47 protein-coding genes, 1 tRNA gene and 2 pseudogenes are annotated in these 42416 nt (G+C 73.2%); 17 read left to right on the top strand and 33 right to left on the bottom strand.

The annotated features are described in order from the left end of the window. Positions 1-96: 96 nt before the first annotated feature. The 3 genes from ACZ7MY_RS41930 to ACZ7MY_RS41920 form a co-directional block, all read right to left on the bottom strand. Positions 97-612 (bottom strand): mycothiol transferase, encoded by a 516-nt coding sequence (locus ACZ7MY_RS41930; protein WP_499611388.1) that lies wholly within the window; start codon positions 610-612, stop codon positions 97-99. Between the two features lie 121 nt (positions 613-733). Beyond that, the gene (locus ACZ7MY_RS41925) at positions 734-1465 is read right to left on the bottom strand and encodes a class I SAM-dependent methyltransferase (RefSeq protein WP_499611386.1); all 732 of its coding nucleotides are present in this window, start codon (positions 1463-1465) and stop codon (positions 734-736) included. A gap of 41 nt (positions 1466-1506) precedes the next feature. Then, the gene (locus tag ACZ7MY_RS41920; RefSeq protein ID WP_499611384.1) at positions 1507-3039 is read right to left on the bottom strand and encodes a S1 family peptidase; all 1533 of its coding nucleotides are present in this window, start codon (positions 3037-3039) and stop codon (positions 1507-1509) included. A 172-nt stretch (positions 3040-3211) separates the two neighbouring features. On the opposite strand from ACZ7MY_RS41920, the gene ACZ7MY_RS41915 reads away from it, so the two are divergent. Next, on the top strand, positions 3212-3655 hold the full coding sequence (locus ACZ7MY_RS41915; protein WP_499611382.1) for an SRPBCC family protein: 444 nt from the start codon (positions 3212-3214) through the stop codon (positions 3653-3655). Positions 3656-3839: 184 nt separating this feature from the next. On the opposite strand, the gene ACZ7MY_RS41910 is transcribed toward ACZ7MY_RS41915, so the two are convergent. The 8 genes from ACZ7MY_RS41910 to ACZ7MY_RS41875 form a co-directional block, all read right to left on the bottom strand. After that, a complete protein-coding gene (locus ACZ7MY_RS41910; RefSeq protein WP_499611379.1) occupies positions 3840-4961 on the bottom strand; it encodes a baeRF3 domain-containing protein in 1122 nt (373 codons plus the stop codon). A gap of 116 nt (positions 4962-5077) precedes the next feature. Beyond that, a complete protein-coding gene (locus tag ACZ7MY_RS41905; RefSeq protein WP_499611394.1) occupies positions 5078-5308 on the bottom strand; it encodes a hypothetical protein in 231 nt (76 codons plus the stop codon). Beyond that, complete coding sequence (locus ACZ7MY_RS41900; protein WP_499611377.1) at positions 5295-5561, bottom strand: DUF6400 family protein; 267 nt, start codon at positions 5559-5561, stop codon at positions 5295-5297. Before ACZ7MY_RS41900 ends, ACZ7MY_RS41905 begins: the two co-directional genes overlap by 14 nt. 199 nt (positions 5562-5760) lie before the next feature. Next, on the bottom strand, positions 5761-6450 hold the full coding sequence (locus tag ACZ7MY_RS41895) for a VanZ family protein (protein WP_499611374.1): 690 nt from the start codon (positions 6448-6450) through the stop codon (positions 5761-5763). A gap of 152 nt (positions 6451-6602) precedes the next feature. Further along, positions 6603-7811, bottom strand: a complete 1209-nt coding sequence (locus ACZ7MY_RS41890; protein WP_499611372.1) for a PP2C family protein-serine/threonine phosphatase — start codon at positions 7809-7811, stop codon at positions 6603-6605. Positions 7812-7866: 55 nt separating this feature from the next. After that, positions 7867-8325, bottom strand: coding sequence for a nuclear transport factor 2 family protein (locus ACZ7MY_RS41885; RefSeq protein ID WP_499611370.1), 459 nt, complete (start codon positions 8323-8325; stop codon positions 7867-7869). Positions 8326-8404: 79 nt separating this feature from the next. Beyond that, the gene (locus ACZ7MY_RS41880; protein ID WP_499611367.1) at positions 8405-8683 is read right to left on the bottom strand and encodes a DUF6510 family protein; all 279 of its coding nucleotides are present in this window, start codon (positions 8681-8683) and stop codon (positions 8405-8407) included. Positions 8684-8845: 162 nt separating this feature from the next. Then, positions 8846-9604 carry a class I SAM-dependent methyltransferase gene (locus ACZ7MY_RS41875; RefSeq protein WP_499611365.1) on the bottom strand — a complete coding sequence of 253 codons (759 nt, stop codon included), beginning with the start codon at positions 9602-9604 and terminating at the stop codon, positions 8846-8848. Between the two features lie 525 nt (positions 9605-10129). Here ACZ7MY_RS41875 and ACZ7MY_RS41870 point away from each other — a divergent pair. Further along, on the top strand, positions 10130-10765 hold the full coding sequence (locus ACZ7MY_RS41870) for a DUF1062 domain-containing protein (protein WP_499611363.1): 636 nt from the start codon (positions 10130-10132) through the stop codon (positions 10763-10765). An 87-nt stretch (positions 10766-10852) separates the two neighbouring features. Here the strand turns inward: ACZ7MY_RS41870 and ACZ7MY_RS41865 are convergent, their stop codons facing one another. Continuing rightward, entirely contained in the window at positions 10853-12073 is a 1221-nt protein-coding gene (locus tag ACZ7MY_RS41865; RefSeq protein WP_499611360.1) for a HEAT repeat domain-containing protein, read from the bottom strand. Between the two features lie 115 nt (positions 12074-12188). Between ACZ7MY_RS41865 and ACZ7MY_RS41860 the strand changes: the two genes are divergently transcribed. Beyond that, positions 12189-12659 (top strand): SAM-dependent methyltransferase, encoded by a 471-nt coding sequence (locus tag ACZ7MY_RS41860; protein ID WP_499611357.1) that lies wholly within the window; start codon positions 12189-12191, stop codon positions 12657-12659. 36 nt (positions 12660-12695) lie between these two features. Here the strand turns inward: ACZ7MY_RS41860 and ACZ7MY_RS41855 are convergent, their stop codons facing one another. Continuing rightward, positions 12696-13202, bottom strand: coding sequence for a hypothetical protein (locus ACZ7MY_RS41855; RefSeq protein WP_499611355.1), 507 nt, complete (start codon positions 13200-13202; stop codon positions 12696-12698). Positions 13203-13277: 75 nt separating this feature from the next. Here ACZ7MY_RS41855 and ACZ7MY_RS41850 point away from each other — a divergent pair. Together ACZ7MY_RS41850 and ACZ7MY_RS41845 are read left to right on the top strand one after the other, a co-directional pair. Further along, positions 13278-13352: transfer RNA gene (locus ACZ7MY_RS41850), tRNA-Trp, on the top strand. Between the two features lie 269 nt (positions 13353-13621). After that, on the top strand, positions 13622-14206 hold the full coding sequence (locus ACZ7MY_RS41845) for a hypothetical protein (RefSeq protein WP_499611353.1): 585 nt from the start codon (positions 13622-13624) through the stop codon (positions 14204-14206). A 47-nt stretch (positions 14207-14253) separates the two neighbouring features. On the opposite strand, the pseudogene ACZ7MY_RS41840 reads toward ACZ7MY_RS41845, so the two are convergent. Beyond that, positions 14254-14670, bottom strand: a pseudogene (locus ACZ7MY_RS41840) (transposase); the annotation flags it as partial. A 21-nt stretch (positions 14671-14691) separates the two neighbouring features. Here ACZ7MY_RS41840 and ACZ7MY_RS41835 point away from each other — a divergent pair. Continuing rightward, a pseudogene (locus tag ACZ7MY_RS41835) lies at positions 14692-14997 on the top strand (GNAT family N-acetyltransferase); the annotation flags it as partial. Positions 14998-15037: 40 nt separating this feature from the next. Here the strand turns inward: ACZ7MY_RS41835 and ACZ7MY_RS41830 are convergent. Beyond that, positions 15038-15538 carry a hypothetical protein gene (locus ACZ7MY_RS41830; RefSeq protein ID WP_499611351.1) on the bottom strand — a complete coding sequence of 167 codons (501 nt, stop codon included), beginning with the start codon at positions 15536-15538 and terminating at the stop codon, positions 15038-15040. Positions 15539-16569: 1031 nt separating this feature from the next. Here ACZ7MY_RS41830 and ACZ7MY_RS41825 point away from each other — a divergent pair. After that, positions 16570-16863: a hypothetical protein gene (locus tag ACZ7MY_RS41825; protein ID WP_499611349.1), complete on the top strand. Its 294-nt coding sequence runs from the start codon at positions 16570-16572 to the stop codon at positions 16861-16863. 155 nt (positions 16864-17018) lie between these two features. Here the strand turns inward: ACZ7MY_RS41825 and ACZ7MY_RS41820 are convergent, their stop codons facing one another. Then, a complete protein-coding gene (locus ACZ7MY_RS41820; protein WP_499611347.1) occupies positions 17019-17198 on the bottom strand; it encodes a transposase in 180 nt (59 codons plus the stop codon). Positions 17199-17318: 120 nt separating this feature from the next. Then, the gene (locus tag ACZ7MY_RS41815) at positions 17319-17606 is read right to left on the bottom strand and encodes a DUF1905 domain-containing protein (protein WP_499611345.1); all 288 of its coding nucleotides are present in this window, start codon (positions 17604-17606) and stop codon (positions 17319-17321) included. 238 nt (positions 17607-17844) lie between these two features. Between ACZ7MY_RS41815 and ACZ7MY_RS41810 the strand changes: the two genes are divergently transcribed. Next, the gene (locus ACZ7MY_RS41810; RefSeq protein WP_499611342.1) at positions 17845-18660 is read left to right on the top strand and encodes an SAM-dependent methyltransferase; all 816 of its coding nucleotides are present in this window, start codon (positions 17845-17847) and stop codon (positions 18658-18660) included. Positions 18661-18714: 54 nt separating this feature from the next. Here the strand turns inward: ACZ7MY_RS41810 and ACZ7MY_RS41805 are convergent, their stop codons facing one another. Then, positions 18715-19623, bottom strand: a complete 909-nt coding sequence (locus tag ACZ7MY_RS41805; RefSeq protein ID WP_499611340.1) for a Sco1979 family transcriptional regulator — start codon at positions 19621-19623, stop codon at positions 18715-18717. An 89-nt stretch (positions 19624-19712) separates the two neighbouring features. Next, positions 19713-19949 carry a DUF397 domain-containing protein gene (locus ACZ7MY_RS41800; RefSeq protein WP_499611337.1) on the bottom strand — a complete coding sequence of 79 codons (237 nt, stop codon included), beginning with the start codon at positions 19947-19949 and terminating at the stop codon, positions 19713-19715. Between the two features lie 173 nt (positions 19950-20122). On the opposite strand from ACZ7MY_RS41800, the gene ACZ7MY_RS41795 reads away from it, so the two are divergent. From ACZ7MY_RS41795 to ACZ7MY_RS41785, 3 genes are all read left to right on the top strand, one after another. Continuing rightward, positions 20123-20584 (top strand): ATP-binding protein, encoded by a 462-nt coding sequence (locus ACZ7MY_RS41795; protein WP_499611335.1) that lies wholly within the window; start codon positions 20123-20125, stop codon positions 20582-20584. Between the two features lie 630 nt (positions 20585-21214). Next, a complete protein-coding gene (locus ACZ7MY_RS41790; protein ID WP_499611332.1) occupies positions 21215-22174 on the top strand; it encodes a 2-hydroxyacid dehydrogenase in 960 nt (319 codons plus the stop codon). Between the two features lie 139 nt (positions 22175-22313). Next, entirely contained in the window at positions 22314-23213 is a 900-nt protein-coding gene (locus tag ACZ7MY_RS41785; RefSeq protein ID WP_499611329.1) for a LysR family transcriptional regulator, read from the top strand. A gap of 7 nt (positions 23214-23220) precedes the next feature. Here ACZ7MY_RS41785 and ACZ7MY_RS41780 read toward each other — a convergent pair whose 3' ends face one another. Continuing rightward, entirely contained in the window at positions 23221-23856 is a 636-nt protein-coding gene (locus tag ACZ7MY_RS41780; RefSeq protein WP_499611327.1) for a CGNR zinc finger domain-containing protein, read from the bottom strand. A gap of 60 nt (positions 23857-23916) precedes the next feature. Here ACZ7MY_RS41780 and ACZ7MY_RS41775 point away from each other — a divergent pair, with 60 nt between their 5' ends. Next, positions 23917-24849, top strand: a complete 933-nt coding sequence (locus tag ACZ7MY_RS41775) for a 2-dehydropantoate 2-reductase (protein WP_499611324.1) — start codon at positions 23917-23919, stop codon at positions 24847-24849. 115 nt (positions 24850-24964) lie between these two features. Then, on the top strand, positions 24965-25225 hold the full coding sequence (locus tag ACZ7MY_RS41770) for an acyl carrier protein (protein WP_499611320.1): 261 nt from the start codon (positions 24965-24967) through the stop codon (positions 25223-25225). Positions 25226-25309: 84 nt separating this feature from the next. On the opposite strand, the gene ACZ7MY_RS41765 is transcribed toward ACZ7MY_RS41770, so the two are convergent. The 3 genes from ACZ7MY_RS41765 to ACZ7MY_RS41755 form a co-directional block, all read right to left on the bottom strand. Continuing rightward, positions 25310-26101, bottom strand: coding sequence for a class I SAM-dependent DNA methyltransferase (locus ACZ7MY_RS41765; protein ID WP_499611317.1), 792 nt, complete (start codon positions 26099-26101; stop codon positions 25310-25312). A 157-nt stretch (positions 26102-26258) separates the two neighbouring features. Beyond that, positions 26259-27662 carry a Si-specific NAD(P)(+) transhydrogenase gene (gene sthA, locus ACZ7MY_RS41760; protein ID WP_499611315.1) on the bottom strand — a complete coding sequence of 468 codons (1404 nt, stop codon included), beginning with the start codon at positions 27660-27662 and terminating at the stop codon, positions 26259-26261. A gap of 183 nt (positions 27663-27845) precedes the next feature. Beyond that, positions 27846-29090 (bottom strand): glycoside hydrolase 5 family protein, encoded by a 1245-nt coding sequence (locus ACZ7MY_RS41755; protein ID WP_499611312.1) that lies wholly within the window; start codon positions 29088-29090, stop codon positions 27846-27848. A gap of 443 nt (positions 29091-29533) precedes the next feature. On the opposite strand from ACZ7MY_RS41755, the gene ACZ7MY_RS41750 reads away from it, so the two are divergent. Further along, complete coding sequence (locus tag ACZ7MY_RS41750; RefSeq protein ID WP_499611309.1) at positions 29534-30562, top strand: LacI family DNA-binding transcriptional regulator; 1029 nt, start codon at positions 29534-29536, stop codon at positions 30560-30562. 25 nt (positions 30563-30587) lie between these two features. On the opposite strand, the gene ACZ7MY_RS41745 is transcribed toward ACZ7MY_RS41750, so the two are convergent. Then, entirely contained in the window at positions 30588-31100 is a 513-nt protein-coding gene (locus ACZ7MY_RS41745) for a hypothetical protein (RefSeq protein ID WP_499611306.1), read from the bottom strand. Positions 31101-31255: 155 nt separating this feature from the next. Further along, entirely contained in the window at positions 31256-31741 is a 486-nt protein-coding gene (locus ACZ7MY_RS41740; protein WP_499611304.1) for a winged helix-turn-helix transcriptional regulator, read from the bottom strand. Positions 31742-31842: 101 nt separating this feature from the next. Here ACZ7MY_RS41740 and ACZ7MY_RS41735 point away from each other — a divergent pair, with 101 nt between their 5' ends. Together ACZ7MY_RS41735 and ACZ7MY_RS41730 are read left to right on the top strand one after the other, a co-directional pair. Further along, entirely contained in the window at positions 31843-33432 is a 1590-nt protein-coding gene (locus tag ACZ7MY_RS41735; protein WP_499611303.1) for an MFS transporter, read from the top strand. A 37-nt stretch (positions 33433-33469) separates the two neighbouring features. Beyond that, the gene (locus ACZ7MY_RS41730; RefSeq protein WP_499611301.1) at positions 33470-33886 is read left to right on the top strand and encodes a PaaI family thioesterase; all 417 of its coding nucleotides are present in this window, start codon (positions 33470-33472) and stop codon (positions 33884-33886) included. Between the two features lie 60 nt (positions 33887-33946). Here the strand turns inward: ACZ7MY_RS41730 and ddaH are convergent, their stop codons facing one another. From ddaH to ACZ7MY_RS41715, 3 genes are all read right to left on the bottom strand, one after another. Beyond that, positions 33947-34840 carry a dimethylargininase gene (gene ddaH / locus ACZ7MY_RS41725; RefSeq protein WP_499611391.1) on the bottom strand — a complete coding sequence of 298 codons (894 nt, stop codon included), beginning with the start codon at positions 34838-34840 and terminating at the stop codon, positions 33947-33949. Positions 34841-34907: 67 nt separating this feature from the next. Continuing rightward, entirely contained in the window at positions 34908-35411 is a 504-nt protein-coding gene (locus tag ACZ7MY_RS41720; RefSeq protein WP_499611299.1) for an Lrp/AsnC family transcriptional regulator, read from the bottom strand. 59 nt (positions 35412-35470) lie between these two features. Continuing rightward, a complete protein-coding gene (locus ACZ7MY_RS41715) occupies positions 35471-36442 on the bottom strand; it encodes a transcriptional regulator (RefSeq protein WP_499611297.1) in 972 nt (323 codons plus the stop codon). Positions 36443-36543: 101 nt separating this feature from the next. On the opposite strand from ACZ7MY_RS41715, the gene ACZ7MY_RS41710 reads away from it, so the two are divergent. Then, on the top strand, positions 36544-37761 hold the full coding sequence (locus tag ACZ7MY_RS41710) for an MFS transporter (protein WP_499611294.1): 1218 nt from the start codon (positions 36544-36546) through the stop codon (positions 37759-37761). Here the strand turns inward: ACZ7MY_RS41710 and ACZ7MY_RS41705 are convergent. The 5 genes from ACZ7MY_RS41705 to ACZ7MY_RS41685 form a co-directional block, all read right to left on the bottom strand. Next, positions 37712-38419, bottom strand: coding sequence for an alpha-ketoglutarate-dependent dioxygenase AlkB family protein (locus ACZ7MY_RS41705; RefSeq protein WP_499611292.1), 708 nt, complete (start codon positions 38417-38419; stop codon positions 37712-37714). The genes ACZ7MY_RS41710 and ACZ7MY_RS41705 overlap by 50 nt on opposite strands. Continuing rightward, positions 38398-39231, bottom strand: a complete 834-nt coding sequence (locus tag ACZ7MY_RS41700) for an Ada metal-binding domain-containing protein (RefSeq protein ID WP_499611289.1) — start codon at positions 39229-39231, stop codon at positions 38398-38400. The genes ACZ7MY_RS41705 and ACZ7MY_RS41700 overlap by 22 nt, the downstream gene beginning before the upstream one ends. After that, positions 39228-39980, bottom strand: a complete 753-nt coding sequence (locus ACZ7MY_RS41695) for a 2OG-Fe(II) oxygenase (protein WP_499611287.1) — start codon at positions 39978-39980, stop codon at positions 39228-39230. Before ACZ7MY_RS41695 ends, ACZ7MY_RS41700 begins: the two co-directional genes overlap by 4 nt. After that, positions 39977-40492, bottom strand: a complete 516-nt coding sequence (locus ACZ7MY_RS41690) for a methylated-DNA--[protein]-cysteine S-methyltransferase (protein WP_499611284.1) — start codon at positions 40490-40492, stop codon at positions 39977-39979. Before ACZ7MY_RS41690 ends, ACZ7MY_RS41695 begins: the two co-directional genes overlap by 4 nt. A gap of 141 nt (positions 40493-40633) precedes the next feature. Next, the gene (locus tag ACZ7MY_RS41685) at positions 40634-42121 is read right to left on the bottom strand and encodes an AlkA N-terminal domain-containing protein (RefSeq protein ID WP_499611283.1); all 1488 of its coding nucleotides are present in this window, start codon (positions 42119-42121) and stop codon (positions 40634-40636) included. Positions 42122-42416: the final 295 nt, after the last annotated feature.

The following is a 42416-nucleotide window of genomic DNA, read 5'->3' as shown; positions in this document are numbered from 1 at the left end:
CTCCGTGTGGTGCAGTCCTAGACAGCTCCACCACACCGGAGGTCTTCGCCTTGATCAAGCCCCCGCAGGTGTCAACAACGCTCGTGATCAATACAGCTAGAGCGCGCCGCGCTCCACGCAGCCGCGCAGGAACGCGGCCTGCCCGGCGTGCTGCAGGTCGTCCGACACCACGCTGACCAGCCGCACCGCGAGCGTCACCGGCGGATCCCAACTGGTGTCGACGACGCGGGGGAAGTCCGCCTCGTGCAGCGTCCGCAGATAGCCCAGGGTCTGCTCGCAGACCGCGTCGTGATAGCCGGTCAGCAGCTCGCCCGAGTCCACGCGCAGCGCTGCGACGTCCTTCGGGCGGTGGCCGTACCCGGTGTCGTACGGCGCGAAGGGCACGTCGAAGCGGTCGGCCCAGCCGGCGTCGGTCCACAGCTGCCCGGTGCCCGCGACATCGGCAACGTGGTCGTCCTGAATGCGCGTCAGGTGCCAGACCAGCCAGGCGATCGAGTTCGCGCCCTCGTCCGGACGCGCGTGCAGGCCCTCCAGGGGCACGCCCTCAACGGCCTCGTGCACGGCTTCCTGGATCCTGCCGAAGGCGTCGGCGAGCAGTTCCGCGCTCTTCATACGTGCTCCCTCGGTCTCCTCTGCCCGGCGGCCGCAGCCCGCGGCGCCCCTGCGCCCACGCTAGGCCCGTCGCCCCGCCGCGGCCACCCAAGGCTCCGGCGACCGGTGCCCGGGCCCCGCGTCAGCGGATCGCGAGGACCAGGTGCACGACGTAGTGCTCCTCCACCGTGCCGTCGGGGAAGTGCCGGGTCAGCCGCTCCCGTTCGGCGGCGAGGAAGGCCCGGGCGCGCTCCTCGCCGATCACCAGGAACGCCGACTGGGTGCCGATGTTCGCCAGGTGCACCTCGACGGGCACCCGCCGTGACCACGGCACCTGGAGCTCGGTGAACCCCGGCCCGTCCGGCAGCCGCCCCGAGCGGGGATGGGACAGCGCCGCGAAGAAGCCGCGCAGCCGCGCCTGCTCGGCGGCGATCCACGGCACCGAGGTGTCGGGGTCGTTGCGCCACAGCGCGAACGCGCCGCCCGGCCGCAGCACCCGCAGGGCCTCCGGAACCGACCGCCGCGGATCGGTCCAGTGCCACGCCTGGGCGTACGTCACGAAGTCGAAGGTGCCGGACGCCAGCGGCAGCCGGTCGCCGTCGCCGCGGACCAGGCCGACGTCCGGCAGGTTGCGGCGCAGCTCCGCGGCCATGCCGTCGCCCGGCTCCACGGCCACGACCCGGGCGCCGCGCCCGTGCAGCAGCGCCGTGGCGATGCCCGTGCCCGCGCCCACGTCGGCGACGAGGGCACCGTTCAGCCGCTGCCCCGCCAGCTCCTCGACGGCGTCGAGGAGGGCCGGCGGGTAGGAGGGCCGGTTCGCGGCGTACCGTCCGGCGGCCCGGTCGAAGGAGCGGGCACGAGGTGAACTGCTCATGCCCCCATGATCCCCCGCCCCGGGCCGCCCGCCGCGGCCGGTCAGTCCCAGCCCGCCGAGCCGTGGCCCCCGGCCCCCGCGGCGGGACGGATCCACCGTGTGGCCAGGAACGCCAGGCAGCTGACGGCGACGATCAGCAGTCCGGGGCCGATGCCGCCGCCGCTGCCGATCGCACCCAGCGACGTCGAATCGCTCGCCGTACCCGGGTACACCGGCGCGCCGCCCGGAGCCGTCGGGGCGGCCGGCACGCCCGGGGCCGCCTGCTGCCCGCCCTGACCGCCGCCGGCGCCGCCCGTACCGCCTCCGGCGCCCCCGCCCGCCGCACGGGTGGGCGCACCGGCGGAGGCGGGCGGCGCCGCGCCGTCCGGAGTCCCGCCGCCGACGGCCGGCGTCGCCGCGTCGCCGCTGTCCGCGGCGCGCGGCAGGTTCACACCGAGCGCCGCCATCGCCGAGGTCACCGGCTGGAAGAAGGTGATGCCGCCGGCGGTGCAGTCACCGCTGCCGCCCGAGGTGATCCCCAGCGCGAAGCCCTGCGCGAAGAGCGGGCCGCCGCTGTCGCCGGGCTCGGCGCACACGGAGGTCTGTATGAGACCGCCGACCGTCCCCTCGGGGTAGTTGACCGTCGCGTTCAGCCCGGTGACCTGACCGGAGTGCAGCCCCGAGGTGCTGCCGCTGCGGAAGACCTCCTGCCCCACGAACGGGTCGGCGGCGCCCGTGATCCGTACCACGCGGCCTGCGCCCACCCCGACCACGCTGCTGTGGTCCGAGCCGTCGTTCTGGTACTGCACGAGGGAGAAGTCGCCGCCGGGGAAGGAGGTCGAGACGGTGGTGCCGACGGGCTTGGTGCCCTGGTTGTCGGCGAACCAGCCGGTGCCCGGCGGGCCGCAGTGACCGGCCGTCAGGATGAAGTCGGTCGTCCCGTTGGTGACGTTGAAGCCCGCGGAGCAGCGGCTGCCCCGGGTCAGGATCGGCGCGGCCCCCGCGGTCCTGGTCGTGAAGGACGCCTCGGTGCGTTCCATGCGCACCTGCCCGCCGATGCCGTCCGCCACGGACTTCAGCCGCGCCCACTCCTCGGCGGAGACCGTGCTGTCGGCCAGCACGAGGACCTCGTTGGAGACCGGGTCGACCGACCAGGCCGTGCCGGGCACGCGCGGCGCCTCGCCCAGTTCGCCGGCCGCGTCCCGCAGGTCGCGCGTGCTGTAGCGGACGACCTCCGCCCGGGCGCCCGCCTCGGCGACCTCGGCCGCGGTCGCCTGGTCGGTCACGGCGACCACCGGGCGGCCCTGGTCGTCCACCCAGCTCCCGCCCGTCCGGGCCTCGCCGAGGCGCGCCGCCAGGTCCCTGGCGAGGCCCGCCGCGTCCGTCGCGCCCCGCGCGCCGTCCGGGGCGTCCAGCACCTGGCTGCCGCCTCCGGTCCGCGTGCCGTCGGGGGCCGCCCCGAAGGCCTGCGACATCAACACTCCGCCGCAGACGACTCCCGCGACGGCCACGAGCCGCAGCGCGCGCTGCACCTGACGCCGTTTGCGCCTCACCGTGCCCCCAATATCCGCTTCCGTACCTGCAGTCACCGGCATCCGCTGCCGCTGGTCCCGAGCGGGGACCCGGCCTTCCATACGTGCGGGGGAGCCGCGGTGCTCACCGTTCGCGGCGAGGATGCGGAACGCGCCCGGGTGCCGGGGGCGGGGAACGGCTCTATCGTGGCTGCGTCGCCGGAGCCGGCGATCCATCGAGCCATCAAGGAGCGGCATGGGCGGTCAGTTCGAGGCGGTCGTCGAGGTCGGGCGACCCGTGGCGGAGGTCTTCGCCTTCCTCGCGGACGGGCGCAACGACCCCGAGTTCAGCCCCCGCGTCCAGGAGATCGTGCGTACGCCGGACGCGCCGACCGCGGTCGGCACGGTGTTCACCAGCACCGTGAAGGACGCCGGGATGAAGTCCCGCCGGGAGTTCCGCATCACCGAGTTCGACCCGCCCCACCGGATCCGCTGGACCGAGCAGTCGAAGAACCTGGTCACCGCGGAAGGCGGTTACGACCTGGAGGCGGTGTCCGAGACCATCACCCGGGTGCGGATCTTCAACCACCTGGAGGGGCACGGCCTCGGGAAGCTGCTGGTGGGACTGGCCCTGAGCGCCGCGCGCAAGGACGCCCCGGCGTTCGGTCAGCGGATCAAGGCCGCCGTCGAGGCCTCCTGACCCCGCCCTCCGGTCCGTCCGCCGCCGCCCGGCCGCGTCGCCGCCGGCGGCGGGCACGGGTCACCCGGGCCCGCCGCCGACAGCGGACCCGGGTGACGTACTCGGCGCTCTCGCCCGCGCGCCGCGGTCGTCGGCCGGGAACAGCGGAACAGCGGCCGGGAGGCGCGGAGGTCCACGCGAAGGTTCAGTAGCGGAGCACCGCGGCGATCCGGTCGTGCTCCACGAGGCTGTCCGGCGCCACGAAGTGGACCTCGGCGCCCTTGTCGAGCGCGCTCTCCACCAGTTCGTCCACGATGTCCTCGCGGACGCCCTCCTCGAAGCCGCCCGCCTCGGGCGCGTCACCGTCCACCGGGATGAGGTGACCCTCGCTCAGGCGCACCGCGCGCTGGAAGTCCTCCTCGACCACGACCAGTTCGGCGCGGCCCTCGCACACGGACTCCCACACCTCGTCCAGCCCGGCCGCGAAGGTCCTGCGGCTGCGGGCGTCCACCAGCCTGCGGCCGATCCGTTCCGCCTCCCGCTCGGCGAACTCCCGCTGCGCCGGGGCGAGTTCCTGGAGCAGGGCCTGCACGGGGCCGTTCGCCAGACCGCCCTTGTGCACGACCGCCACCGCGGCGTCGGCGGCGTTGCCGACCTCCTTGAGCAGGGCGACCGCGTCCGGCAGCCCGACGACGTACAGCGGCCGGTCCTCGGTGGCCAGCAGCGAGGCGAGCGCGCTGTCGACGGACCGCAGGAAGCGCCGCGTCTCTTCGTCCCGGAAGGTGCTCGGGTGGTCCCCGACCTGCTCCTGCCGCTCGGGGTCCCACTGCACGGGATCGGGCTCCAGCGGGAAGCCCTGCGCCTCCTGGGGGTGCAGCGCCTGGCCGGTGCCGCTCCAGAGGGTGGCCCGGTCGGCCGCCACCGTGAGTACCCAGTACGGGCGCGCCCTGGCCTTCGCGGCCACCAGGTTGCGGGTGAGGAAGCTGTCGCTGAGCACCACCCGCTCGGGCACGGCCCGGGGCAGCGTCCAGATCTGGTGGTCCCGCTCGGTGGCGTACATGACGAGCCCGTCCAGCGAGTAGCGCAGGTCGACCTCGGCGGCGGCCGCCTTGAGCTGGGTCTTGATCGCCATCCGGGCCCGGCGGGACGCCTCGGGGTCGTGCTCGATCCGGCGCTCGGCCTCGGCGAGGAGATTGCGCAGCCGCACGGCGTCCTGGGCGTTGTCCGGTTCGCGCCGGTGCGTCGGCATGGTCAGCGACACCGCCGGATACGGCCTGGTCGCGCGCAGTTCTCGCAGGGCCCCGACCGTCAGGGCATCGGTTTCCATGATCGCCTCCCGGAGGGGTCCGCGGTCGCTCCCCGCGGACGGGTGCGGCCCACACTCCGAGACTCGCACACCAGCCGGGCCGCCGCCTGCCGGGGAGTGCCCGGGCGGAGCGGCGTTCAGGCGCCGTTGCGGTGCTGCGCGCCGAATCCGGAGTCCCAGGCCCACATGTGGGTGCAGCCGGGGCACTGCAGATGCACCACGGGCCCCTTGTTCGACAGCAAGTACCGCCAGTGGTCGGGGCAGTTGCGGCCCGCGGCGCAGGTGGCGCACTCACGGTGGTCCGCGCAGCGCGGGCAGGGGACCCACGCCCGTCGGCCGGGGTCGGCCGTGGGGTCAATCGGAATCAGCACCGTCGTCCTCCCCGGGCGTCTCGCGGGGCGGCAGCACACCGGCGGCGACGAGCGTGCGGTACACCGCCTCCTGCTCCTCGTCGAGGCCGGAGTAGAGCAGCCGGTACGCCGCGTCCTCCTCGCGGAGTACGGCCACCGGGTCCCAGTCGTCGCCGAGGGCGGCGAGGACCTCGGCCCGGCGGCGGGTCTCGTGGTCGGTGAAGTCCAGCTCGAACGCGTGGAGGCGGTCCGGGGTGTCGTCGTCGTTCATGTCGCCCGCTCCCGGGGCAATCGGGGATGAATCCACTCTGTGTAACAAAGTGTCGTGCCCAGGGGAAAGCTTTTGCGGTCCCGATGTGACGAACTCCATGCGGCTCCGCCGCTGGTCAGGGACGTACCAGCGGCGGAGCGCCAGGGGGCCGGGCGTCGGGCGTCAGGCCGGGGCCCGGGGCCCGGGTCCCGGCTGCCGTTCAGGAGCGCCGGGCGGCCTTGCGGCGCACCGTCCCGAAGGACAGCAACGGCTTGCGCGGGGCCGGCTCCGCGGCCTTGGTCCGCTTGCCGGCCCGCGCGGTCCGCCCGCTCCCGCCGGTCTTCCCGGACGTCCCGTCCGTGCCGGCCCGGCGGCCCCGGAACCCCCTCGTGATCCTCGACGTCCTGCCGTCGCCCGCGGTCTTCGCTGCCGGGGCCCCGGCGGTGGCCGCCGGGCGGACGGCGTGCACGGCCCGGCCGAGACGCCGCCCGAAGAGCAGGTAGCCCAGCAGCGCTCCCGCGGTGTTCATGATCACGTCGTCGACGTCGAAGGCGCGCCCCTGCACCACCGCTCCCTGCGCGAGCTCCACGAGGACCATCACCAGGCCGGTCGTCACCACCACGCGCAGTGCCCCGCGCGCCTTCGGGGCCAGCACCGGCAGCAGCACGCCGAAGGGCATGCCCAGCAGCACGTTCCCGCCGACCTGCCGCACCGCACCGGCCACCGTGTACCGCTCGTAGTACTGCCGCAGCGAGGCACCCGGCTGCAGGTTCGCGTGCGCGAGCCCTTCGGAGGCGTACGACGGCGCGAGCGTCGCCCGGGCCAGCACCGCCCCGAACGCCACCATCGCCACGAACGCCAGCGCCATCGCCGCCCATCGGACGAGCGCGGCCAGTGGTGACCGCCGCACCTCTTCCGTTCGTTCCGGCGCACGCCCGCGCACCGCCCATCGAGCCACCGACTTCCCCCTCCTGTGGTCATTCCGGTCGTGGTCTCCCCGTGTCACAGACCGGATACCCCGAGCGCCCCCCCGGAATGCGGGTGACCGCCACCCCGTGTCGGTCAACTCGGCGGCGCCGCCTGCTGAGGAGGCGGCGGTGGCGCCGGGCGCGGGCCACCGCCCGCACGTCCCGTCGCCGGCACCAGGGCGGGCGCCCGGCTGATCGCCAGGACGGCCGCGTCGTCGCCGAGGCAGCCGCCCGCGTGCGCGAGGAGGTCGGCGCACAGGCGCTCCACCAGCGCCTCGGGATCGCCGGGCGGCTGTCCCGCCAGGTGCCCGGTGAGGGGGTAGAACGTCCCGGACACGTCGCGCGCTTCGACGACCCCGTCGGTGTACAGCAGCAGGGTGTCGCCCGGCTGGAAGGCGAACGTGCGCACCGTGGGCTCGCCGCCGTCCCCGCCGGCGAACTGCGTGAGCCCCAGCGGCGGGGCCGGCGCGGGCATGTCCAGCGAGCTCACCCCGCCGTCGCGCAGCAGCAGCGGAGGGGGATGACCGCAGGTGACGACGTGGACCACCGGATCGTCGTCCGGGATGTCGGCGACGACCGCGGTGACGAACGACTCCGCCTCGTCCCCGGCGGGAGCGGCCTCCTCTGCGGGATCGGTGAGCTCCGAGGAGAGGGCCTGCTCCAGCCACAGCACGAGGGCCGGCAACTCCGCCTGCCGATGGGCCACGGCCCGGAAGGCGCCGAGGGTCAGCGCGGCCTCGTTCACCGCCTCCATGCCCTTGCCGCGGACGTCCCCCACGATCACCCGGGTCCCGGAGTCCGTCCGCACCGCCGCGTACAGGTCCCCGCCGATCTGCGCCTCCTCCTCCGCGGCCAGGTACACCGAGGCGATGCGCAGCGGTCCGATGCGCCCGGGGATGGGACGCAGCAGCACCCGTTGTGCGGTCTCGGCCACCGATCGCAGCCGCGTCACCTGCCGCTCGTGCGTGACCCGCAGATGCGCGAAGAACGTCGCCAGCACCGACATCAGGGCGAGGACGGCGATCTGCGCCGAGTGGTTGAGGTCCAGCGGCGTCGTGCGCAACCCGGCCACGACGATCTGCGCGGCGACCGCGACCCCGCCGACGACCATGGTCGTCCGGACCCCCGCGAACGACGCGGTGATCGCGGGGGCCGCCACCAGGAACGGGCCCAGATGGACCTCGGGCGGGGCCATGACGTCGACGACGGTGACCAGCAGGACCAGCACGAGCATGGCGGCCACCAGCAGGTGCCCGGGCCGCCACGACCGCCCCCACTGCTCGAGGCGTCGTGCAACGTCCATGACTCTTGGATACACCCGCGTCCGCGGCCCTGCCTGCCCGCGGCTTCCCGCGTCTTCAGGAACGCCACTTCTCCCGGACGACCACGGCGTGGACGCGCCAGCCCGACGGGGTGTGGCGCAGGCCGAAGGTGTAACGGCCGCCGCACACGAAATCGGGGGCGGTCGACTTCGTCCCCGGGCCCGCGAGCCGCATGGGGTTGACGTAGTCCGCCTCCGCCTCCGCCTCTGTCCCGGCCTCCGTCCCGGCCGACGGCGGGGCCAGGGTGATCCGGCGGTTGACGATCAGGTGCTGGCGCACGGGGAACAGCCGCATCGTCGAGGCGAGCCAGTCCGCGACCTCGACGGCGGGACCGGCGATGCCGCCCGCGGAGGTGTAGTCGGCCCGGCCGTCCGCGGTGAACAGCGCGACGTACGCCGCCCAGTCGCCGTCGTCGACGGCCGCGGCGTAACCGCTGATCAGCTCGTCCACCGCCAGCCGGTCCAGCAGGGTCTCCCACCGCGCTCGCGTCGTCATCGGCACAGTGTCGGGCACCCGGCGCGAAGAGCCAAGACACGTGCGGCGGACGGAACGCGCCACGACGTGCCCCGCGTGGTCACCCGGGGAGCGGGATGCGCATGCTCACCGAGCCCCGCAGGTCCAGCCACGCGGCGGACGGCCCGCGGACCAGCCGCAGGACCACGGTGTCGCAGCCGGGACAGCGCGCGACCAGCCCCGGGGCGTGGTCGTAGACGCGCAGGCCCGCCACCGGCCCGGTGAGCCCGCAGCCCGTGCAGCGGCCCTCGGCGGCCGTCATGTCCACCGCGAAGATCTCCCGGAGCGGTCCCGCCAGCGCGTTGCCGTCGGTGTAGGTGTCCGTGCCCCGTGCGCTCATCCCAGCCTCCCGTCGGCCCGGCCGTCCCGGCGCCCCCCACCCTACGCACCCCGTGACCACCCCGCCCGCCGTACGGCCCGCGCCCGCGCCGCCCCGTCGGACCTCCCGCGAGCCGTCGCCCCCCACGAGGCGTCCCGGTTCCCCACGGCGCGGGGGACCCCGTCAGCGCGGTTCGAGCGTGAGCAGCGGTTCTGCGAACACGGGCGACGGCGCGTCGGGATCCGCGGCGACGGCCTGTTCGAGGCGACCGAAGCCGGTCTCCACCTCCTCGGGGGTCAGCTGGGCGAAGAACGAGAGGGTGCGCAGGCGCAGCCGTTCCAGCACCTCGCCGCGGGTGCCCGGGGAGGGCTCGGTGACCGTGCGGTAGCCGACGACCTTCCAGCCGGCCGTGGTGAACATCGCGATGACCTCGTGCAGCGGCTGGAAGATCGCGGCGTCGGCCTCGTAGCCGCGAGGGAAGTGCTCCAGCCACCAGGGCCGGGGATGGTGGTCGCTGAAGTTCCCGCGCAGCAGCAGCCGACCGCCGGGCCTGAGCACCCTGGCCAGTTCCCGGACCGCCCGGGGCTTGTCCCGGACGTGGTGCCAGGAGAGGAACATCAGGGCGTAGTCGGCGCTCCCGGACGGGACGGGCATCTCCTCCGCGCTGCCGGCCAGATACCGCACGCCGGGATGCCCGGACCGGGTCCGCGCGACCTCGCGCATCCGGACGGACGGCTCGACGCCGACGACCGGCCCGAACGTCCGTGCCAGCGCCGGGGTGAACCTGCCGGTCCCCGAGCCCACGTCCAGCCCCGCCAAGGGGCGCCGTTCGGGCAGCGCGGCCTCGAAGGCGTCGGTCCACACCCGCAGTTGGTGCGCGGACAGGGCGCGGCCGCGCGCGTAGTCCCGGTACTGCTCCCTGTCGTAGTCGATCGGCCTCATCGCTTCTCCCGCGTCAGCCGGGTGACCGCAAGCGTCGTCCTGATGTGCCGGGCCGGCACGTCGGGACGGTACGGGCCGCCCCGTCGACCCCACAAGTGGGCCTGCCCGGCCGGGGCGTGGGGTGGCCGGTGCCGTCCCGCCACCCACCAGGACGGGGCGACGACCCCGGCCCCCACGCCTCCCGGAAAACCCGTTGCCCGACCGCCCGTCCATCGCCCATCATCTCCGGCATGGATCTGTGACCAGTGGCGCATGTGCGGAACGAGGACGGGTCGAGTCACTCCCCGTCCCGCTCCGCCATACCGCTCGAAGCCCGCACCGCGTGACCGACGCGGCCCGCGGGCTTCTTCACGCGACGTGATCCACGACGTCGCGCCGGCCGGCGTGCCGCGTTCCGCGGCGCCGGCCGTACGCCACTGATTCCGGAAGGCATCCCCCAACGCCGCACGGCGAAGCGCGATGCCTCCCGCGCATGCCCTGGAGCCCGCCGAAGCCATGAGTCGATCCCGTATCCGCAGTACCCGTGTGCCCACTGACGCCGGAGGCGTCGTCGACGTCGACATCGACCGGAAAGCCCTGTGGGTGGTCCGGGAACTCGGTCTGCCCGCCGTCGTCAAGGCGTGCGTCTCGTGCAGGTCCACGCGTCACCGTCCCACCGGGAAGATCCGCGTGAACGCCAACGGCAAACTCCTCGACGTCTGGTTGCTGATCTGCTGCGAGCTGTGCGGCCGTACGTCGAAGATCCCCGTCCACGAGCGTGTCCACGTGCAGGCGCTCGACAGCGAGCGGCTGCTGATGTTCGAGAACAACGACCCGGCCATGGTGCGCCGACTGGTGATGGACGGGGCGCCGGCCGGCAGGGCCTCGTACCGGCTCGACTGGAGCGGCACATGGGAGCTGGAGACCGACATGCCGTTCCACGAGACCGACCCTGAACGCCCGGTGCCGCTCGAGGTCTTCGTCAGGTTCGAACTTCCCGCGCCCATCCGGGTCGAGAGGCTCCTCACGGCCGGCTTCGGCCTGAGCCGGTCCACCGTGCGGGGCATGGCCGCGTCCGGGCTGCTGCGCCTGCCGGGCGCCGTGGACGCCAGGGTCCGGGAGGACTTCACCTTCTGCGTCGTCCCGCCCACACGGGCCGGAGGCGCGTGGGTGAGCGACTGACCCCGGGGCCCGCCGAACGGAGCCGCCTCTGCCGGGTGGAAGAGGCGGCCTCCGGTCCGGTCCGTGCGGAGGCTGCCTGCCGTCGGTCTACAGGCCGGGCCGGACGACCCCCGCGTAGAGGCGCAGTTCGGAGGGTCCGGTCGGCACCTTCCATCGGCGGAGCGCGTCCGTCGCACCGTCCGGCCACGCCCCCTCCTCCTGCTCGGCGACGAAGCGCACGACACGTTGCTGCGCCTCGCTCAGGTCGCCGAAGCACTGCGGCGGTTCGGCGGGATCACCCGGGAAGACCAGGGTGAACAGCGTCTGCGCCGTGTAGTACCTGTCGTGGAACCCTTCGCGGCCCGTGCAGCCGGCCAGGCCGGTCAGCATGGCATCGACCGCCCGGAGCGACGGGGCCTCGGACGTTCCGGACGCTTCGGCCAGGGCCATCGTCGCGAGGCCGATGTAGGAGCCGCTCAGGAACGACATGGTCCCGGTCTTCCCGGGCGGCCGGGCGACGGCCTCCGTCAGTGTGTCGACCACGTCCGGGCCGGCGATGCCGAACCGGGTCAGCGCGAAGGCGGAGGCCCAGCGCAGCTCGGCGACCGGGCTGTCCAGGTGGCGCCCGATGAAGGGGACGGCCGCGGGCTCGCCGAGCAGTCCGAGGGCGACCAGGCCCGTCGCCGCCGCTCCTGGTGAGCGTTCATCGGCGACGAACGCCTTCAGGAGCGGTACCGACGTGGCGGCGGACTCGGGGAACCACGCCAGCAGGTTCGCCGTCTCGGCCCGCAGTTCGGGGCTGTCGGAGGCGAGCAGGACGGAGAGCGGGGGAAGCGCTTCCCGGACGGCGTCGTAGCAGCGCACCACCGATTCGGCGGCGGTGAGGATGTGCTCCCAGGTCTCCGCACGGTCCTGGCGCTGCTCATCGTCAGCCGCCTTGCCGATCCAACGGGCCCAGTTGTCGGCCTCGCCGCGCAGGTCCTCCAGTTCGGCGCGGTCCTCCGCGGGGTCGTACCCGTTCGGCAGGTGGTTGTTGTCCAGTCCGATCGCGATGGCGCCCAGCAGTCCGACGATCCGGTGCCTGTCCGTGATCCTCGGGTCGAGCGCCATCCGCACGAGGAACGGAACGGTGTGCACCGCGGCCTGCGATCGCGTGCCCTGGTGCACGATGTGGCCGGCGAGCAGCACATGTGGCGGGTACGGGCCCTCCCACACCCCCGTCTGCATGGCCCGGAGGTGTCCGGGGACGTCGTCCGCCGCGCCGTAGGAGTGCCGCAACCGGGCCCAGGGCACGTCGTCCAGGCCCGCGAGAGGATCGTCTTCCGTCACGGCAGCAGATCCTGGCACACCGGGATCTCCCCCCTGCGGTCCGGATGCCCGGCCGGGCCCGGTCGGTCGTCGCGACGGCGGCGCGGGCGGGGCGCGGCGCGGATAGCCTCGGGCCATGCCGAGCTTCGAGATCACACCGATAGGCACGGTCAGCAACGACCGGACGGACGTGCAGCACACCGACAACTGGGGTGCCGTTCGCAGCACCATCACCGTCGACGAGCGCTTCGGCGAGTCATGCCTCCAGGGCCTGGAGGGCTTCTCGCACGTGGACGTCCTCTTCGTCTTCGACCGCTTCCCGGAGGACGGCGACGACCACCGCGAACCCCGCCCCTACCGCGGCCGTTCCGACCTCCCGCCCGTCGGTGTCTTCGCCGGGCGCGGCCCCCGCAGACCGAACCGCATCGGGGTGACGTCCTGCGCCATCGAGTCCGTCCGCGGCCGCGAACTGACGGTGGTGGGCCTCGACGCGGTCTCGGGCACCCCGGTCATCGACCTGAAGCCGACGATGCGGGAGTTCCGCCCGGAGAACGTCGAGCAGCCCGAATGGGTCGGCCGCCTGATGTCGGAGTACTTCAAGCGCTGAGGTGTCGCGGCCCTGGGAGTGTCCGGGGCTGCGTTCTCAACGTGCCGGGTAGGCGGGGCATCCGGGGTCGCGGGAGCGCCACGCGCCCGGTGGCCGGCTCAGGCCGTGCGCGAGGAGCCACGTCGTGGCCCCGGCCAGGCCGCGCGCCGAGTCGAGGGGGGAATGGTGGGAGCGCGAGGTCTCGGCGACGGTGTGCCCGCCGCAGTCCGGCTCGCGCTCGCACGGCACCCCGACCTCCGCCTCGACCTCCCACGGCGGACCCTGGCGCCGATCCCAGAGGCAGCGCCTCGGGATGTACAGCCGCGCGTGGAAGGAGACCTCGGGTACCTCGACGGAGCCGAAGACCCCTGCGAGCGTGAAGCCGTCGACGCGGTGGAACTCCAGGCCACCGCCGGTGCGACCGGCCTCGACGCCGAGGTGCCGGGCCAGTCGGCGGACGTGCTCATCGGCCTCGGCCAGTGCCGCGCGTACGGCGCCGGCGGCCTCCGGATCGGGGAACACCCAGTGCACATCGCCCCGCCCGAGCGGGATGGCTTCCTCCACGGGCACGAGTCTGACAGCCGCCCCGGAAAATGCGTGGCCCGTCCGTCGCCGTACGTGCCAAGGTGGAGCCACCGAAGGGGCGTAGCTCAGCCCGGCCAGAGCAGCGGACTCCAAACCCGCACGCCGCAGGTTCAAATCCTGCCGCCCCTGCAGACGACGGCGCGGCCGAAGCCCTCGGACCTGGGAGGACCTGGCTCCTGCCGCTCCAGGAATCCGGGGGCACCTCTATCGAAGATCGTCTGCTCGCTCGATGCTCGCTCGAAGTGACGGCTCGCCAGGGAGTTGATGGGGCGGCCGTCAACGGGGCCACGGGGCCAATGGGCTCGGCATGTGGCCATACTGAGAGGTCATCTCAATTGGCCTGGCCGCGTGCTTGAATGCGGGTGGCATGGGAGCGGGCTCTGTCGCATGATCACGCCATGACGAGTCCTGCCGCTTTCAGGGACCAGACCAATTGGTCCGATGGCTACTACGAGCCGGCCATTGAGGTTGGATCGAGTGATGATGCCCGGCTTGAGGCAGTCCTGCGTGCTCTGTGGTCCGCCGCAGACGTCCACGGGTGCTTCGGGCAGAGAGACCGTGAACCTGAGGAACAGGATCCCGTGCCGTGCACGGTTGGCTCATTGACCGAGTTCGGCCACCTCCACGGTCAGGTCCGTCTACCGACGGGCCAACTGGTTGTGTGTGGCTGTGTGGCGATCCGCGGCGGTGACGAAACCGGCGACTGGCTGGACTTCTATGTCCCCGTCGGCGCGTTGGGTCACGCGGGTCTTGCGTACTGGGACGGTCGTCCGTTCTTCAGGTCCGACATAATGGACGAATGGCTAGCTGCCATCGGGACCGAAACCTTCCAGAGCGCCTCCTTCGACCTGGCAGTCATCGGCTTCGACGTCTCTGGTTGCACCGACGTATCGACGCTGGCAGGAAGGTTGCCGCAGAGACGGGACATCGGATACCTGCTTCCACAAGGCAACGTCCTGCACTATGGCGCCGCCAACACCTGAGCCTTGCCGTTCCGGGTGGGCATGAGCCTGCGCTGGCAGATGAGGGTGCGGGCGATGTGGTGGGCAATGCCACGTTGCCGTAGCCATCTCCGCAGGTCTGCGTAGTCGTAGGCTCTGTCCGCGTGGAGTTTCGTGGGTCTGCGCCGACGCGGACCACGGCGTGAGCGGATCGACGGTATGCCGCGGATCAGGGGAATCAGGGCCTGGCTCTCGTGGGTGTTTCGCTGCTGAGACCCCGATGGAGACGGGCAGACCGGAACCTTCGGTGATCAAGTGGATCTTCGAGCCCTTCTAACCCCGGTCGACAGGATTCGGGCCTGTCAGGTCCCCCCTTTCGAGGCCCGCATGTTCACTGAGTCGACCGCGCACCGACTCCAGTCCAGATCCCCACGCCAGCCGAGTCCATCGAGCACCAGGCGGTGCGGCTTGGCCGACACCGGGGCCTTGCTCCACTGCGTGAACCGCCAACCGGGGAAGCCGGCGGTCGGCGCTTCACGTTCTGGGAACTTCCGGACGGCACGCCGGTGTCCATGGCAGGGGTGACGCCGCTGGTCGCGGGCCAGATGCAGGTGGGCCCCGTCTACACCCCCGGTCATGCGCGCGGCCGCGGGTACGCGGGTGCGGTGACGGCCGAGGTGAGCCGTGCCGCGCTCCGCGAAGGCGCGGCGAGGTCCTGCTGTTCACGGACCTCGCCAACCCCACGAGCAGGGGCGGGCGTCCACCAGCGCCTCGGACAAGTTCACGTTACGGACTTCCACGCGTTCGACCTACCGTGGTCAGGATCTGCGTGAAGCATTGGAACGCTGAGGCGCATGGACTGCGGACGGGGTTCTAGTCATCGACACTTCGGGAGAGGGACCTCACCTTGAGTACCTGCCCGGTTTTGGTGTTGATGAGATGAGCCGAGGCGTAGACTTCCTCGTCTCCGATCTCGGTGTTAATTGCTGCGCTGTTCATTCTGAATACTTGCTCCATTTTGTGTCCCTGGGCTCGCGGCTTGAGGGAGACTGCCTTCGGGCAGCCCTGCGCGAGGACGTCATCAGAGAAGTCGTCTTGCTCCCAAATGGTTGAGCAAGTCTGGTACGTGGTTTGATCCGCGATGTTCGCAGCTGTGTAGCTGATTTTCCACGTGACCGTCAGAATGAAGACACTGCCGTCCCACCGCACGACCAGCTTTGCATTGCTGAGTGTCGCTGCTGGCAGTAGCTTGGGCGAGGTCCCAACTGTGGGAACTTCGGCGGTACGCGGCGCTGTTGCGGCTGATGCCGCAGGCAAACTTCCCATGAGAGTCAACGTTGCTGCGGTAGCTACAAGCGTTTTCCGATTGCGCATGATGACCCACCCTCGGCGAGGTCCGGTCGTCAAACCTCATCAGCTGAGCTAAGGAGTTCCCATCCGTGGGGTGTGGGCATAAGCGCGTTTGCGCTACTCTCCGCGCTCCGGGGGCGATTGGCGTGCTGAGAAGTTGACGCGTGAAATAGATTGCTCATGGTCGTAGCGGCTAGGGTGCTCCGCCGTAGCGCGCTTCAACCTCAGGATATCTCTGGCTTTGGAAAGCGCTAGCGCTACCGGCCTCGAACGTAAAGGACCGGCCAGACGGAGGTGTCGGGCCTTACGCCGCTCCGGTCAGAGGTGACTGGTCAAGCAACCTTCGTCTCCTCGGCCCACTGGCTCAGCAGGCGCTGGTACTCCGCGGTTCGCTACACCTCGTCAGCACGCGTCGTGGCCGCCGACCTGTGGCGCAAGGCCCCGCGCGCTCTGTGCCCCGAGGCCGGCCGCCTCGCCGAAGCGGTCGGCGTGAACGTGACCGCCAGACCGCCAACGCCCCAGCAACACCCGTGTCCAGACCGTAGTTCGCGTGGAGGGGCACCGGCCACACCAGACGCCAGCTCCCCCAGATCCGCCAACACGTGCCACGGGCGGCGGTGCCGAGCGCCCAGATGAGGCGCAGTCCGGAGCCTCATCTCCGACTGGGGCTTTGACGTGTCCGTAGGATTTGTCCGGGCGATCTTGGCCATAGGCTGAGTGCGGAAGGATCAAGCCAAGCAGGTCGTGGGGCAGGGGGACGGGTTGGGCCGGCAGGAGAGGTACCGCAAGGTGATCGGACCGCTGCTGCGAGCCGGGCTCGAGGTGATACCCGACGCGGTCCCGGGCTCGGCGATACCTGATGTCCTCGGGTACGAACGAGAGCGGGTTTTCGGGTTCTGCCTGGTCGATTACGACGATCCTCGATTCGTGGAGCGGCTCAACAAGGCCTGGTACGAACTCGCCACGTCCTCCGGCCTGATCGACGACAATCGCGAATCCTCCTCGAGCTGCCCAGGGGAACCCGGACCGCCGAGGAAGCCCGCCGGCGACGCACGATGCGTGTCTGGCACCGGGTCCGCCTGCTGGAACGGTGGGACATCATGGGGGCCGGCGCGGCGACGTTCCTCGGCGTCCGCGCCGGCCACCCCGGCTTCGCCATGCTGGCCCTGGACAACAGCGTCTGGCTCCTGGCCGACACGTACGAAACGGGTGCGGCCGTGTACGCGGTGCGTGATCCCGCCGGCTCTCCAGGGGTCCTCCGGGAGTTGGAGTGCCTCGCCAGGAACGCCAAAGACCGGGAGTTCCGAAGTGAAGTCATCGCTTGGCTTGAGAGCAGGCAACAGCGCTAGACGACAGATGCAGACATGGTTGGGCGAAGAGGTCAACAGTTGCGGGCCGAGTGAGCTCGGGCGGCCGACGCCGAGGTCTTGGACAGGAACGAGCGCCCAGCGTCGTGTGGGCGACAGAGACAGGCCGAGAGCGGTCTCGACCGCGCCCCGGATCATCAGGTCCGAAGCCAGATGACCACCGTCTTCCACGGCCCGAACCGTTCCGGCAGGTCACGCCGCTGCACACCGGTCCGCACCCGGTGCAAAGTCCCGTGCCGGTGATCCCTCCACCGGCCACAGCGCCTATTGCTCACCGGCAGGAACGACCGCATCCGTTCCCACTCGGCATCGCTCATCACCCCGCCCCATGTCCACACCAACGACCCGGACGCCGAGTAGTCACATGATCGGCCGGACGACAGGCGGACGGGGCTCGTCCCTCGGGCGCCCCGCTGGAGGGACTCGCCCGGGGGACGTCAGAGACGGACCGTCATCTCCACGGTCACGTCGTCCCCGGCGGTGATGCCCTGGGGCCGGCGCACGGCGGCCTTCAGCGGCAGCAGGTAGCCGCCGTCCTTGGGGAAGAGCGAAGTCGTGAAGGCGGTGTCGCCGATGCGGGCCTCCACCGGGATGACGCCCCAGCCGTAGGTGGCCATCGCGGCGACCTCGCGGATGTGGGCGCACTCCTCGTCCGGCACGGCCGCGAAGTAGTACGGCGCGGGCCCGCGCCACTCGATCACGCGGCCGGCGAAGACGAGCTCCATGGGGTCGGTCCTCTTCCTGGAGGGCGGCGAGACCGCCCCAGCGTACCGACGGGTCCCGGAAGCGGGGGGGGATTGGTCCGTTTCCGTGGTGACTGATGGTGTTTCAGGAGCCGGACGGGGTGGCGATCAATTCACTTCCCCTGGGTGAAAGCGCAGGGCAACAGGGTGACTTGAGCCTAGAATGGGGGCTCCGCGATCACCCCGCGTCCAGGGCGTGGGCAGGACTGTGAGGGACCGGATGAGCCAGGAGCGAGAGCCGCTGCCGACCGCGATCGACACCGGGATTCCCAGCGTCGCCCGGATGTACGACTTCCTGCTCGGCGGCAAGGACAACTACGCCGTCGACCGCGAGGCCTCCGAGGAGCTGCTCAAGGTCGTCCCGAGCACGAAGGAGCTCGCGGTCAACAACCGCAGGTTCCTGCAGCGCGTCGTGGGCGTGCTCGCCCGCGAGTACGGGATACGCCAGTTCCTGGACCACGGGTCCGGCCTGCCGACGCAGGACAACGTCCACCAGGTCGCCCAGCGCGTCGACCCGGCCGCGCGCGTGGTCTACGTCGACAACGACCCGATCGTGCTGGCGCACGGCCGCGCGCTGCTGGAGGAGAACGAGAACACGGCCGTCATCCAGGCCGACTTCCGTGACACCGACGGCATCTTCGGCAACCCGGAGGTGGAGCGGCTGATCGACTTCGGCCGGCCGGTGGCGGCCCTGTTCGTCTCGGTGATGCACTGCATCCCCGACGAGGACGACCCCGCGGCCCTGGTCAGGCGCGTCGCGGAGCGACTGGCGCCGGGCAGCTTCCTCGTGGTGTGCCAGCTGGTCAGCGAGGACAAGTCGGTGCGCGACTTCGTCACCGAGTTCATGGACGCCAGCACCCAGGGCAACTGGGGCCGGGTGCGTCAGGAGGCAGACGTCCACCGCTTCCTCGACGGCCTGGAGATCCTCGAGCCGGGACTCGTCGAGGTGTCCACGTGGCGCCCCGACACCGATCTGGCCCCCCGTCAGGCCACGCAGGAGTGGATCGAGTTCGGCGGGGTCGGCCGCAAGGCCTGAGTCACGCGACGGTCCCGGGCCGGCAGGGCCGGCCCGGGGGGCGTCCGCGTCGGCTCACGACAGCTGCTTGAGGAAGTCCCCGAGGAATTCCGGCGTGCGGACCGGCGGCTCGGCCTCGGCGCTGAGGCGGTCCATCACGGCCAGGTAGTTGTCGACGTCGTCCTGCTTGTCCAGGTACAGCGAGCTGGTGAGCTGCTCCAGGTAGACGATGTCGGGCAGGTCCGGTTCGAGGAAACGCAGGATCGTCACCGGACCGCCCGCGGTGGCCAGACCGCCGACGCTGAACGGCGCGACCTGCAACGTCACGTTGGGCAGCGCGGCCGCCTCGATGAGCCGCTCCAGCTGGCGCGACATCACCTCCGCGCCACCCAGCGGGCGGCGCAACGCCGCCTCGTCCACCACCGCCCACAGCCTCGGCGGGTTGGCCCCGTGCAGCAGGTGCTGGCGCTCCATGCGCAGCGCGACCCGGCGCTCGACCTCGACCCCGGACGCCCTGGGGTGCCCGAGCCGGATGACGGCACGGGCGTACTCCTCGGTCTGCAGCAGACCGGGGACGAACTGCACCTCGTACGTACGGATGACGGACGCGGCCTCCTCCAGGCCCACGAGCGTCTCGAACCAGCCGGGGAGCACATCGGCGTAGCGGTGCCACCAGCCGGGCGTGTTGGCGTTCCGGGCGAGCTTGAGGAAGTCCGCGCGCTCGGTCTCGTCGGTCACGTCGTACAGGGTCAGGAGGTCGGCGACGTCGCGCTCCTTGTAGCCGACGCGGCCCAGTTCGAGGCGGCTGATCTTGGCGTGGGAGCCGCGGATCGCGTCACCCGCCGCTTCGCGGGTGATGCCCCGGGACTCCCTCAGCCTCCGCAACTGGGTGCCGAGCACGATGCGCAGCACCGTCGGACCACCGCGCGGGTGCTCCAGGTACTGCCTTATCGACGGTTCGTTGCTCGGCCGCATCGCGGTCATGCCGGCTCCCGTGGTGACTGGGCGAACCGCCAGTGTCTCACCGAGTGGCGCCCGAATACAGCCGCATCCCATGGCATGCCGACGTTTTGTCAGTCCGTCATGTCGTCGAAGTCCCCGTCCTTGACGCCCCCGAGGAAGGCCTCGATCTCCGCCCGCGTGTAGATGAGCGCAGGTCCGCCCGGGTGGCGGGAGTTGCGCATCGCGAAGCCCCCGCCGGGCAGCGCCGCCAGCTCGACGCAGTTGCCGCTGGGGTTGCTCCGGCCGCTCTTCCTCCAGACCGCGCCCTCGATGTCGGTGGCCGGTACGCCGTTGTCGAACTCCCGCATGGCTACGCCTCCTTGACGGGCCATCTGCACGTGCAGATGCACGTGCAGATGTACTTACCCTTGCACTTACGACTGTAATTGCAGATGTGCTTGCACGGGTAGGGATCCGACGGGGATAGTGGTGGACGCAGACAGCACCGCGCCCCCCGCCCGACAGCTCTGCGGAGTTCCCGATGACCACGCATCCGGTGATCCCCCTCGACTTGGGTCTGACCGAGGACTCAGGGTCGCGCTTTGCCGCGTGCGGCCTGAGCGGCGACCTCCATGCCGCAGGTTCCGCACGGCAGTTCACGCGTGCCACCCTGAGCAACTGGGGGATGCTCGCGATCGTCGACACCGCCTCGATCGTCGTGTCGGAGATGCTGACCAACGCCGTCCGTTACGGCCTCGATGACGCGGCGCACGAACCGCTGTCCAGCCGGCCGGTCTGGCTGGGGCTGCTCCGCCGCGACGAGTCCGTGCTCTGCACGGTCGCCGACCCGGGGTCGGGCATCCCGGTGGTGAAGGAGCCGGACTGGTTCGCCGAGACGGGGCGGGGACTGCACATCATCGACTCGCTCAGCGAGTCCTGGGGGTGGACACCGCCCGACGAGGCGGGCAAGTCCGTCTGGGCGCTGATCTCCGCGCCCATGTGACTTCCGCCCGGCGGCGTCGCGCAGTACGGACGCCGCGGGACGGGGGAACGGGGGCCGGAGACGCCGCGGCGGGGCACCGGGGGGATGCCTCGCCGCGGCCGGACGGCCGCTCGCCCCGCGCGCCGCGGGGCCCGGCGCGCTCGCGCCCCTGCGGCAACTCCCCGATGAGGCCCGGCACCCCTTGCGGCCCCGCACCGGTGCGGGATGGGGCCCTCGGGCGGGACGACCGGGATCGTGTGTGACGCGTCCGACAGCGCGGCGTCCTCGCGGCGGGGGCGGGGGCGTGGGGGAGGCCCTCGTGCGGCCGGTTCCCGCGGTCGGCGGGGACCGGCCGAGCGGTGCCGCGACCTCGATTCCGGCTGCCGTGCCGTGACCCAGGCTTTGCCTTTCCCGGGAGAGGAATTCACCTCCCGTTGACGCACCGCCATTTCCCGCCGCCCTCCGCCCGATTGTGTTGCCGGGGCGTGTGCTAGCGTTTTTGTGGTTCACGTGTGACAACGATGTCAGACGCTCCGGGCCCACGGACCTGATCCGTCCGCGTTGGAAAAGCCCCTGCTCGGCAGGGTGGCGCTCCCGGGGCGCGGCGTGGCACGCCCGTTCTCCGAGTTCCACAGAAAAGCACTGCGAATCATGCAAGAAAGCCACGCGGTCTGGCTCCCGTACCGGTCCGGTGAATTCCCCGGACCGCTGCCCGACGGCCCCTCGTACCATTTCTGGGACGGCCTTTCGGCCTTCCCCTCCGATCCCCGGGACGTGACGTTCGCCGTCGTCCCGCCCGTCCCCGCCAAGCAGCACGAGATCCTGGACCGGCTGCTGCGCGCCACCGAGCGGCTGGAGGTCCTGCAGCTCCTCAGCTCCGGGCACGACTACCTCGCCCCCTTCTTCGGGCTGCTGCCCCCCGGCACCCGCGTCGCCACCGCGAACGGCGTGCACGGCGAGGCCACGGCCGAGCTGGCGGTGACGCTGCTGCTCGCCTCCGAGCGCGGCCTCGACGACTTCACCCGCCGGCACGCCCAGGGCGAGTGGCGGCCCCGCGTCTTCCCCACGCTCTCCGGCAAGGAGGTCCTGGTCGTCGGCCAGGGCGCGGTCGGCAGGGCCGTGGCGGCCAGGCTCGCCCCGTTCGGCTGCCGGGTGGTCCGGCTGGCCCGCACCGCGCGCGACACCGCGGACGGTCACGTGCACGGGTTCGCCGAGCTGCCCGGGCTGCTCCCCTCCGCCGACGCCGTCGTGCTGTGCGCGCCCCTGACGGACGAGACCCGCGACCTGATGGACGCTCCCCGCCTCGCGCTGATGAAGGACCGGTCCGTCCTGGTCAACGTGGCCAGGGGGGAACTGGTCGACACGCAGGCGCTGGTACGGGAGGCCGGACGGGGACGGCTGCGTGCCGCCCTGGACGTCACCGCGCCCGAGCCGCTCCCCAGCGGCCACCCGCTGTGGTACCTGCCCGGCATCCTGATCACCCCGCATGTCGGGGCCTTCACCGACGCCTTCACCCCCGCGTCCCTCGCGTTCATCACGCAGCAGCTGCACCGCTACGCGCAGGGCGAGCCCCTGGTGAACGTCCTGCCGCAACTGGCGGCCGCGCGCTGAGCCGCGGCGGGCCCCCGGGACGCCTCCCGGGGGCCCGCCGGCCCGGCGCGTCACCCCCAGGGGGCGGCGCGTTCGGCCATAAGGAACCCGTACGGCCTGTCGGGGCGCCCCGCCGCGCCGCGTTGGGTGAGATGACCGGATGGAACTGCGGGAGTTGCGGGTCTTCGTCGCCGTCGCGGAGGAGGGCGGGATGTCCGCCGCCGCACGGCGCCTGCACGTGAGCCAGTCGGCGCTGTCACAGACCGTCACCGCCCTGGAGCGGCAGCTCGGCGTCAAGCTCCTGGTGCGGTCCAGCTCCGGCGTGCGGACGACGGAGGCCGGGGCGGTGCTGCTCTCCGAGGCGCGGGCCGTGCTCGCCCGCCACGACCAGGCCGTACGGGCGATGGCGGCGATGACGGCGCATGGCGAGGGCACCCTGCGTCTGGGCGTCCCCCTGGAGCTGCCGCCCGACCTGCTGACCCCCGTGCTCACCGAGTTGTCCCGGGCCTACCCGGACACCCGGGTGCAGGCCCGGCACCTGTCCACGGCGGCTCAGCTGGAGGCGCTGCACGCGGACGAGCTCGACGTCGGCCTGATGCGTGAGCGCCCGGCCGGGCCGGAGTTCGACGCGATGCTGGTGGTCAGGGAGAACCTGGGGGTGCTGCTGGCGGCAGAGCAGGCGGCCGAGCTCGCGGAACCGCGCGGCGTGCGCCTGGAGTCCTTGGCGGGACTGGAGTGGGTCGGCTTCCCCCGGGTCGGCAGCCCCGCCTGGTGGGACGAGCTGACGGCGGTACTGCGCAGCCACGGGCTGGACGTCGGTCCCGAGACGGGCGCGGGCGATCCGCTGATCGCGGAGGTCAAGCTGGCGGCCGTGGTGACGGGACGGGCCTTCGCGCTGGCGCCGCCGAACTGGGCGCAGCCGATCCCCGAGACCGTGACGTGGTGGCCGCTGATCGGGGATCCCCTGGTCCGCAGGACGTGGGCGGTGTGGCCGTCGAGTTGCCGCCGGCGCGACCTCGGCCACTTCATCGCCGCGTTCGAGCAGCCGGCGTCGCCGTAACGGCCCGCTACCTGGGGGAGGCGGACGGGACGGCCGGCGCGGAGGCGCGCTGCCGGTGCCGGGCGGCCTTCGCGTTGTTGCCGCAGCGCTCCATGGAGCACCACTTGCGGGGCCTGCCGTTGCCGGGGTCGAGGTAGACCATGCCGCAGATCCCGGCCGCGCAGGTGCGCAGCCGGTCCCGCAGGCGCGGGTCGGTCACCAGCGTGATCAGGTCGCGGGCGACGACGGAGAGCAACTGGGCGGACGACAGCGGTTCCGTGCCGCCGTCCGGGCGCCCGTCGGGACCGAGGCGCAGGCGCGGCGCCGGTGGGTCGACGCGCGCCAGGTCGTTGAGCAGACCGACGGATCCCTGCCGCGGCGCGCGGCCCTCCACGGCCGTGGTGACGACATCGGTGGCCGCGGAGCGCAGCTCGTGGAGGGCTCCGAGCAGGGCCGTCGCGTCCTCACCGCCGCGCAGGCGCAGGCCGACGCCGCGGCACCAGGCGCGGAGCCGCTCGTGATCGCCGAGCCGTTCCACGGGGGTGCTCGGGCGGCGGCCCACCGTGGCGACGAGGTCGAGCGACAACGAGCCCGCGTCGAAGCGCAGTTCACGGACCCTGGCCGTGACGCGGGGGCGGGGGGTGGCCGCTGCGGGCTCGCTCATGTGACGATGGTAACCCTGTAGACGGTTATCAAGGCGGTCGGACCGGGAAGGGAGCACGCGATGCGCATCGCGGTCGTGGGAGCGGGCGGGGTCGGGGGCTACTTCGGCACGCGGCTCGCGGAGGCGGGCGAGGAGGTCACCTTCGTGGCCCGCGGCCGGCACCTGGAGGCGATCCGCGCCAACGGCGGCCTGGTCGTCCACAGCCCGCTGGGGGAGTTCCGGGCGCCGGCCGACCGGTTCGTGCCCGACATCCGCGACGTCGGCCCTGTCGACGTCGTGCTGGTCGCGGTCAAACTGTGGGACACCGAGGACGTCGCCGCCGGGCTGCGGGGGCTCGCCGAGGCGGGCGCACGGGTGATCTCCCTGCAGAACGGCGTCCGCAAGGACACCGTCCTGCGCCGGCACCTGCCGCACGAGGCCGTGTGGGGCGGGGTCTGCTACATCTCCGCCGTCATCGAGGAGCCCGGCGTGGTCTCCCACCGCGGCACGATGCAGAAGCTGGTCTTCGGGCCCTACGACCAAGAGGGCATTGCCCGCGCCGAGGAGTTCCGCGAGGCGTGCGAGAAGGCCGGCGTCGAGGCGGAGGCCAGTGCCGACATCGCGCGGGTGGTGTGGGAGAAGTTCGTGTTCCTCACGGCCCTGTCGGGCACCACCTCGGCCGTGCGCCAGCCGATCGGCGTCGTCCGCGCGGATCCCGCGACGCGTGGGCTGCTGCGCGACGTGATGGCGGAGGCCGTCGCCGTCGGCCGGGCCGCGGGCGTCCACCTCGACGAGTCCTTCGTCGAGGGGCAGATGGCGTTCTGCGACACCCTGCCCGCCACGATGACCTCCTCCATGCACAACGACCTGGAGCAGGGCAACCGCCTGGAACTGCCCTGGCTCAGCGGAGACGTCGCCGACCTCGGGCGCGAACTGGGCGTCCCCACGCCCCGCAACCGCACGCTGGCCGACGTCCTCGCGCCCTACGCGCAGGGCTGGCCGCGCCGGCCGTGACGGTCACCGGGTACGGGTGGGGGCGGGGCCGCGCGGCCCGGCGCGCCGGTGCGGTCCTGCGCCGTCCGGCGGGGTAGACGTATCGGGCAGTCACCGCACCGGAGGGGAGAGGGACATGGCCGAGGACGTCGCCGGGATCGTGCGCAGGGTGGTCGCCGGATGCGCGGAGGTGGCACCGGAGGAGATCGGGCCGGACACGAGCTTCGCCCACCTGCGCCTGGGCGACCGGGCCAAGCAGCGGGCCGCCGACGCCGTCGAGCGCGAGGTCGGGGTGATGCTGCTGGCCGACGAGGTCGAGCGGATGGGCACGGTGGGGGACCTGGTCGAGCACGTGGCCGGCAAGCGCGCCGAGCAGGAGGCCGCGGAGGCCCCGTGACGGACGGAGGCCGCGTGACGGACGGAGGCCGCGTGACGGACGGCGGCCGCGTGCCCCGTCCGGCACGGCCGGGGCGCCGGGCCGTCACGCGGGCGGGGCGGATCCCGCGTGGACGCGGATCTTCGACTGCCCGTGGCCGCGCAGTTCCCAGTCGTCCATGAAGCGGGCCGTCAGTCGGTGCCGGGCGGCCAGTTCCACCAGCGTCTCGGTGCGGTAGTAGAAGTCCTCGCGCAGCACGTGGTGTTCCTTCCCCTCGGTCCGGTCGAACGTGAAGTCGAACCATCCGCCGGGGGCCAGGATGCGCGCCACGTTGGCCAGGCACTCGTCGATGACCTCCAGCGGCGAGTGGGAGAAGACGCTGTGCGCGTGGACCACGTCGAAGTGGCGGTCCGGGAGGAAGTCGAACGTCAGGTCGTGGGTGAGGGTGAGGTACGGCAGCTTGGACTGCAGGCACCGCTCCGCCACGGTGCGTTTGGCGGCGATCAGGATGTCGGGGGAGATGTCGATGCCGTAGTAGTGGCCGGCGTCGAGGTAGTCGATGAGGAGCCGGCCCGCGCGCAGGTTGCCGCACCCGATGTCCAGCAGCCGGTGCCGCGGCGACAGGCCGTGCTCGCGCAGGTAGTCGAACTGCAGCGCGCCCAGCGCCAGCCAGCGCTCGTGGCTGCCGCTGCCGACGGCCGCCTCCGGGTCGCGCGCGGTGTCGCTCGCCATGACGGCCCGGTAGTACGCCACGTGGTCGCGGTGCCGGTGGGCCAGCCGGCGGTCCCGCGCGGCCCGGCGCACGTGGGCGGCGACCCGCGTGGGGTGCCGCAGGGCGTAGCCGACCTTGTGGGTGAGGCTCGTCCGGTCGGCCCGGAGGTTCTTCCTGGTGGCCATGGCGCGTGCTCCCTCGGAGGGTCGGGGGGCGGTCCGCTTCCGTCCCCTCCCGGGAGGCTGCCACGCGGCGCCCCGTCGTTCCCCCGCCGAACGGGTGGTGCGGATACGTGTGCGGGGCGCCCCCGGCCGGGGGCGCCCCGCACACGACGGACCCGGGTCAGCCGGTGAGGCGGTTGATCTGGCGGAGCTTGTTGGTGGCGTCGAGGGCGGCCACCTTGTACGACTCGGCGAGGGTCGGGTAGTTGAACACCGCGTCGACCAGGTAGTCGACCGTGCCGCCGCAGCCCATCACCGCCTGGCCGATGTGCAGCAGCTCCGTGGCGCCGGAGCCGAAGCAGTGGACGCCCAGCAGGGTGCGGTCCTCGGTCGACACCAGCAGCTTCAGCATGCCGTGCGAGTCGCCGATGATCTGGCCGCGGGCCAGCTCGCGGTAGCGCGAGACACCCACCTCGAAGGGCACGTTGTCGTCGGTGAGCTGGTCCTCCGTACGGCCGACGAAGCTGATCTCCGGGATCGTGTAGATGCCGATCGGCTGCAGGCCGTTCATCGCGTTCACCGGTTCGCCGCAGGCGTGGTAGGCCGCGAGCCTGCCCTGCTCCATGGAGGTGGCCGCCAGCGCCGGGAAGCCGATGACGTCGCCCACGGCGTAGATGTGCGGCACGGAGGTGCGGTAGTGCTCGTCGACGGATATCCGGCCCCGCTTGTCGGCGGCGAGGCCCGCCTTGCCGAGGTCGAGGGCGTCCGTGAGGCCCTGCCGTCCGGCCGAGTACATGACGGCGTCCGCGGGGATCTTCTTCCCGCTCTGCAGGACGGTGAGGGTGCCCGTCGGATGCCGTTCCACGGCCGCCACGGTCTCGCCGAAGCGGAAGGTGACGGCGAGGTCCCGCAGGTGGTACTTGAGCGCCTCGACGACCTCGACGTCGCAGAAGTCCAGCATCCCCTCGCGCTGTTCGACCACCGTCACCTTGCTGCCCAGCGCGGCGAACATCGAGGCGTACTCGATGCCGATGACGCCGGCGCCGACGATGACCATGGAGCGCGGCACCCGGTCCAGGTTGAGCACGCTGTCGGAGTCCATCACCGTGCGGTCGTCGAACTCCACGGTCGACGGTCGGGCCGGGCGGGTCCCGGTGGCGATGACGATGTTCTCGGCGGTCACCAGCACCTCACGGCCGGACGGGTCCTCCACGGCGACCGTGTGGTCGTCGGTGAAGCGGCCGGTCCCGGTGAGCATGGTGACGCGGTTGCGGGAGAGCTGGCTGCGGATCACGTCCACCTCGCGGCTCACCACGTGCTGGGTGCGCGCGGTGAGGTCCGCGATGGTGATGTCCTCCTTGAGGCGGTAGCTCTGGCCGTACAGGTCCCGCTGGGTGAGCCCGGTCAGGTAGAGCACGGCCTCGCGGAGCGTCTTGGACGGGATGGTGCCGGTGTGGATGGAGACCCCGCCGACCATGTCGGGGCGGTCGACGACGGCGACCCGGCGGCCCAGCTTGGCCGCGGCGATGGCGGCCTTCTGGCCACCCGGGCCGGATCCGATGACGAGCAGGTCGAATTCGGTCACCGGACGAGTCTGTCAGGCCACCGCGTCCCCGGGAAAGGGCTGTCGGCGATGAGCCCGGGGAGCGTCCCCGAGCCCCCCGGCACGGGTACGGGACCCGTGCCCGGGGGCCCGCCGGGGGACGGGGCATACGGGGGTCCGGCCGTTCGGGCGCCCGGCGGTCCGGGCGCCCGGCGGTCCGGACGTTCAGCGGACCTGGGCGGGCGTGACGACCTCGGTGATGCCGCGGGCGGCCAGGTGCGCCGCGTCCGCGGCCCGGTCGGCGAGCACCAGGGCGGGCCGTGCGCCCTGGGCGGTCAGCTCCGCCCACGCCTCGAACACCTCGCCGCCGGGGGCGCAGCCGGCCCGCCGGGGGACCGTGACGCTGTCGCCCACGTCCACCACGAGCGCGGTGGTCCGGGGCGGCGGCGCGTAGCCGCGCTCGCGCAGCTCCGCCACGGCGCGGGCCACGGCGGTTCCGGCCGGCTTGACCTCGCGGTCGTTGGTGAGCAGGCCGAGGGTGTACTCGAGTTCGGGGAAGTCGGCGAGCGAGCGGGCGACGTCGTGCGAGCACCACCAGGTCACCCCCCACACGTCGGCGCAGTCCAGGGCGCCCGCGATCGTGGCGGTGGCGAACGCCGCCGCGTGCTCGGGGGGCACCACCGGCGCGGGGGCGCCGACCTCCTGCAGCCAGACCGGCCGGTGCGGGTCGGTGGCCCAGGCCTTGGACAACTCGATCATGTACGCCGCGTGGTGCTCGGTGGCGACGCCCGCGTGGCCGTGGCGCTGCGCGGTGCCGTTGAAGACCCAGGAGTGGACCGCCGTCGCGAAGCCGAGCCGGGCGGCCTGCGCGGGCGTGAAGGCGTGGTCGTCCTGGTACCAGGCGGCGTCGTACTCGGCGTGCAGGTGGAGCCTGCCGGGGGCGCCGCGTTCGCACGCGTCGAGCATCAGGCGCAGCCAGGCTTCCGCCTCGGCGGGACCGATGGGGTCCGGGTCCGGGTGCGGCGGGCCGGAGAACTGGTTGATCTCGTTGCCGACGGTCATGCCCAGGAAGTTGGGCCGGTCGGCGAGCGCGGCGGCGAGGGTCCGCAGGTACTCCGCCTCGGCGGCGACGACGTCCGGGTCGGTGAAGATGTTCCTGCGGTGCCAGGTGGCCGTCCAGGAGGGCAGGAAGTCGAAGCTCGACAGGTGGCCCTGGAGGCCGTCCACGTTGACGTCCAGGCCGTGTTCGGCCGCGGCGTCCACCAGCGCGACCAGCTGCTCCACGGCGCGCGGCCGGATCAGGGTGCGGTTGGGCTGGAAGAGCGGCCACAGGGGGAAGACCCGTACGTGGTCCAGGCCGAGGCGGGCGATGCCGTCGAGGTCGGCGCGGACGGCGTCGAGGTCGAAGTCGAGCCAGTGGTGGAACCAGCCCTGGCTGGGCGTGTAGTTGACGCCGAAGCGCGGTGTCATGGCGGTTCCCGTGTTCGTACGAGCTGGGGCGGGCGCGCGGCGGCGGAACCGGTGGTCGCGGGGCGGTCGGGGGTGTCCGTCCCGTGATCGGCGCGGCTGGGGGAGTCGCCGCCGGCGCCCACGACAAGGTGACATCGCGCCCCGGGAAAGTCAACTCGCCCCGGACATCCGCCCCTTGGGGTAGAGAAGCCGCAGGTCAACGGCGTGTGAACGGAATTCGGCCAACGGCACTAATGCGCTTTAGGAGCCTTCCGCTCAAGCGCTTTAGCGCTCCGCCCTCCCGGCCGGGGGATACTGGTCTGCGTGCCGCGCCCGCCCGGGGCCCGGCGCGCACCACGTCAGCGGACGATCCGAGGGGGCCCACGATCGCGGCGCACGAGCCACCGGTGGAGCCGCCGCCCGCTGCCCGGACCGGGCGGCGGGCCCCCGCCCGGCGCCCCACGATGAAGGACATCGCCCGGCGGGCCGGCGTCTCCGAGAGCGCCGTCTCCTTCGCCCTCAACGACCGCCCGGGCGTGTCCGAGACCACCCGCCGGCGCGTGCGGCGGGTCGCCGACCAGCTCGGCTGGCGGGCCAGCACCGCCGCGCGGGCCCTGTCGGGCGAGGGCGCCGCGACCGTGGGCCTGGTGCTCGCCCGTCCGGCCAGCTCACTGGGCATCGAGTCGTTCCTCCTCCAACTCGTCTCGGGCATCCAGGAAGTGCTGTCCGAACGCCACCTCGGCCTGCTCTTCCGGGTGGTGGCGGGTGCCGAGGAGGAGTGCGCGGTCTACCGCAGCTGGTGGGCCGAGCAGCGGGTCGACGGGGTCATCGTGGTGGACCCGCGGATCGGCGACCCCCGGACCGTACTGCTGGACTCCCTGGGCCTGCCCGCGGTGGTGGTCGGCGGCCGGGACGTGGACCGCGAGCCGCAGGTGCCCGTTCCGTACCCGGTGATCTCCAGCGTCCGGGTGGACGACGCGGCCGCCATGGGCGCGATCGTCGAGCACCTCGCGGGGCTGGGCCACCGCCGTGTGGTGCACGTCGCGGGCCTGGCCGGGCTGGCGCACACCACGCGCCGCATCGCGTCCCTGCGGGCGGGGGCCGCGCGGCTGGGGCTGCCCGGTGTCCGCTCGGTCACCACCGACTACTCCGAGGGCCAGGGCGCCGAGGCCACCCGCCTCGCGCTCGGCGGGCCCGAACCGCCCACGGCGATCATCTACGACAACGACGTGATGGCGGTCGCCGGCGTCGGCGTGGCCCTCGGCCTGGGCCTGTCCGTACCGCGCGACCTGTCGGTCGTCGCCTGGGAGGACTCGGTGCTCTGCCGGGCCACGCACCCGCGCCTGACCGCCCTGGACCGCGACGCGACGGCCTTCGGCCGGCGCGCGGCGGAGGAACTGGTCCGCCTGCTCGGCGGGCGCCCGGCCCGCGACGTGGCCCAGCCGACCCCGCGACTCGTCGTCCGCGGCAGCACGGCGCCGCCGCGCGGCTGAGCCCCCGGCCGGGCACGTCGAGAGGTCAGTCTCCGGATATCCCGAAGAAGCCGACGTGCGTGGGTTCTCCGTGCGAGTGGAGGAGCACGTAGTGCCCGGTCCAGCGCAGCTCCTGCTCGTCGAGCAGGGTCACGTCCTCGGCTCCGCGCGACCTGCGCGGCCTGGGGGAGGAGGGGGCCTTGGCGCGCTCCATGGCGTCCTCGAACTGCTGTGGGGTCGGCTCCGCCGTCCCGAAGTGGTGCACCAGCCTTTCGGGACGCAGCGGACGCAGTGTGCAGTAGTCCCAGTCGTTCCTGCCGGGACCCGCGGGTGTGTCGATGATGCGGCGGACGTCCAGTATCGAGTGGGTGCCCGACTCCTCGACGGACTCGTCGGCGTAGAGCGCCGCTCGATCGCCGTACTGCTCGTCGTCGCCGTAGAGCTCCTGGAAGACCTGCTCGTGCAGGGCTTCGAGCGTGGCCTCGATGCTCCCTCGGTACGAAGTGACGTAGTCCCAGCCGGTGGCGCCCATCGCCTGTCTCCGATCGTCAGCGATCATCCCGCCTCACGGTAGGGCCACGGTCTGACAGCGGACCTGGTCCCCACACGCCCGAAGCGGCCGCTCGAGCGCCGTGGTTTTCGCGGCTCGCCCCGGTCCGCGCCATGGCGGCCGGGCCGCCACGGGCCGGTGTGCCCCGTGCGGCGCGGGTGCGCTCAGGCCGTCGCGTGCGCGGTGGGGCGGGGCCGGGCGCTCGGGCCCGGGGTGCGGTCGACCTCTTCCGGGGCCTGGATCACATGGCCCTCGTCGCAGACCAGGCGGGCCCGTACGGGTGCGCCGCAGTCGTGGTGGGTGGCCAGCAGCGCGGGGCCCTCGGGGTCGGCGAGGTACTTGTCGCCCCACTGCCGCAGCGACGTGAGCAGCGGGTAGAGGTCGCGGCCCTTGTCCGTGAGCACGTACTCCGACCGGCGCCGCGCGCCGGGTTCCTGATACGTGCGCAGTTCGAGGAGCCCCTGGCCGACCAGCCCCCCGAGCCGGTCCGCGAGCACCGAACGGGAGACGCCGAGGTGGTCCTGCAGGTCGCTGAAGCGCCTGATCCCGCGGGTGACGTCGCGGAGGATCAGCAGCACCCAGGACTGGCCGACGAGCCCCACGGCCCGGCCGACGGAGCAGTTCGAGGGGTCCTGGTCGAGGTATTCCATGGTCCGGATCCTACCTGAGTTCTTCAAGAGAACTCAGGCGTGGTAGCGTCACACCCAGAGCTAGGTTCGAAAGTCGAACTCAGCGGGAAAGGGAACAGCTGATGACGAGCCCGAGCGCCGCCACGCACCAGGCCGTGAGCGTGGGAGCGACCGACGCCACGAGCACCCCGAGGACGCCGGATCCGGAAGAGGGGAGGAGGCGCTGGATCGGCTTCGTCGTCGCGAGCCTCGGCCAGATGGCGATGTTCGTGAACATCACCCAGACCACCGCCGTCCTCGCCCCCCTCCAGCAGGACCTGCGGGTGTCCGGCGCCCAGCTGGTCTGGATCGCCGGGATCTACTCGATGATGGTCGCCAGCTTCGTGCTGTCCGCCGGGACCGTCGGCGACCGCCTCGGCCGGCGGCGCGTCTTCGCCCTCGGTGTGCTGCTGCTCGGCGGCGGCAGCCTCGTCACCTCGCTGGCCTCGGGCGCCACCGGCGTCATCGTGGGCCAGGCCCTGATGGGCCTCGGCGGCGCCGCCATCCTGCCGAACAGCCTGTCCCTGGTGACCCACATGTTCGCCGAGCCGCACGCCCGGACCCGGGCCGTCGGCATCTGGGTCGCCGTCTCGGGCATAGGCCTGGCCTTCGGCCCGGTGGCCGCGGGCCTGATCCTCGAGCGCTGGTCCTGGCACGCGGTGTTCCTGGTCAACGTCGTGCTGGCGGTGCTGGTCCTGGTGCTGACCCCCCGCTTCGTCACCGAGAGCAGGCAGCCCGGACGTCACCTCGACCCGCCCGGCCTCGTCCTCGCGGTCCTCGCCATCGGCGCGCTGAACTACGGCCTCGTCGAGGGCGGCCACACCGGCTTCGGTACCGGCCGCGCGATCACCGCCTTCGCGGTCGCCGCCGCCTCGCTCGTCGCCTTCGTCGTCCACGAGGCGCGGACCCGTACGCCCATGCTCAAGCTGCGGCTCTTCCGCGGCCGCTCCTTCGCCACGGCCAACGTCGTCGCGATGATCGCCCAGTACGCCTTCGTGGCCACCGCCTTCGCCCAGGTGCTGTACTTCGAGCGGATCCGGCACGAGTCGATCCTCGACGCGGGCCTGCTGCTCCTGCCGCTGATGGGCTCCTACGTGCTGGTCAGCTACGTGGCCGCGGGGATCGCACGTCGCATCGGCTTCAAGACGACCCTGGGCATCGGCGCCCTGCTCGCCGCTGCGGGTACCCTGCTGATGACGGCCCAGACGCCCACCTCGTCGACGGAGGTGATCGTGCTGCTGATGGCGCTGTTCGGTGCCGGCGCAGGTTTGGTCCTGCCGCCGAGCACGGCCGTGGCCGTCATCAGCGTTCCGCACACCGACGGCGGCATGGCCAGCGGCACCGTCAACCTCTTCCGGCAGGTCGGCGGAACGCTCGGCGCGACCGTCACGGGCACCGTACTGACCAGCGGCCTCGCGTCCCGTCTGCCCGGCGAACTCGCCGACCGCGGTGTCCCCTCCGGCGTCGCCGGCCAGGTGACCGAGGCCGTCGGCACCGGCGCGCAGGGTTCCGCGCTGCCGGCCGCGCTCCGCGACACCGTCACCGCCGCCGTCGGCGACGCCTTCACCGGGGCCCTGCACCTGGCCGTGCTCATCCCCGGAGTGGGCCTGGCGGCCGCCGCCGTCGCGGCCCTCGTCCTCGTCGGCAGCCGACCGGCTCCCCAGGCCCACTGACCCCGCCCACGGCACCGGACGACAGGAAGGAAGCACGATGACGGAGAGGAAGGACCCCGACCTCGATCCAGAAGCCGCCGGAGCCTTCCTGCGCGCCGTCGGGCTGCGGTTCGACACGATCAGCGCCCAGGAGGTCACCGCCCACCTGGAGGCCACGGAGGAGCACCACACCCCGTGGGGGATCACCCACGGCGGCCTCTACTCCACCGTCATCGAGAGCGTGGCCAGCGTCGGCGCCTCCTACGCGGTGCGGTCCGAGGAACGGTTCGCCGTCTGCGTCGGCAACCAGACGGACTTCCTGCTCCCGTACGTCAGGGGCCGCCTCGACGTCCGCGGCACCCCCCTGCAGCAGGGCCGGAGCCTGCAGCTGTGGCTGGTGGTGATCACCGACGCCGCGGGCCGCCCGATCGCCCGCGGCCAGGTACGCCTGTTCAACCGGTCCCTGCCCGCGTGACCCCGGCCGGGGGCCGCGGGCGGGGACCGCGCACGGAGCCGCGGGCGGCGGTCCCGCGGCTCACACCGCCGGGCGGAGCTCCTGCGTACAGCACTTGATGCCCCCGCCGGCCTTGTGGAACTCCGTGAGGTCGACGGGGACGGGCACGTAGCCCCGCCCGGCGAGCTGCTCGACCAGCCCCGTCGCGGCGGGCGCCACGAACACGTGCCGCCCGTCCGACACCGAGTTGAGGCCGAACGCCAGCGCGTCGTCCGCGGTGGCGACGACCGCGTCCGGGAACATCCGGCGCAGCACCTCACGGCTCCCGGGGGAGAACGCCCCCGGGTGGTACGCGATGTTCGCCGGGCCGTCGCCGGCACCGTCGTCGAGGACGAACAGCGCGGTGTCCAGGTGGTAGAAGCGGGGGTCCACCAACTGCAGGCCGATCGTCGGCACGCCGAAGAACTCCTGCACCTCGACGTGTGCCGCCCGGACGGTGCGGAAGCCCGTACCGGCGAGCACGACCCCGCCGACCGGCACCAGGTCGCCCTCCCCCTCGCAGACCGACACCGGGCGGTGCACCTGGTAACCGGCCGCCTTGAACCAGGCCGCGTACTCGTCGGCCTCCGGGCGGCGTTCGGGCGCGTGGAAGGACGAGCCGAACACCCGCCCCTCGACCACGAGCGCGGAGTTGGCGGCGAACACCATGTCGGGCAGCCCCGGGACGGGCTCGACGGACTCCACCGTGTGACCGTGCTCCCGGTAGGCCCGCACCAGCGCGGCCCACTGCTCCCGGGCCAGCGCGGTGTCGACCCGCACGCCCTCCCGCATCCAGGGGTTGATCGCGTACCGCACGTCGAAGTGCTCCGGCGGGCAGACCAGATAACGCCGGGGGCGGGCCACACGGTTCTCGGGCACGGCGAACTCCTCCGCTTCCTGCGGGACGGCCGGGGGGAACGGCTCAACGGTAGGAATCGCCGGCCGCGCACGACAAGATCCGGGCGCTGCGCGCAGGCGCAGCGATGCTGCGTCGAGCGGCCCTTCAGCGCAGCTCCGCTGCGCCCTCCGCGGCGGACCGCCCCGCCCCCGCCTCCGGGCTCTCCGGCAGCAGGTGCGACAGCACCATGTAGCTGATCGTCTTCCGGATGAAGGGCTCGGTCCTGATCCGCTCCAGGACCTCCTCGAAGTGCCCGACGTCGGTGGCGCGGACGTGCAGCAGCGCGTCCGCGCCGCCCGTCACCGTCATCGCCGCCGTGATCTCCGGGTGGTTCCTGACGACCTCGGCCAGCCGCCGGGGCGGCGCCGCGCCCTCGCAGTACACCTCCACGTACGCCTCCGTGCGCCAGCCCAGCGCGGCGGGCCGGACCGTGGCGGTGAAGCCGGTGATGACGCCGGACTCGCGCAGCCGGTCGACGCGCCGCTTGACGGCGGTGGCCGACAGGCCGATGTCCGCGCCGATCTCGGCGAAGCTCGTCCTGGCGTTCGCGATCAGGGCCGCGACGATCTTGCGGTCGAGCTCGTCGAACGGCACGGGTCTGTGGACCATGCCCGGTGCTCCTTCCCTCAGGCGTCCCGCCCGGCCGTTCAGCCGTCCCGCCGAGCCACTCAGCCGTCCCGCTGGGCCGCGACCAGGGCGTCGCCGGTCTCCGTCCGGTAGTAGAGCACGGAACGGCCCGCTCGCCGCCGCCGCACCAGACGGGCGTCCAGCAGCACCTTCAGATGACGCCCCACCGAGCCCAGCCCCTGGCCCGTCAGGGCGACCAGCTGCGTGGTGCTCAGCGGTGTCGCCAGCAGCACGAGGACCGCCGCACGCGCCGGGCCGAGCAGCGCGCCCAGTGCCTCGGGGACCGGCTGCCGGCCAGCCTCCGCCAGTGCCCCCGAGCACGGGTACACCACCGCGTACCGCACCGCGTCGTCCCAGGACACCCAGCCCGTCCGCGGGGTGACGGGCACGAACATCAGGCGGGCGCCGGACAGGTCGCGCGGCGGGTAGTCCCGCGTGTTGATCTGCAAGCGGCCCTCGCCGAGCCAGCGCATCCCCCGCCGCAGGTCGTCCAGCGCCTCCGCCCAGCCGCCGCGGCCCAACTGGGCGGTGCGCGCCACGATGTCGGCCTCGATGACCCGCCTGCGCCGCGGCCACTCCGGCAGCACCGTGTGCGTCCACACCCAGGCGACGACGTCCGCCGCGCGCTCCGGCAGGTCCGCGCGGCGCAGCAGATCGGGGAGCGGTCCGCCGAGCGACACGGTCAGATGCTCCCGGGCGGCGTCCGGCGGGGTCCGCCGGATCCGCTCCAGCTCCTCCTCGAAGCCCGCACCCCCCTCCCCGGTGGGCGTGGGCGTGAGGAAGTCCGCGTTCCAGGTGCGCCCCAGGGCGGCGCGCACCAGCAGCCCGGTCACCGGGTCGGCGGCCAGCCGCTCCCGGTACGCGGGCAGGTGCGCGTCGAGCCAGCCGCGTTCCCCGGGGTGCGCGGCCGTGCCCCGGTCGAGCAGCTTCAGGGCCGCGATCGCCTCGGCCAGCGGGGAGACGACGAACCGGCTGCCCACCAGCGTCTCCGCGTCGACCAGCCACCAGCCCATGCCCCGCCCTCCTCAGGTCTCGCGCCTCGGGTTTCGCGCCTCGGGTTTCGCGCCTGTGCGAAACATTAACCGCCCGATCCGGCGGCCCCGAGACTCGGGCCATGCGCACCTACCAAGAGCTCTTCCGCACACGGGAGTTCACCCCGCTCTTCCTGGTCTCCACCGGACAGGTCGCCGCGCAGACGGTGAGCGGACTGGCCCTGAGCACCCTGGTCTACGACGCCACGGGATCGCCGCTGCTGTCCGCCGTCGCCATGTTCGGCCCGTCCCTCGCCCAGGTGGTGGGTGCGACGACCCTGCTGTCGGCGGCCGACCGGCTGCCGCCGCGCGCCGCGCTCACCGCGGTCGCCCTGCTCTTCGCCCTCGGCACCGCCGTACTGGCCGTCCCCTGGCTGCCGATGTGGGCCGTCTTCGTCATCCTGCCCGCCGAGGGCCTGGTGGCGTCCCTGGGCGGCGGCGTGCGCTACGGACTGCTCCACGAGATCCTCCCCAAGGGCGGCTTCCTGCTGGGCCGTTCCGTGCTGAACATGGCGACCGGCACCATGCAGGTCTGCGGCTTCGCCGCCGGCGGCCTGCTGCTGGCCGCCCTGTCCCCGCGCGGGATCCTGCTCGCCGGCGCGGCCCTCTACCTCGCGGCGGCGGCGGCCGCCCTGACCGGACTGCGCGCCAGGCCCCCGCGGGCGGGCGGCCGCCCCTCCGCGGCCGAGACCTGGCGGACCAACGCCCTGCTCTGGTCCGCCCGGCCGCGCCGCTACGTGTACCTCGCGCTCTGGGTGCCCAACGGCCTGGTCGTCGGCTGCGAATCGCTGTTCGTGCCGTACGCGCCCGACCACGCCGGACTGCTCCTGGCGGCGGCCGCGTGCGGCATGCTCGCCGGCGACACCCTGGCCGGCCGGTTCGTCCCGCCGTGGTGGCGGGAGCGCGCGGGGGCGGCGCTGCGGCTGCTGCTCGCCGCCCCCTACCTCGTCTTCGCCCTGCACCCGGCGCTGCCGCTCGCGGCGGCCGTCGTCGCCCTGGCCTCCGTCGGCTACGCGGCGAGCCTGCTGCTGCAGGAGCGGCTGATGGCCCTCACCCCGGACGAACTCAGCGGCCACGCCCTCGGGCTGCACTCCTCGGGCATGCTCGCCTGCCAGGGACTGGGCGCCGCCCTGGCCGGGGCCGTCGCCCAGCACATCTCCCCGGCGACCGCGATGACGGTCATGGCCGCCGTCTCCGTCGCCGTCACCCTGGTGCTCGCCCCCGGCCTGCGCCCGGGCACCGCGGACGCCGTCAAGGACGCCGCGCCGGCCCCCGGGGCGTCCCGTCGTCCAGTCCCGTGACCCGCATCGTGATGTTCAGCCGGCCGGAGGCGAGACCGGTGTCCGGGTCGCCCGTGCCCGGGTGCACCTTCGGCACCGCGTGGTAGGCGAAGCGGGACGGGCCGCCGAAGACGAACAGGTCGCCCGAGGCCAGTTCCAGGTCCGTGTACGGGCGGTTGCGGTTCTCGGTGTTGCCGAAGCGGAAGACGCAGGAGTCGCCGATGGTGAGCGACACGACGGGGGCGTCGCTGCGTTCGTCCTTGTCCTGGTGCATGCCGAGCTTGGCGTCGCCGTCGTAGAAGTTGATCAGCGCGGTGTCCGGGGTGTAGCCGTCGCCCGCCGCCGGGTCCTCGTACGCCGCGACCAGGGCCCGGCGGCCCAGCGCCACCATCCAGTCGGGGAACGGGGCCACCCGGGCGCCGTTCACGTCGTCCGCGGTCCGGGTGTACCGGTACGGCTGCCAGTGCCATCCGACGCAGACCGTACGGATGGACATCACCCCGCCGCGGGGCAGCCGGGTGTGCCGGATCGGCACCGGGCCCATCGCCCAGGCACGGCACGCGACGACCAGTTCCCGCTGCTCGTCCAGGGTGAGCCAGCCCGGCACGTGCACCGCGCCCGGCGCCACCCGCAGGCGGGGACGGGGGATGAGCGCGCTCACCGGGCACCATCCGTCCATGGCGTGGCCGTCACCCAGCCCCGGTCCACGCGCCACGTCCCGCCGTCGGCGGTCGCGCCGCGCAGGCCCTGGAGCGTCCCCGCCCCCGCCGCGGCCACCACGCGCGCGTCGGCGAGGGAGGCGAAGCCGTACGTACGCGCCGGGTCCCACGGCGTGCTGTGGCGCAGCCGGCGGGCCAGTTGCGCCCACCCGGCCGGTGCGGCCGCCACCACCCAGGCGTCCGGGGCGGGCGCGGTGAGCCGCCGAGCGGCCCGCAGCCAGGACGCGGCCCGTTCCGGCCAGTCCACGACGGCCGCGACGGTGCCGCCCGACGCGCGCCACTCCGCCGCGAACGCGCCGGCGGCGGCACACGAGACGGCGTCCCGGCTGTGGCCGACGGCCACGACCCGCACGCGGGGGCGGGCGTCACCGAGCAGGCCGAGCAGGGCGGTGAGTTCGGCCCCGGTGTGCGGGCGCGGCCCCGGCACGCCGTCGAGCACGGCCAGGTCGTCGGGCGGTAGCAGCGGCGAGGGCGCTGCCTCGGTGGGTGCGTCGGGGTGGGTCATGGCGTTCCGCTCCGTCGGTGTCGCCTTCCATTGTCGGTACCGCTCCGGCAGGCAGCGGGCGCAGGGCCGGTAGCCCGCGGCGAGCGCCGTCGCCTCGTCCGCGAAGAACACCCGCTCCCGCACGTAACCGCCGCGTGCGAGGGCCCGCAGGGCGGCCGGGCAGTCCAGGCGGCCGTACAGCCGGCCGCGCCGGTGCCCGCCCAGCGTCCCCGGGACCGCGCTGCGGAACGGCAGTCCGTCCGGGCCGGTCAGCACGTACCGCGTCACGCCGCGTCGTGGAAGACCAGGCCCAGGGTGTGGCGGCGGCCCTCGCGCACGGTGCTCACCCCGTGCCGCATCGGGCCGGCGGACCAGCCCCGGGCCGAGCGCACGGGCCGGTCGCGGGTGGTGAAGACCAGCGCGTGGCCCTGGGGCAGGGTGGTGGACGAGCCCCGGGTCTGCGCCCGCGGCCGCTGCTCCGTCATCAGGAACTCGCCGCCGGTGTAGTGCTCGCCGGGGACGTCGAGCCCGATCACGACCTGGAGCGGGAAGACGAGGTCGCCGTACAGGTCGCGGTGGAGGGCGTTCCAGTCGCCCGCGCCGTAGCGCAGCAGGATCGGTGTCGGGCGGGTCTGCCCCGCTGCGTGGCACGCGGCCAGCCACTCGTCGAAGGTGTCCGGCCAGGGCGCGGGCTGCCGCAGCCGGGCGGCCCAGTCGCGGGCGACCGGCAGCAGCCGCGGGTAGAACGCCGCCCGCAGGGCCCGCACGGGCTCGGGGACGGGGTACGCGAAGTAGCGGTACTGTCCCGAGCCGAAGCGGTGGCGTGCCATGTCGACGGTCGAGCGGAACCGCCCGGGCTCGTCGTAGAGCGCGGCGACCGCCCGGCACTCGGCGGGGGAGAGGACGGGGCGGGCGGTCAGGGCGCTGCCGTGGGCGTCGAGTCCGGCGGTCAGCGCGGCCCAGTCCTCGGCGTCGACCCGCTCGTGGAAGGGTGGCGCAGGATGCGTCGCGGCGGTGGTCACGGCCGTCGTCCTCATGCCGTCCCGCGCCCGGCCTCGAGGTCCAGCAGCAGCCGTTTGCGTTCCACCCCGCCCGCGTAGCCGGTGATCGCGCCCTTGGCGCCGACCACGCGGTGGCAGGGACGGACGACCAGCAGCGGGTTGCGGCCGATCGCGGTGCCGACCGCGCGCGACGAGGTCCGCGGGATGCCCATCGCCTCGGCGACGTCCGCGTAGGTGAGCGTCGTGCCGTAGCCGACGGTCTCCAGGGTCTTCCACACCTGCTGCTGGAAGGCGGAGCCCGCGGCGGTGAACTCGATCTCGAAGTCCGTCAGTTCACCGGCGAAGTACGCCCGCAGCTGGCGGGTGATCTCGGTGAACGCGGCGTCGTCGGCGCGCGCTCCGTCCGCGAGGTCCGCGGCGACGAGGCCGCCCTTCTGGTCCGGCACCGACAGCGAGGAGAGCGCGGTGCCGCCCTTCGCGGTCGGTGACTCCTCGCCGACCAGCAGCAGTTCGCCCAGCGGGCTGTCGAGCGTCGTGTAGACCGTCATCGGTCCTTCCCTTTCCTCACACCTTCAGTGACATCTACGATTCTGTGGCGGTTCGTCACCGATGTCCGGCGGGATTCGGACGTCGCATTCCCACCGGCCCCTTCCCACCGGCCCCGTCCTGCCGGATCCCGCCCGCCCCGGTCAACCGGCGCTCCACAGCAGGTGCATCGCGTAGCTGCGCCACGGCCGCCAGCCCTCGGCGTCCTCCAGCGGGACACCGGCACGCGCGGCCCCCGCGCGCACCGCGACGTCGCCCTCCAGCAGCACGTCGGGATCGCCCAGGGCGCGCATCCGGATGTAGCCGGCCGTCCACGGCCCGATGCCGCGCAGCGCGAGCAGGTCCTTCTCGGCGCCGTCGCGGTCCGTACCCGGGTCGAGGACGACGTCGCCGTCGACGAGCGCGCGGGCCAGACCCCGCAGCGTCTCCCGCCGGGCCCGCGGCATGCCGACCGCCTCCAGGGACGCCCCGGCGAGCGCGTCGGCGCCGGGGAACAGATGGGTCAGGCCGCCGCTCGGAGTCGTCAGCGGTTCGCCGTGGGCGGCGACCAGCGCCGCGCCGAGCCGCCGCCCCGCCGCCACGGAGACCTGCTGCCCCAGCACCGCGCGCACCGCGAGTTCGTGCGGGTCGGCGGCCCCGGGGGCGCGCAGACCCGGGCGGTTCCGGGCCAGGGCCCCCATCGACGGGTGTGCGGAGAGCCGTTCGGCGACCGCGTACGGATCGGCGTCGAGGTCGAACAGGCGCCGCACGCGTTCCGTTCCGGTGGTCAGGTCGCGCAGCGCGGCCAGGTGCAGCCGGCATTCGAGCCAGTCGCCGCCCCGGGCGGGCGCCGCCTCCTCGACCTCGGCGAGCGCCGGTCCGTGCGGCAGCCGGAGGGTGCGCCGGTAGACCCTCCCGCCCGGAGGGCCGGTGATCTCCTCGACGCCGGCGATCGCCCGCGCCGCCAGGTAGTCGAAGACCCGCCCGGTGTCGTACGGCCCCCGGTACGCCAGCCGCAGCGGAACCCCGGCCGCGGCGTCCGCGGAGGCGTGGGCGTGGCGGGCGGGGCGCGCCTGCCGCAGCGCGGTCGGCGTGAGCGCGTACACCTCGCGGACCGTGTCGTTGAACTGCCGTACGCTCGCGAAACCGGCCGCGAAGGCGATCTCCGCGGCCTGCATGTCGGTGGTCTGCAGCAGGATCCGCGCGGTGTGCGCACGTTGCGCCCGCGCCAGGGCGATCGGGCCGGCCCCCACTTCGGCGTTGAGCTGCCGCTGCACCTGCCGCGCGCTGTAGCCGAGTCGTGCGGCCAGCCCAGCGACGCCTTCCCGGTCGACGACGCCGTCCCCGATCAGCCGCATCGCGCGTCCCACCACGTCGGCCCGCGCGTTCCACGCCGCGGAGCCCGGCACCGCGTCGGGGCGGCACCTGCGGCAGGCCCGGAAGCCCGACCCCTGGGCGGCCGCGGCGGTGCGGAAGAACCGGACGTTGCGCCGTTTGGGCGTCACCGCCGGGCAGCTGGGGCGGCAGTAGATCCCTGTCGTCGTCACCGCGAAGAAGAACTCGCCGTCGAAGCGGGCGTCGCGGCTGCACACCGCCTCGTACCTGCTGTCCTCGCCGGTCGTCTCGCTCGTCACCCCTCCACTGTGCGGCATCGCGGGGGCGGGCCGCCGGCGGGTTTCGGACGTCGCGTTTCCCCGGATCCGCGACGGCGTGCCGTGCGCGCCCCGGCCGCCCCGCCGATCCTTGAGGGGTGACAGCCGGCTCCTCCCCCCAGGAGGCCACGGCCCCGGAGGCGCCCGCGACCGGCCGCGCCAACTACACGGGCGCCGTCTACGGATCGCTGCTGGCCGCTGCGGCTCGTCCGAGCCGGCGCCGTCGACCGCGAGCACCTGGTCCAGGGCGGTGAGCAGGGCGTACGCCGCGCCGTCGTAGGCGGCCTGGAGGATC

It is taken from the genome of Streptomyces sp. NPDC111520 (genome assembly GCF_055635295.1).
Note: the sequence above shows the minus strand (reverse complement) of the source record. Positions and strands in the feature narration are given on the sequence as shown.

Excerpts from the sequence above, each read along its gene's own strand:
- ACZ7MY_RS41930 (WP_499611388.1), bottom strand. The coding sequence starts at position 612 with ATGAAGAGCGCGGAACTGCTCGCCGACGCCTTCGGCAGGATCCAGGAA.
- ACZ7MY_RS41750 (WP_499611309.1), top strand. The coding sequence starts at position 29,534 with ATGAAGGACATCGCCCGGCGGGCCGGCGTCTCCGAGAGCGCCGTCTCC.
- ACZ7MY_RS41780 (WP_499611327.1), bottom strand. The coding sequence starts at position 23,856 with ATGAGCGAGCCCGCAGCGGCCACCCCCCGCCCCCGCGTCACGGCCAGG.
- ACZ7MY_RS41710 (WP_499611294.1), top strand. The coding sequence starts at position 36,544 with ATGCGCACCTACCAAGAGCTCTTCCGCACACGGGAGTTCACCCCGCTC.
- ACZ7MY_RS41890 (WP_499611372.1), bottom strand. The coding sequence starts at position 7,811 with ATGGACGTTGCACGACGCCTCGAGCAGTGGGGGCGGTCGTGGCGGCCC.
- ACZ7MY_RS41720 (WP_499611299.1), bottom strand. The coding sequence starts at position 35,411 with ATGGTCCACAGACCCGTGCCGTTCGACGAGCTCGACCGCAAGATCGTC.
- ACZ7MY_RS41805 (WP_499611340.1), bottom strand. The coding sequence starts at position 19,623 with ATGACCGCGATGCGGCCGAGCAACGAACCGTCGATAAGGCAGTACCTG.
- ACZ7MY_RS41915 (WP_499611382.1), top strand. The coding sequence starts at position 3,212 with ATGGGCGGTCAGTTCGAGGCGGTCGTCGAGGTCGGGCGACCCGTGGCG.
- ACZ7MY_RS41775 (WP_499611324.1), top strand. The coding sequence starts at position 23,917 with ATGCGCATCGCGGTCGTGGGAGCGGGCGGGGTCGGGGGCTACTTCGGC.
- ACZ7MY_RS41800 (WP_499611337.1), bottom strand. The coding sequence starts at position 19,949 with ATGCGGGAGTTCGACAACGGCGTACCGGCCACCGACATCGAGGGCGCG.
- ACZ7MY_RS41845 (WP_499611353.1), top strand. The coding sequence starts at position 13,622 with ATGACGAGTCCTGCCGCTTTCAGGGACCAGACCAATTGGTCCGATGGC.
- ACZ7MY_RS41755 (WP_499611312.1), bottom strand. The coding sequence starts at position 29,090 with ATGACACCGCGCTTCGGCGTCAACTACACGCCCAGCCAGGGCTGGTTC.
- ACZ7MY_RS41690 (WP_499611284.1), bottom strand. The coding sequence starts at position 40,492 with ATGACGGTCTACACGACGCTCGACAGCCCGCTGGGCGAACTGCTGCTG.
- ACZ7MY_RS41900 (WP_499611377.1), bottom strand. The coding sequence starts at position 5,561 with ATGAACGACGACGACACCCCGGACCGCCTCCACGCGTTCGAGCTGGAC.
- ACZ7MY_RS41830 (WP_499611351.1), bottom strand. The coding sequence starts at position 15,538 with ATGCGCAATCGGAAAACGCTTGTAGCTACCGCAGCAACGTTGACTCTC.
- ACZ7MY_RS41790 (WP_499611332.1), top strand. The coding sequence starts at position 21,215 with ATGCAAGAAAGCCACGCGGTCTGGCTCCCGTACCGGTCCGGTGAATTC.
- ACZ7MY_RS41910 (WP_499611379.1), bottom strand. The coding sequence starts at position 4,961 with ATGGAAACCGATGCCCTGACGGTCGGGGCCCTGCGAGAACTGCGCGCG.
- ACZ7MY_RS41685 (WP_499611283.1), bottom strand. The coding sequence starts at position 42,121 with ATGCCGCACAGTGGAGGGGTGACGAGCGAGACGACCGGCGAGGACAGC.
- ACZ7MY_RS41785 (WP_499611329.1), top strand. The coding sequence starts at position 22,314 with ATGGAACTGCGGGAGTTGCGGGTCTTCGTCGCCGTCGCGGAGGAGGGC.
- ACZ7MY_RS41810 (WP_499611342.1), top strand. The coding sequence starts at position 17,845 with ATGAGCCAGGAGCGAGAGCCGCTGCCGACCGCGATCGACACCGGGATT.
- ACZ7MY_RS41825 (WP_499611349.1), top strand. The coding sequence starts at position 16,570 with ATGCGTGTCTGGCACCGGGTCCGCCTGCTGGAACGGTGGGACATCATG.
- ACZ7MY_RS41765 (WP_499611317.1), bottom strand. The coding sequence starts at position 26,101 with ATGGCCACCAGGAAGAACCTCCGGGCCGACCGGACGAGCCTCACCCAC.
- ACZ7MY_RS41730 (WP_499611301.1), top strand. The coding sequence starts at position 33,470 with ATGACGGAGAGGAAGGACCCCGACCTCGATCCAGAAGCCGCCGGAGCC.
- ACZ7MY_RS41925 (WP_499611386.1), bottom strand. The coding sequence starts at position 1,465 with ATGAGCAGTTCACCTCGTGCCCGCTCCTTCGACCGGGCCGCCGGACGG.
- ACZ7MY_RS41875 (WP_499611365.1), bottom strand. The coding sequence starts at position 9,604 with ATGAGGCCGATCGACTACGACAGGGAGCAGTACCGGGACTACGCGCGC.
- ACZ7MY_RS41745 (WP_499611306.1), bottom strand. The coding sequence starts at position 31,100 with ATGATCGCTGACGATCGGAGACAGGCGATGGGCGCCACCGGCTGGGAC.
- ACZ7MY_RS41705 (WP_499611292.1), bottom strand. The coding sequence starts at position 38,419 with ATGGACGGATGGTGCCCGGTGAGCGCGCTCATCCCCCGTCCCCGCCTG.
- ACZ7MY_RS41740 (WP_499611304.1), bottom strand. The coding sequence starts at position 31,741 with ATGGAATACCTCGACCAGGACCCCTCGAACTGCTCCGTCGGCCGGGCC.
- ACZ7MY_RS41735 (WP_499611303.1), top strand. The coding sequence starts at position 31,843 with ATGACGAGCCCGAGCGCCGCCACGCACCAGGCCGTGAGCGTGGGAGCG.
- ACZ7MY_RS41715 (WP_499611297.1), bottom strand. The coding sequence starts at position 36,442 with ATGGGCTGGTGGCTGGTCGACGCGGAGACGCTGGTGGGCAGCCGGTTC.
- ACZ7MY_RS41770 (WP_499611320.1), top strand. The coding sequence starts at position 24,965 with ATGGCCGAGGACGTCGCCGGGATCGTGCGCAGGGTGGTCGCCGGATGC.
- ACZ7MY_RS41695 (WP_499611287.1), bottom strand. The coding sequence starts at position 39,980 with ATGAGGACGACGGCCGTGACCACCGCCGCGACGCATCCTGCGCCACCC.
- ACZ7MY_RS41860 (WP_499611357.1), top strand. The coding sequence starts at position 12,189 with ATGCCGAGCTTCGAGATCACACCGATAGGCACGGTCAGCAACGACCGG.
- ACZ7MY_RS41920 (WP_499611384.1), bottom strand. The coding sequence starts at position 3,039 with ATGCCGGTGACTGCAGGTACGGAAGCGGATATTGGGGGCACGGTGAGG.
- ACZ7MY_RS41815 (WP_499611345.1), bottom strand. The coding sequence starts at position 17,606 with ATGGAGCTCGTCTTCGCCGGCCGCGTGATCGAGTGGCGCGGGCCCGCG.
- ACZ7MY_RS41820 (WP_499611347.1), bottom strand. The coding sequence starts at position 17,198 with ATGAGCGATGCCGAGTGGGAACGGATGCGGTCGTTCCTGCCGGTGAGC.
- ACZ7MY_RS41885 (WP_499611370.1), bottom strand. The coding sequence starts at position 8,325 with ATGACGACGCGAGCGCGGTGGGAGACCCTGCTGGACCGGCTGGCGGTG.
- ACZ7MY_RS41880 (WP_499611367.1), bottom strand. The coding sequence starts at position 8,683 with ATGAGCGCACGGGGCACGGACACCTACACCGACGGCAACGCGCTGGCG.
- ACZ7MY_RS41795 (WP_499611335.1), top strand. The coding sequence starts at position 20,123 with ATGACCACGCATCCGGTGATCCCCCTCGACTTGGGTCTGACCGAGGAC.